The sequence below is a fragment of the Streptomyces antioxidans genome (assembly GCF_000968685.2).
GTDB lineage: Bacteria > Actinomycetota > Actinomycetes > Streptomycetales > Streptomycetaceae > Streptomyces > Streptomyces antioxidans.
Window position 1 is genome coordinate 1 of the sequence record NZ_LAKD02000101.1, and the last position, 57671, is coordinate 57671.

At 70.6% G+C, this 57671-nt stretch carries 50 protein-coding genes and 1 pseudogene (1 of these 51 running past the window's edge); 24 read left to right on the plus strand and 27 right to left on the minus strand.

Annotated elements, in window-relative coordinates; genetic code table 11:
• Positions 1 to 446 (plus strand): transposase (locus VT50_RS29600; RefSeq protein WP_143645297.1); only part of this gene is annotated, 446 nt, incomplete at its 5' end.
• Between the two features lie 19 nt (positions 447 to 465).
• On the opposite strand, the gene VT50_RS29605 is transcribed toward VT50_RS29600, so the two are convergent.
• A complete protein-coding gene (locus VT50_RS29605) occupies positions 466 to 978 on the minus strand; it encodes a GNAT family N-acetyltransferase (RefSeq protein ID WP_046087345.1) in 513 nt (170 codons plus the stop codon).
• Positions 979 to 1195: 217 nt separating this feature from the next.
• Complete coding sequence (locus VT50_RS29610) at positions 1196 to 2311, minus strand: ferritin-like domain-containing protein (protein ID WP_046087344.1); 1116 nt, start codon at positions 2309 to 2311, stop codon at positions 1196 to 1198.
• A gap of 191 nt (positions 2312 to 2502) precedes the next feature.
• Here VT50_RS29610 and VT50_RS29615 point away from each other — a divergent pair, with 191 nt between their 5' ends.
• Both VT50_RS29615 and VT50_RS29620 read left to right on the plus strand, forming a co-directional pair.
• The gene (locus VT50_RS29615) at positions 2503 to 3432 is read left to right on the plus strand and encodes an AurF N-oxygenase family protein (RefSeq protein ID WP_107424920.1); all 930 of its coding nucleotides are present in this window, start codon (positions 2503 to 2505) and stop codon (positions 3430 to 3432) included.
• A 632-nt stretch (positions 3433 to 4064) separates the two neighbouring features.
• A complete protein-coding gene (locus VT50_RS29620) occupies positions 4065 to 4892 on the plus strand; it encodes a TetR/AcrR family transcriptional regulator (RefSeq protein WP_240529366.1) in 828 nt (275 codons plus the stop codon).
• Between the two features lie 414 nt (positions 4893 to 5306).
• Here the strand turns inward: VT50_RS29620 and VT50_RS29625 are convergent, their stop codons facing one another.
• Positions 5307 to 5717, minus strand: a complete 411-nt coding sequence (locus tag VT50_RS29625; RefSeq protein ID WP_046087353.1) for a RidA family protein — start codon at positions 5715 to 5717, stop codon at positions 5307 to 5309.
• Between the two features lie 192 nt (positions 5718 to 5909).
• Here VT50_RS29625 and VT50_RS29630 point away from each other — a divergent pair, with 192 nt between their 5' ends.
• A complete protein-coding gene (locus VT50_RS29630) occupies positions 5910 to 6176 on the plus strand; it encodes a hypothetical protein (RefSeq protein WP_046087342.1) in 267 nt (88 codons plus the stop codon).
• A gap of 198 nt (positions 6177 to 6374) precedes the next feature.
• Positions 6375 to 7610 (plus strand): C40 family peptidase, encoded by a 1236-nt coding sequence (locus tag VT50_RS29635; RefSeq protein WP_046087341.1) that lies wholly within the window; start codon positions 6375 to 6377, stop codon positions 7608 to 7610.
• A gap of 22 nt (positions 7611 to 7632) precedes the next feature.
• Here VT50_RS29635 and VT50_RS29640 read toward each other — a convergent pair whose 3' ends face one another.
• The 5 genes from VT50_RS29640 to VT50_RS29660 all read right to left on the minus strand — a co-directional run bounded on the left by VT50_RS29640 (position 7633) and on the right by VT50_RS29660 (position 14023).
• On the minus strand, positions 7633 to 8982 hold the full coding sequence (locus VT50_RS29640) for a styrene monooxygenase/indole monooxygenase family protein (RefSeq protein ID WP_046087340.1): 1350 nt from the start codon (positions 8980 to 8982) through the stop codon (positions 7633 to 7635).
• 77 nt (positions 8983 to 9059) lie between these two features.
• Positions 9060 to 9725 (minus strand): GTP-binding protein, encoded by a 666-nt coding sequence (locus VT50_RS29645; RefSeq protein WP_075200400.1) that lies wholly within the window; start codon positions 9723 to 9725, stop codon positions 9060 to 9062.
• Complete coding sequence (locus VT50_RS29650) at positions 9706 to 10098, minus strand: DUF742 domain-containing protein (RefSeq protein WP_046087339.1); 393 nt, start codon at positions 10096 to 10098, stop codon at positions 9706 to 9708. The genes VT50_RS29645 and VT50_RS29650 overlap by 20 nt, the downstream gene beginning before the upstream one ends.
• A complete protein-coding gene (locus VT50_RS29655; RefSeq protein ID WP_046087338.1) occupies positions 10095 to 10586 on the minus strand; it encodes a roadblock/LC7 domain-containing protein in 492 nt (163 codons plus the stop codon). The genes VT50_RS29650 and VT50_RS29655 overlap by 4 nt, the downstream gene beginning before the upstream one ends.
• Entirely contained in the window at positions 10583 to 14023 is a 3441-nt protein-coding gene (locus VT50_RS29660; protein ID WP_046087337.1) for a sensor histidine kinase, read from the minus strand. Before VT50_RS29660 ends, VT50_RS29655 begins: the two co-directional genes overlap by 4 nt.
• A 391-nt stretch (positions 14024 to 14414) precedes the next feature.
• Here VT50_RS29660 and VT50_RS29665 point away from each other — a divergent pair, with 391 nt between their 5' ends.
• The gene (locus VT50_RS29665; protein ID WP_046087336.1) at positions 14415 to 15185 is read left to right on the plus strand and encodes a protein phosphatase 2C domain-containing protein; all 771 of its coding nucleotides are present in this window, start codon (positions 14415 to 14417) and stop codon (positions 15183 to 15185) included.
• A gap of 115 nt (positions 15186 to 15300) precedes the next feature.
• Here the strand turns inward: VT50_RS29665 and VT50_RS29670 are convergent, their stop codons facing one another.
• A complete protein-coding gene (locus VT50_RS29670; RefSeq protein WP_046087351.1) occupies positions 15301 to 15813 on the minus strand; it encodes a MarR family winged helix-turn-helix transcriptional regulator in 513 nt (170 codons plus the stop codon).
• A 219-nt stretch (positions 15814 to 16032) separates the two neighbouring features.
• Between VT50_RS29670 and VT50_RS29675 the strand changes: the two genes are divergently transcribed.
• Positions 16033 to 16881, plus strand: coding sequence for a lysozyme (locus tag VT50_RS29675; RefSeq protein ID WP_046087335.1), 849 nt, complete (start codon positions 16033 to 16035; stop codon positions 16879 to 16881).
• 71 nt (positions 16882 to 16952) lie between these two features.
• On the opposite strand, the gene lon is transcribed toward VT50_RS29675, so the two are convergent.
• Positions 16953 to 19370: an endopeptidase La gene (lon, locus tag VT50_RS29680; RefSeq protein WP_046087334.1), complete on the minus strand. Its 2418-nt coding sequence runs from the start codon at positions 19368 to 19370 to the stop codon at positions 16953 to 16955.
• 270 nt (positions 19371 to 19640) lie between these two features.
• On the opposite strand from lon, the gene VT50_RS29685 reads away from it, so the two are divergent.
• The 4 genes from VT50_RS29685 (at position 19641) to VT50_RS29700 (ending at position 26656) form a co-directional block, all read left to right on the plus strand.
• Positions 19641 to 20366: a spermidine synthase family protein gene (locus tag VT50_RS29685; protein ID WP_046087333.1), complete on the plus strand. Its 726-nt coding sequence runs from the start codon at positions 19641 to 19643 to the stop codon at positions 20364 to 20366.
• Between the two features lie 104 nt (positions 20367 to 20470).
• Complete coding sequence (locus tag VT50_RS29690) at positions 20471 to 21211, plus strand: response regulator transcription factor (protein WP_046087332.1); 741 nt, start codon at positions 20471 to 20473, stop codon at positions 21209 to 21211.
• Positions 21208 to 22530, plus strand: a complete 1323-nt coding sequence (locus VT50_RS29695; protein WP_078840787.1) for a sensor histidine kinase — start codon at positions 21208 to 21210, stop codon at positions 22528 to 22530. The genes VT50_RS29690 and VT50_RS29695 overlap by 4 nt, the downstream gene beginning before the upstream one ends.
• Before the next feature lie 250 nt (positions 22531 to 22780).
• Positions 22781 to 26656 carry a multifunctional oxoglutarate decarboxylase/oxoglutarate dehydrogenase thiamine pyrophosphate-binding subunit/dihydrolipoyllysine-residue succinyltransferase subunit gene (locus tag VT50_RS29700; RefSeq protein ID WP_046087331.1) on the plus strand — a complete coding sequence of 1292 codons (3876 nt, stop codon included), beginning with the start codon at positions 22781 to 22783 and terminating at the stop codon, positions 26654 to 26656.
• Positions 26657 to 26724: 68 nt separating this feature from the next.
• On the opposite strand, the gene fxsT is transcribed toward VT50_RS29700, so the two are convergent.
• The 5 genes from fxsT to VT50_RS39150 all read right to left on the minus strand — a co-directional run bounded on the left by fxsT (position 26725) and on the right by VT50_RS39150 (position 33057).
• Positions 26725 to 29997 (minus strand): FxSxx-COOH system tetratricopeptide repeat protein, encoded by a 3273-nt coding sequence (gene fxsT / locus VT50_RS29705; RefSeq protein WP_053048640.1) that lies wholly within the window; start codon positions 29995 to 29997, stop codon positions 26725 to 26727.
• Positions 29998 to 30113: 116 nt separating this feature from the next.
• Positions 30114 to 30584 (minus strand): MerR family transcriptional regulator, encoded by a 471-nt coding sequence (locus VT50_RS29710; RefSeq protein WP_078840786.1) that lies wholly within the window; start codon positions 30582 to 30584, stop codon positions 30114 to 30116.
• Positions 30585 to 30646: 62 nt separating this feature from the next.
• Complete coding sequence (locus tag VT50_RS29715; RefSeq protein WP_206269505.1) at positions 30647 to 31162, minus strand: GNAT family N-acetyltransferase; 516 nt, start codon at positions 31160 to 31162, stop codon at positions 30647 to 30649.
• Positions 31163 to 31222: 60 nt separating this feature from the next.
• On the minus strand, positions 31223 to 32410 hold the full coding sequence (locus tag VT50_RS29720; protein WP_240529367.1) for an asparagine synthase-related protein: 1188 nt from the start codon (positions 32408 to 32410) through the stop codon (positions 31223 to 31225).
• A 449-nt stretch (positions 32411 to 32859) separates the two neighbouring features.
• Positions 32860 to 33057, minus strand: a complete 198-nt coding sequence (locus VT50_RS39150) for a hypothetical protein (protein ID WP_143645298.1) — start codon at positions 33055 to 33057, stop codon at positions 32860 to 32862.
• Between the two features lie 589 nt (positions 33058 to 33646).
• Between VT50_RS39150 and VT50_RS39390 the strand changes: the two genes are divergently transcribed.
• On the plus strand, positions 33647 to 34648 hold the full coding sequence (locus tag VT50_RS39390; RefSeq protein WP_158083235.1) for an NsdA family TPR-like regulatory protein: 1002 nt from the start codon (positions 33647 to 33649) through the stop codon (positions 34646 to 34648).
• On the opposite strand, the gene VT50_RS29730 is transcribed toward VT50_RS39390, so the two are convergent.
• Positions 34645 to 35475, minus strand: a complete 831-nt coding sequence (locus VT50_RS29730; RefSeq protein WP_046087328.1) for an alpha/beta hydrolase — start codon at positions 35473 to 35475, stop codon at positions 34645 to 34647. The genes VT50_RS39390 and VT50_RS29730 overlap by 4 nt on opposite strands.
• Before the next feature lie 343 nt (positions 35476 to 35818).
• On the opposite strand from VT50_RS29730, the gene VT50_RS29735 reads away from it, so the two are divergent.
• Positions 35819 to 36442 (plus strand): hypothetical protein, encoded by a 624-nt coding sequence (locus VT50_RS29735; protein ID WP_046087327.1) that lies wholly within the window; start codon positions 35819 to 35821, stop codon positions 36440 to 36442.
• Between the two features lie 52 nt (positions 36443 to 36494).
• A complete protein-coding gene (locus VT50_RS29740; RefSeq protein ID WP_046087326.1) occupies positions 36495 to 37256 on the plus strand; it encodes an IS5/IS1182 family transposase in 762 nt (253 codons plus the stop codon).
• 65 nt (positions 37257 to 37321) lie between these two features.
• Here VT50_RS29740 and VT50_RS29745 read toward each other — a convergent pair whose 3' ends face one another.
• Positions 37322 to 38092 carry an SDR family NAD(P)-dependent oxidoreductase gene (locus tag VT50_RS29745; protein ID WP_046087325.1) on the minus strand — a complete coding sequence of 257 codons (771 nt, stop codon included), beginning with the start codon at positions 38090 to 38092 and terminating at the stop codon, positions 37322 to 37324.
• A 124-nt stretch (positions 38093 to 38216) separates the two neighbouring features.
• Between VT50_RS29745 and VT50_RS29750 the strand changes: the two genes are divergently transcribed.
• Positions 38217 to 38399 carry a DUF6104 family protein gene (locus VT50_RS29750; protein ID WP_046087324.1) on the plus strand — a complete coding sequence of 61 codons (183 nt, stop codon included), beginning with the start codon at positions 38217 to 38219 and terminating at the stop codon, positions 38397 to 38399.
• A 125-nt stretch (positions 38400 to 38524) separates the two neighbouring features.
• Here the strand turns inward: VT50_RS29750 and VT50_RS29755 are convergent, their stop codons facing one another.
• Complete coding sequence (locus VT50_RS29755) at positions 38525 to 39340, minus strand: AfsR/SARP family transcriptional regulator (RefSeq protein WP_046087323.1); 816 nt, start codon at positions 39338 to 39340, stop codon at positions 38525 to 38527.
• Between the two features lie 22 nt (positions 39341 to 39362).
• Positions 39363 to 40046 carry a TetR/AcrR family transcriptional regulator gene (locus tag VT50_RS29760; protein WP_046087322.1) on the minus strand — a complete coding sequence of 228 codons (684 nt, stop codon included), beginning with the start codon at positions 40044 to 40046 and terminating at the stop codon, positions 39363 to 39365.
• A 162-nt stretch (positions 40047 to 40208) separates the two neighbouring features.
• On the opposite strand from VT50_RS29760, the gene VT50_RS29765 reads away from it, so the two are divergent.
• On the plus strand, positions 40209 to 40829 hold the full coding sequence (locus VT50_RS29765; protein ID WP_046087321.1) for a malonic semialdehyde reductase: 621 nt from the start codon (positions 40209 to 40211) through the stop codon (positions 40827 to 40829).
• 104 nt (positions 40830 to 40933) lie between these two features.
• Here VT50_RS29765 and VT50_RS29770 read toward each other — a convergent pair whose 3' ends face one another.
• From VT50_RS29770 to VT50_RS29780, 3 genes are read right to left on the minus strand one after another with little or no spacing between them, the layout of a single operon-like run.
• The gene (locus VT50_RS29770; protein ID WP_046087320.1) at positions 40934 to 41332 is read right to left on the minus strand and encodes a nuclear transport factor 2 family protein; all 399 of its coding nucleotides are present in this window, start codon (positions 41330 to 41332) and stop codon (positions 40934 to 40936) included.
• Between the two features lie 34 nt (positions 41333 to 41366).
• Positions 41367 to 42290, minus strand: a complete 924-nt coding sequence (locus VT50_RS29775; protein WP_240529368.1) for an NAD-dependent epimerase/dehydratase family protein — start codon at positions 42288 to 42290, stop codon at positions 41367 to 41369.
• Positions 42291 to 42324: 34 nt separating this feature from the next.
• Positions 42325 to 45192, minus strand: a complete 2868-nt coding sequence (locus VT50_RS29780; protein ID WP_240529369.1) for a non-ribosomal peptide synthetase — start codon at positions 45190 to 45192, stop codon at positions 42325 to 42327.
• Positions 45193 to 45606: 414 nt separating this feature from the next.
• On the opposite strand from VT50_RS29780, the gene VT50_RS29785 reads away from it, so the two are divergent.
• From VT50_RS29785 to VT50_RS29795, 3 genes are all read left to right on the plus strand, one after another.
• The gene (locus VT50_RS29785) at positions 45607 to 46500 is read left to right on the plus strand and encodes a DUF4097 family beta strand repeat-containing protein (RefSeq protein ID WP_046087317.1); all 894 of its coding nucleotides are present in this window, start codon (positions 45607 to 45609) and stop codon (positions 46498 to 46500) included.
• Positions 46500 to 47576: a PadR family transcriptional regulator gene (locus tag VT50_RS29790; RefSeq protein WP_046087316.1), complete on the plus strand. Its 1077-nt coding sequence runs from the start codon at positions 46500 to 46502 to the stop codon at positions 47574 to 47576. Before VT50_RS29785 ends, VT50_RS29790 begins: the two co-directional genes overlap by 1 nt.
• A 524-nt stretch (positions 47577 to 48100) precedes the next feature.
• Positions 48101 to 48859 carry an antibiotic biosynthesis monooxygenase gene (locus tag VT50_RS29795; protein ID WP_046090241.1) on the plus strand — a complete coding sequence of 253 codons (759 nt, stop codon included), beginning with the start codon at positions 48101 to 48103 and terminating at the stop codon, positions 48857 to 48859.
• A 52-nt stretch (positions 48860 to 48911) separates the two neighbouring features.
• On the opposite strand, the gene VT50_RS29800 is transcribed toward VT50_RS29795, so the two are convergent.
• Both VT50_RS29800 and VT50_RS29805 read right to left on the minus strand, forming a co-directional pair.
• Positions 48912 to 49874: a zinc-binding dehydrogenase gene (locus tag VT50_RS29800; RefSeq protein WP_046090249.1), complete on the minus strand. Its 963-nt coding sequence runs from the start codon at positions 49872 to 49874 to the stop codon at positions 48912 to 48914.
• Between the two features lie 246 nt (positions 49875 to 50120).
• Positions 50121 to 51362, minus strand: a complete 1242-nt coding sequence (locus VT50_RS29805) for an NAD(P)-dependent malic enzyme (protein WP_046090240.1) — start codon at positions 51360 to 51362, stop codon at positions 50121 to 50123.
• A gap of 512 nt (positions 51363 to 51874) precedes the next feature.
• On the opposite strand from VT50_RS29805, the gene VT50_RS29810 reads away from it, so the two are divergent.
• From VT50_RS29810 to VT50_RS29820, 3 genes are read left to right on the plus strand one after another with little or no spacing between them, the layout of a single operon-like run.
• Positions 51875 to 52828 carry an ABC transporter substrate-binding protein gene (locus tag VT50_RS29810; protein ID WP_046090239.1) on the plus strand — a complete coding sequence of 318 codons (954 nt, stop codon included), beginning with the start codon at positions 51875 to 51877 and terminating at the stop codon, positions 52826 to 52828.
• 43 nt (positions 52829 to 52871) lie between these two features.
• Positions 52872 to 53810, plus strand: coding sequence for an amino acid ABC transporter permease (locus VT50_RS29815; RefSeq protein WP_046090238.1), 939 nt, complete (start codon positions 52872 to 52874; stop codon positions 53808 to 53810).
• A 5-nt stretch (positions 53811 to 53815) separates the two neighbouring features.
• A complete protein-coding gene (locus VT50_RS29820) occupies positions 53816 to 54568 on the plus strand; it encodes an amino acid ABC transporter ATP-binding protein (protein WP_046090248.1) in 753 nt (250 codons plus the stop codon).
• A 102-nt stretch (positions 54569 to 54670) separates the two neighbouring features.
• Here VT50_RS29820 and VT50_RS29825 read toward each other — a convergent pair whose 3' ends face one another.
• Positions 54671 to 55447, minus strand: coding sequence for a class I SAM-dependent methyltransferase (locus VT50_RS29825; RefSeq protein WP_046090237.1), 777 nt, complete (start codon positions 55445 to 55447; stop codon positions 54671 to 54673).
• Positions 55448 to 55563: 116 nt separating this feature from the next.
• Between VT50_RS29825 and VT50_RS29830 the strand changes: the two genes are divergently transcribed.
• Positions 55564 to 56223, plus strand: a complete 660-nt coding sequence (locus VT50_RS29830) for a CGNR zinc finger domain-containing protein (protein WP_046090236.1) — start codon at positions 55564 to 55566, stop codon at positions 56221 to 56223.
• A 104-nt stretch (positions 56224 to 56327) separates the two neighbouring features.
• On the opposite strand, the pseudogene VT50_RS41460 reads toward VT50_RS29830, so the two are convergent.
• Positions 56328 to 56588: pseudogene (locus tag VT50_RS41460) on the minus strand (S24 family peptidase); the annotation flags it as partial.
• A gap of 160 nt (positions 56589 to 56748) precedes the next feature.
• Between VT50_RS41460 and sodN the strand changes: the two are divergent.
• Positions 56749 to 57144, plus strand: a complete 396-nt coding sequence (sodN, locus tag VT50_RS29840) for a superoxide dismutase, Ni (RefSeq protein ID WP_046090235.1) — start codon at positions 56749 to 56751, stop codon at positions 57142 to 57144.
• Positions 57145 to 57258: 114 nt separating this feature from the next.
• Here the strand turns inward: sodN and VT50_RS29845 are convergent, their stop codons facing one another.
• Positions 57259 to 57671, minus strand: partial view of a TetR/AcrR family transcriptional regulator gene (locus tag VT50_RS29845; protein WP_046090234.1) — the 3' portion only. 148 nt of this gene lie beyond the right edge of the window; only the last 413 of its 561 coding nucleotides appear in the window; its start codon lies off the right edge, out of view; its stop codon occupies positions 57259 to 57261.

Consider the following 57671-nt stretch of genomic DNA (forward strand, 5'->3'; position numbering starts at 1 on the left):
GGCTCTACCTGCTCACCACCGCCGAGGGCATGCCGGTCTCCTGGTGCCTGGCGAACCCCAAGCTCGGCGAGCGGGAGGTGATGACCGCACTGCTGGAACGCGACCATCACCTCGTCCGCGCCGGACAGGTCATCCTCGCCGACAAGGGCTTCGCCGGGAAGGAGTTCGAGGCATTCATCACCGAACGACTCGAAGGCCATCTGGTACGTCCGGACCGCAAGGACGAACCCACCCGGCATGGACGCCTGGCCCGATGCCGCCAGTGGATCGAGGCGGTTTTCGACACCCTCAAGGGCCAGCTCAGCCTGGAACAGCACGGCGGAAGAACACCGGCCGGAGTCTTCGCCCGCACCGGCCAACGACTCCTCGCCCTCGCAGCAGCCATCTGGCACAACTGGACCACCGGAGCCGAAGCCAAGCGATCCCTGATCGCGTATGACCACTGAGGACATCAGACTCACTCATCTAGGCCACGTCTCTGCGCATGCAGACCCGTGGCCAGCGGGCTAGTCCGTGCTGGGCCTCGCTGAGGCGGATCTCGCGGAGGCCGGGGGTCAGCTCGGACTCGGTCAGGGTGCGGAAGCCGCACCGGGCGGCGTAGTACGGGGCGTTCCAGGCCACGTCGACGAAGGTGGTCAGGGTGAGCGCGGGGACGCCGTCGTCCGCGGCGCGTGCCGCGATGTGGTCGATCAGGGCCCGCCCCACGCCCCGGCGGGCGCTGTCGGGGTGGACCGAGATCTGCTCGATGTGGACGTTTCCGTCGACGGGGTCGGTGATCAGGTACGCCATCGCCCGGTCGGCGTCGTCGACCGCGACCCAGGCCCGTCCGGCCCGCTGGTAGCGGCTCAGCTCTGCCAGGCTCAGGGGCTCGTCATCGGCGACTTCTTCCATTCCGATGTCCCGGAAGCAGAGTCCGGCGGCGCGCTCTATGTCCTGGAGGACGGGGAGTTCTTCACTGGTGCTCGTTCGAATCCGCACACCACCATCATCCTCCGGAACGCCGGAACAAAGGCGTGCCCCCCACCGCCGTGGAGAGCACCCTTCGGCCGTTCCTTCATATGAACGCATATGAACGCCACCGGACCGAGGGCACCCCAATGACCTCGGCCTTCTCCGCTGGCAGTGATCATGAATCTACCAAGTCCGCTGCGCAGAGGCGAGATTGAGGCCCGCCATGTGCCAGGGGGACGCGTGTTCACGGCTGTGTACCCGCCGCTCCCTCCGTGATCGCCTCCTCGACCTCCCCCGTGCGCGCCGCCTCCTCCGCCGCGAAGCGCCGCTGGTCCAGCCGCTCGGCCAGCTCCTCGTCCTGGTTCATCAGCAAGTCGAGGTTGCTGTCGCCCAGTTCCAGCACGCCCATGTCGACGTACGCCCGCTGCAGCCGCTCGCCCCACAGCCCGATGTCCTTCACACACGGCACGATCCGGCCGAAGAGCAGCTTGCGGAACATGTGCAGGAACTGCGACTGCTCGCAGCACTCCTCGGCCTCGGCCTTGGGGATGCCGAAGTTCTCCAGGGCCTCCACGCCGCGCAGCCGGTCGCGCATCAAGTAGCAGCCCTCGATGACGAATTCCTCGCGCTCGCGCAGCTCGGCGTCGCTCAGCTGCCGGTAGTAGTCCCGCAGCGCCATCCGGCCGAAGGCCACATGGCGGGCCTCGTCCTGCATGACGTAGGCCAGGATCTGCTGGGGCAGCGGCTTGTCGGTGGTGTCGCGGATGAGGCCGAAGGCGGCGAGCGCCAGGCCCTCGATGAGCACCTGCATGCCCAGGTAGGCCATGTCCCAGCGGGAGTCGCGGAGGGTGTCGCCGAGGAGGGTCCGCAGATCGGTGTTGATGGGGTAGACCGTGCCGAGCTTGTCGTGCAGGAAGCGGCCGTACAGCTCGGCGTGGCGCGCCTCGTCCATGGTCTGGGTCGCGGAGTAGAACTTGGCGTCCAGGTCGGGCGCGGACTCCACGATCCGGGCCGCGCACACCATCGCGCCCTGTTCGCCGTGGAGGAACTGGCTGAATTGCCAGGCGGCGACATGATGGCGCAATTCACCCTTGTCCCGGTCGGTCATCCGGTCCCAGTGGCGGGTGCCGTAGAGGGCGAGCGACTCATCGGGGGTGCCCAGCGGATCGTACGGGTCCACCTCCAGGTCCCAGTCGATCCGCTTGACCGCGTCCCACTGCTTGTCCTTGCCCTTCTGGTAGAGGGCGAGCAGCCGGGCCCGGTGGTCGTCGTACTCCCAGCTGAACCGGGCGGCGCCGCCGGCGGGCACCTGCCAGAGGGGGTCTCCTGGATCCATCGCGTAGAGCTCTTGCGTCGCCACCGACGCCTCCTTCGCCTCGCTCCCCCGTGAACGGATGCGTACTCGGCAGGCTCACACGACCGTTACTCGGCGGTCAATAAGACCTCCCCAAGGGATTGACGGCCTTGCTGACACGGAGTCTCATAAGAGGTATCCGCCGGTAACCGTTCCCACCGGCGCCTGTCCGAGCCATCAGTGAGGTGCCCTCGACGATGTCCACCACGACCGAACCCCCCGCGCTCCGGGACGCGCTCGGGCTGATCAAGGACCGTGAACGGGTCGCGGAGCGGCTGCTCCAGTCCTCCGCCAAGCACTCCTTCGACCCCGACACCGAGTTGGACTGGGACGCGCCGTTCGAGCCCGGCAAGTGGTTCTGGCCGCCGGAGCTGGTGTCGCTCTACGACACGCCCATGTGGCGCCGGATGTCGGAGGAGCAGCGGCTGCTGCTGTCCCAGCACGAGGCGGCGGCCCTCGCCTCGCTGGGCATATGGTTCGAGATCATCCTGATCCAGCTGCTCACCCGGCACATCTACGACAAGCCCGCGACCAGCGCTCATGTGCGGTACGCGCTCACCGAGATCGCCGATGAGTGCCGCCACTCCAAGATGTTCGCGCGGCTGATCGCCAAGGGGGGCGCCCCGGCGTATCCGGTTGCCCCGCTCCACCACAACCTGGGCCGGTTCTTCAAGACGGTCTCCACCACGCCCGGTTCGTTCACCGCGACCCTCCTCGGCGAGGAGATCCTGGACTGGATGCAGCGGCTGACCTTCCCCGACGAGCGCGTCCAGCCGCTGATTCGCGGGGTGACCCGGATCCATGTGGTCGAGGAGGCCCGCCATGTGCGGTACGCGCGCGAGGAGCTGCGCCGCCAGATGCTGCGGGCGCCGCGCTGGGAGGCGGAGCTGACCCGGATCGGTTCCGGGGAGTTCTCCCGGATCTTCTCGCAGGCGTTCATCAATCCCAAGGTCTACACGAACGTGGGACTCGACCGCCGCGCGGCCGTCGCTCAAGTGCGGGCCAGCGGGCATCGGCGCGAGGTGATGCGCAACGGCGCCAGCAAGCTCACCGAATTCCTCGACGACGTCGGGGTGATGCGGGGTGTGGGGCGCCGGCTGTGGAAGAGCTCGGGGCTGCTGGCGTAGGGGCGCCTGCGGCGGGCCGCGCGGCGGAGCCGCATATCGATGCTTTCCCCACCCCGCCCCTTCCCACAACTGGGGCTCCGCCCCAGCCCCCGGCGTCCGTCCAGGGGCGAAGCCCCGCCACGAGGCGGACACTGCCGTAGGGCCGGGGCCAGGGGGCGTTCGGCCGCCGGGCCGAGGGGCATTCGGCCTCCGGGCCGAGGGGGTTCAGACCGCCCGGCCCAGGGGGCAGGCGGCCAGGCCCAAGGACATTCGACCGCCGAGCCCAGGGGATTTCGGCCGCCGGACCCAAGGGGGTTCGACTGCCGGACCCCCAGGCATTCGGCCCTCGGGCACAGGAGACTTGGGCCGCCGGGCCCAAGGGCCCATCCTGGTTGGGCCCAGGGGGGCTCGGCCGCCCGGCCCAGGGAGGTTCCGGCCGCCCGGCCCAAGGGGGTTCGGCCGCCCGGCCCACGGGGATTCGACCGCCGAGCCCAGGGGATTTCGGTCACCGGGCCGAAGAGGGTTCCACCGCCGTCCCCACGGGCATTCGGCCGCCGGGCACAGGAGATTGGGGGCGTCGGGTCCAAGGGCCCGGCCGGGTTGGGTCGAAGGGGACATCCGCTTCGTGGCGGCGGGCGGTTACGCTGCCAGGCATGACGACAGGCAGCGGCACCGCTCCGGCGCTCCCGGAGGCGACAACCCCGGCGGAGGCGAGGGCCGCCGCGCGCCCGGTGGCGGAAACCCCTGCCACCGCTGGCCCACCGGCCGCCCGCCGGGCCAGCTATCGCAGGCTGAGCGTCGAGGCGCGGCGTGCCGAACTCCTCACCGCCGCGCTCGGCCTCTTCGCCCACCGCGCGCCCGAGGACGTGTCGCTGGACGATGTGGCCTCGGCCGCCGGGGCCTCCCGTCCGCTGGTCTATCGCTACTTCCCGGGCGGCAAGCAGCAGTTGTACGAGGCGGCGCTGCGCAGCGCCGCCGATGAGCTGGAACGGTGCTTCGAGGAGCCCAGGAGCGGTCCGCTCAGCGTCCGGCTGAGCCGGGTGCTGGACCGCTATCTGGCCTTCGTGGACCAGCACGACGCGGGGTTCAGCGCGCTGTTGCAGAGCGGCAGCGTGGCGGAGACCTCGCGCACCAACGCGATAGTGGACGAGGTGCGGCGGGCGGCGGCCGGGGAGATCCTGCTCCACCTGGCGGTCAAGGAGCCCGGTGCGCGGCTGCGGATGATGGTGCGCACCTGGATCACGGCCGTCGAGGCGGCCTCGTTGATCTGGCTGGACGAGGAGAAGCGGCCGTCGCTCGAGGAGCTGCGCGACTGGCTGGTGGACCAGTTCGTGGCGATGCTGACCGCCACCGCGACCACCGACCCGCAGACGGCCCGGGTGATGAAGGCCGCGCTCAGGATGGAGCCCGCCGAGGGAGCGGTAGGACGGCTGGCGCGCCGCGTGGTGCCCGGACTGGGCGAGGCCTCGCATCTGCTGTGACGGGCGCGGCCGGTGAGACGCGGTCATGGCGGCCTCGGCTTCCCCGCCGTGAAGGCGACGGTGAAGCCGAAGCCACCATGAGGGAGAAGCGCCATGACCCTGCCCGGCCGGCGAGGCTTGACCGAGCAGTCCGCCGCTGAGCGACCGGGGCTTCCTCGCCTAGCCGCTGATGGCCGAGTGCGACGAGTGCGACGAGTGCGACGAGTCCGACGACCGGGCCCGCCGCCGCTCGGAGCGGCGGATGGGCACCCGCTCTGTCCGCTCGGCGACTCGGGCACCGGCACGGCGCCCATGCCCATCGATCTGAGCACCGAGGCGGCCACGAAGGGCTGCCCCGCTGCTACACCCTCGCTGCGAAGCTGGTGAACGAGCCGGCCGAGGCCGCGCCCTGCCGCCGTGTTGTGCCGATGGACCTCAAGAGTCGAGCACGGCGGCGACCGCCTCGATCTCCACGAGCTGGTCCGTATAGCCGAGGACAGTGACGCCCATCAAGGTGCTGGGGACGTCGTGGTCACCGAACGCATCCCTGACCACTTCCCAGGCGGTCACCAGGTCCTCCTGCCGGGCCGACGCGACGAGAACCCTGGTGCTGATGACGTCCTGGAGTGACGCGCCTGCGGCAGCGAGAGCAGTCCGCATGTTCTCGACGGCTTTCAGCGCCTGCCCCGCGTAGTCCCCGATCGCCGCCGTCGAGCCGTCGTCGTTCAGGGGACAAGCCCCGGCGAGGAAGATCAGGCGGGAGTCGGCAGGCGCCGTGGCCGCGTAGGCGTATTCGGCGACGTCGGACAGGGAGGCGGAGCGGATCAGAGTGATGGCACGAGCCACGGTCGGCGGGTCCTTTCCCATCGGGTGTTGAGCGTGGACATCCTGCCAGCGGCCCGTTGGCACCCGCCTTCCTTTTTCTCGCGGCGCCCACGCGCAATGCCGTCATTTCTGGTCAACCCCCGTGGCCCGGTGATCACCAGCTGCCTCCGGAACCCGTCGACGTGCGGTCGTCGTGAGACGTACGGTCGTGGCGTGAGAAGCGAGGAGACGCCCTTCGTGGGCGGGCCGCTGGACGGCCGGGTGCTGTCGGTCCTGGTCGGCCTCACCGGCCAGCCGCCGAAGACCTACGAGGTGCCGGTGGAGGACGAGGCGGGCGGGCCGCCGACCGTGTATGTCTACCGCAGGGTCCCGGCCGCCACCTCCAAGCGACTGGGCCTGGTCCGGGGCTGGGCCTATGAGTACGACCCGGAGGGAAAGCCGGGTGGCGGGCTGAAGTGGCCGTGGTCCAAGCCGAACTGACGACCAGGGCGAGCGGGTAGCCGGGGCGCGCCTACGGCCGGGCGAACTGACGACCGGCACGCGGGCGGGGCGGGCCGCCGGACGGGTGACCGTATTCGCCCGACTCGCCCACAATTCTCCTGAAGATACGACTGTCATGCCACGATCCCTGCTGAGCTGGACGCCGAACGGAGGCGTCCCGGAGCCGGAGGTGATCACGTGTCAGGACGGATCGTGGGCTCGGTCTGCGCGGCGGCGATCACCGCGGCCGCCGCGCTGGTGCCCGCCGTTCCGGCGGCCAAGGCGGCCGCCGCCCCCGCCCGCCCCGCCGACCGGTCCGTATCCGAGCTGCTGACGCAGCTCAAGACGCTGTACCGGAAGGCCGAGGAGGCTACGGAGGCGTACAACGGGACCGAGGAGAAGCTGCGCAAGCAGCGCTCCAGGACCAGGGAGCTCACGGACCAGCTCGTCCACGCCCGTACGGAGCTCGCCGTCAGCCATGACGATGCGGGACGGCTGGCCCGTCGGCAGTACCAGGGCCACAGCGCGCTGTCCTCCTACGGCTTTCTGCTGACCCTGCTCACCCCGCATCCGGAGAGCGCCGCCGACGAGGCGCGGGAGCTGGACCGGGCGGCCGGTCGCGAGGCCGCCCTGATCCAGCGGCTGACCAAGGGCGAGCGGCGCGCCGACACCATCGCCACCCGGGCGCGGACCGCACTGGACAAACAGCTGTCCCTGACGGCGAAGCGCAAGAAACAGCGGGACAAGGTGAAGAAGCAGCTCGGCTCCATCGAGAAGCTGCTTGCCGCGCTCAGCACCCGCCAGATCGCCCAGGTGGCCGAGCGCGAGCGCCAGGAGACCGCGAAGGCCCAGCGCAAACTGCTCGCCTCCGGGGCGCTCGGCACCGCGGGCGGCACCTCACCCGGCGCCGCGGGCCCGCCCGCCACCACGAACGGCGGCACCAAAGCCCCGGCCCCCGGAAGCCGCCAGGACACCCCGGCGGCAGGCACCCCCTCCCCCGCGGCCACCGCCACCGCGCCCCGCCCCCAGAAGTCCCCCGGCCGCAGCCCCGGCATGGCGTCCGCGGAGGCCGGACGGCGGGCGCTCTCCTACGCCCTGGACCAGATCGGCAAGCCGTACGTCTGGGGCGCCGAGGGGCCGGACTCCTTCGACTGCTCGGGGCTGACCTCCTCCGCCTGGGCCCATGCCGGGCGGACCATCCCGCGCACCAGCCAGGAGCAGTGGCGCCAGCTGCCACGGGTACCGCTCAGCCAGCTGCGGCCAGGCGATCTGGTGATCTACTACAAGGGAGCGAGCCACGTGGCGATGTACGCGGGCAACGGCCAGGTGGTCCAGGCACCGCGCCCCGGCCAGCGGGTGAAGCTCTCCCCGCTCGCCGCCAATCCGCTGCAGGGCGTGGTACGCCCGGGTCCGGTCACGGCCAAGAAGGGGTGAAGGCTCCGGCGGACGGCCGGTGTCAGCGGAAGGAGCGGACCGCCTCGGCGGGCTGGTCATCCGCCTCGGCCTCGCCGTCGGTCCCCGCCACATCATCGAACCCAGCCGAAACCTGGGCGGCCTCGGCCGCTTCCCTGACCTCGTCCAGATAGGCGGCCGTCTTCTCCGGCTCGTAGAAGAAGTTCTCGAAGTCGGAGGGGTCGTCGAAGCCGTTGGCGACGCGGCGCGCGACGGCGGGGAAGCTCGACCCCGCGGCGAGGAGGTTCACGATGTGCTCCGGCGGCGGGGCCAGCATCGTGTTCGTCCACTTGGTGACGTGCCGCGCGCTCTCCCAGTAGCCGTCGAACGTCGTCCGCATCCACTCCTCGTCGAACGGCCGGTCGCCGCGCTCGAGGATGCTCTCCAGATAGGCCGTGGCGCACTTGGCCGCGGAGTTGGAGCCCTGGCCGGTGATCGGGTCGTTGGCCACCACGACATCGGCCACGCCCAGCGCCAGACCGCCGCCCGGCAGCCGCCCGACCGGGTGGCGCACGGTCGGCGCGTACCGCCCGGACAGCGTCCCGCCCGGGTCCGTCAGCTCGACCTTGGTGGCGCGGGCGTACTCCCAGGGCGTGAAGTACTCCATCAGCTCCAGGACGCGCTCCAGGTGCTCCGAGGGGTCGGTGACGCCCTGGAACGCGTCGGCCGGACCGCCCGGGACGGCCTCCCAGAAGAGGATGTCGGCGCTGCCGCTGGTGGTGAGCGCGGGCATCACGAAGAACTCGCCGACGCCGGGGACGAGATTGCAGCGCACCGCGTCGAGGCCGGGGTGCTCGGGGCGCGGGCCGAGGCCGTGCACATAGGCGACCGCCAGGGCGCGCCGCGGGGTGTCGTACGGGGAGCGGGCGGCGTCCCGGCCGAAGAGCGAGACCAGTTCGCCCTTGCCCGCGGCGACCAGCACGAGGTCGTACTTCCTGGCGAGGACGTCGAGGTCGGAGACGGCGGCACCGTGGATGACCACCTGGCCGCCGCGCTGCTCGAACGTCTCCATCCAGCCCGCCATCTTGATCCGCTGGTCGACGGACTGGGCATGGCCGTCGAGCCGGCCGACCCAGTCGATGACCCGCGGATGGCCCCCGGGAGCCGGGGGCCCGGCGACCGAGACCCCGAGGCCCTCGATCCGCGGCGCCCGCTCCTCCCAGAAGTTGAGCTCCAGGGCGCGCTCGTGGTCCAGCGCGGTGTGGAACATGCACTGGGTGGACATCACCCGCCCGCCGCGGATCTCATCGGCCGTCCGGTTGGACATCAGCGTCAGCTCGTAGCCCTGGGACTGCAGGCCGAGAGCGAGTTGGAGACCGGACTGACCGGCGCCCACGATGAGTATCTTCCGCATGGCCGTCGACTCTCCCTCATGCTCGGACCGGAGAGAAGAACGGTGCGTTCCATCCCACGGGCGGAGCAGAGGTTACGTCATTCGGGTGACACGTCAACGGCGTGCCTCACCAGGGCCAGCAGCGCGTCCACGACCGCGATCCGGCGCCGGGCGTCCATCATCACCACGGGCACGGAGGACGCCACGGAGAGCGCGTCCCGCACGTCCTCGGCCTGGTAGAGCGGGGTTCCCTGGAAGTGGTTGACCGCCACCACATACGGCAGTCCCAGGCTTTCGAAGTAGTCCAGCGCCGGGAAGCTCTCGTCCAGACGCCGGGTGTCGACCATCACCACCGCGCCAATGGCCCCGCGCATCAGGTCGTCCCACATAAACCAGAAGCGCTGCTGGCCGGGGGTGCCGAAGAGATAGAGGACCAGATCGTTCTCCAGCGTGATCCGGCCGAAGTCCATCGCGACGGTGGTGGTCAGCTTCTCGGGCGTCGCCTCGAGGTCGTCCACGTCCTCGCTGGCCCGCGTCATCAGCGCCTCGGTCTGGAGCGGAGTGATCTCCGAAACCGCGCCGACGAAGGTCGTCTTGCCGACGCCGAAGCCTCCCGCTATCACGATCTTGGTGGCGATCGGCGCGCGGGAGCGGTCCGTCTGCCACCTCTGGAGCACCTCCTCGGCCCCGGGTATCCCGGCCCCGGGTATCTCCGACGTCGCCGGCGGGGTCGCCGTGATCGTCTCAGAGCCTGCGAAGTCCACTGAGCACCCTTTCGAGCAACGCGCGGTCCGGCTGGCCGGGGCCCCGCCCGGTGCCGTAGACGCGGATCTTTCCCTGGTCGGCCAGGTCGCTGAGCAGGACGCGCACCACCCCGAGTGGGATCTTGAGCATCGCGGAGACCTCCGCGACGGAGCGCATCCTGCCGCACAGTTCGATGATCGCCCGGATCTCCGGCAGCATCCGGGTGTTCAACCCGCTGGGGGCCAGGTCGAGCCGTCCGTCCGGAGACTCCAGCGCCGCGACGAAGGTCTCCACCAGCAGCACATGGCCGGAACGGGTGCGGCCACCGGTGAGCGAGTACGGACGTACGCGAGCGGGTTTACGGGCGGGCCGGTCGGACCCGGCGGTCGTCACTGTGCGTGCTCCAGCGACCTGCGTAGTTCATTGCGGAGTTCGGGGGTGAGCACATGTCCGGCCCGGCCCACGAACAGGGCCATGTGATAGGCGACGACGGTCATGTCGCAGTCGGGGGTGGCGTGCACCCCCAGCAGCGAGCCGTCGCTGATCGACATGACGAACAGACTCCCCTCGTCCATCGCCACCATCGTCTGCTTGACGACCCCGGCCTCCATCAGCTTCGCCGCGCCGAGCGTGAGGCTGCCGAGCCCCGAGACGATCGTCGCCAGATCCGCGCTGGAGCCCTTGGGACCGTCCTGCACCGACGGATCGGCCGCCGCGGCAGCGGCGTGGTGCCGTGTGTCCGAGGAGAGCAGCATCAGCCCGTCGGTCGAGACGACCACGACCGAGCGGACGCCAGGAACCTCCTCGACCAGATTCGCCAGCAACCAGTGCAGATTACGGGCCTCGCGACTCAACCCGTAGGTACTACTGGGCGCATTCACCCGCGTGCCTCCTCAACCGTGCCACCCTCGTTCTGCGCCCCCGTTTGTCCTGCTGGTCCCCCGTGCCCCCGCTGCCCCCGCGCGGGCGCGCCGCGGGAGGCGATCTCGGCGGCGGCGTCGCGGTGCCCCTCGCGGGCGCCGCGCTGGAAACCACCGAGCCGGCGCCGCAGTTCCTCCGCGTTCACCGAACCGGTCCGCTCCTGTGGATCGGGCTCCCGGAGCGCCACGTTCCGCGGTCTGCGCTTGGGAAGCCCCTTGTCGGTGCGCACCATCTCGTCGTCCGGGCGCGCGTGCTGATCGGGGCCGATGGCATACGGATCGGCCGCGGGGGCGTCGCCTTCCGGGCCGCCGTACGGCGCGGGGGCGCCGTCTGCCACGCCGTCGTACGTCGCCGGGGCGCCGGGCCGCGCGGGGCCGTCGTCGGGCGGGCCCCAGGCGGCCGCTCCGACCGGGCGTATGCCGTGGCTGGCGAGGTGCCAGTCGCGGTCCGCGTGGCCGTCGGGGTCACCGTGGTCGTCGCGGCCGTCGGCGTCCGCACGGTCCGCGGCGTCCGCACGTCCGTCGCGGCGCCGACGGTCCCCGCGGCCCTCGCGGCCTCCGCGACCCCCGCGGTCGGCGGGATCCGTACGGTCCGAACGTCCAGCGCGGTCAGCCGGGCCCGTACCCTCCGAGCGGACCCCACCGTCGGCCGGGCCTGCGCCGTCCGAACGGCCAGCGGGGGCGCGCTGGCTCTCGCGCAGGCGCCGGAGCATCAGCTCCATCGTCCGCTCCACGGACGGGGGCTCGGGCTCCTCGGGCTGGGGTGCCGGGGGCTGGTCGTCCGCGCCGGGCTGGGGGGCGTCCTGCCCGTCGGGCTGGGCCACCTTGGGGACGCGTTTGGGCAGGATGGGCAGCGCACCGGTGGTCTCCGGGGCCGGATGGCCGCGCGGCGGTGTGGGCTCCACGGGGTAGTCGCGGCCGGCCTCCCCCGTCTGCCCCCACCGTTCGCCGGGGACGGCCCAGGGGGCGGTCGGCTCCGGTTCGGCGGCGGCGTCGACGGGCTCAGGCTCGGGCCCAGGACGGGGCTCGGGCCCGGGACGCGGCTCGTCCTCGGGCTCCGGCTCGGCCGACTGGGGCGTCGGGTCAGGCTCCGCGGACGGAGTGAGCGGAGCCGATGGAGCGACCAGCTCAACCAGCGCGGGCGGCCCGACCAGCTCGGACGAAGCGACCGGAGCGACCGGCGGCTCCGGGTCCGCCCCCGCCGCACCCTCCTCCTCGCGCACGGCGGAACGGGCCTGCCCCGGCAGCGCGTTGGAGTTCGCCTCGGCCTCCGAGCCCGGGAAGCCCAGGAAGGACGACGGTCCGATGGCGCCGAACGTCGCGCCCGCGCCCACCGGCGGGGCGGGCGGCAGCCCGGCACCGGGCGGGCCGGCGGGGAGGATCTTCGTCGGGAGGACGACCACGGCCGCCACCCCGCCCGGCTGCTGATCGCGCAGCTGCACCCGGATGCCGTGGCGCGCCGCGAGCCGGGTCACCACATACAGCCCGAGGCCCAGCGGGTCCTCCGGCTGGGGGCCCTGGCAGTACTCCGGTACGGGGTCGGCGAGCCGGTTGTTCAGCTCCACGAAGCGCTCGGGCGTCATGCCGATGCCCTCGTCCTGGACGGAGAGCATGACCTCGCCGGTCTCCAGCAGCCAGCCGGAGATCTGGACCGCCGCGTCCGGGGGTGAGAACGATGTCGCGTTCTCCAGCAGCTCGGCGATCAGGTGGCTGACGCTGTCCGCGGCGAACCCCGCGACCTGGGCGTGCGGCGGCAGCGCCTGGATCTGCACCCGGTCGTACCGCTCGACCTCGCTGATCGAGGCGCGCAGCACATCCAGCAGCGGCACCGGCCCCGGATGGGTGGCCTTCTGTTCGGAACCCGCGATGACCAGGAGGTTCTCGCCGTAGCGACGCATCCCGGTGGCCAGGTGGTCGAGCTGGAAGAGGGTTTCGAGGCGGTCGGGGTCCTGCTCCCGCTCCTCCAGGGACTCGATGATGGCCAGCTGGCGCTCGATCAGGCCCAGCGAGCGCAGCGCGAGGCTGACGAAGCTGCCATGAACCCGGGCCCGCAGCCCCTCCAGGCGGGTGGTGACCGCGTCCCGCTCGGCGCGCAGCCCGTCCCGCTCATCGGCCAGCCGCTGCCGCTCGCCGACCAGCCGGGTGCGCTCGCGCTCGAGCTCGGCGACCCGCTCGTACGTCCGCACGGCCTTGGCGTGCAGCTCGTTGACGGCCCGTACGGCGTCCGCGAACTCATCGTTCCGGCCCTTGAACGCCACCGGCTCCTCGGCCGCCGGATCGGCCGCGACCCGCCGGGCGCCGAGCCGCAGCACGGCCAGCGGCCGGGTCATCGAGCGGGCGCTGTGCACTCCGGCGCCGAGGGCGACCAGCAGGGCGGCGGCGACGATGCCGATGCGCAGCTCCAGGTCGGTGACCTGGTCATCGCGCACCCGGGCGAGCTGGGCGGCCTCGGCGGAGGCCAGCGAGGACTGCGCGCCGCGCATCTGGTCGATCCGGGCGTTCAGGGCGGCCTCGACGCGGTCCTTCTGGAGGAGGAAGTCATTGCCCGTGAGGCGGCTCTGGTCGGTGAGCCGGGCGAGATAGCGCTCGGCGGAGCCGACCTCGGTGCCGCTGACGGTGCGCTGGTAGGCCTCGCGCATGGCGTCCGGAGCAAGCTCCTCGAAGTCATCGAGCGCCGACTGCTCGCGGAGGTTGGTCCGCTGCGCTGCCGAGACCAGCGTGGGCTGGCCGCCGCCCGCGTCGAACGCGGCCAGCAGCAGTCCGCGGGTGGCGGACGCCTCCTCCACCGCGCGGCCGAGCGGGGCCAGCGCGGCGGTGCCGCCGGACTCGGCGTCGGCCGGGAGCCGCCGGGCCAGGGTGTCGGTGATCCCGTTCAGCGCCTGGACGGTCCGGGTGTAGGCGGTGAAGACGTCGATGGCCGAGCCCTTGCCGGTCAGCGCCTCCTGGCGCAGCTCGGGGAGGGCGTCCAGGTGCCGCCGGACCGGGGCCGGGACCGCTCCGCGCACCTCCCGGACCCGGCGGTCGACCCGGGCGCGCATCTCCTCGGAAACCCCGTGGCCGGAGGCGGAGGTGCGGCCGTCGGCGACATAGCGGGTCATGGCGTCGCGCTCGTCGGCGAGGGCGTGGGCGAGGGTCACCGCGCCGCGGTTGGTCCCCGCGAGGTCGACCAGGCGCTGGGCGTCGGTGGTGTCGTCGAGGGCGAGCAGAACGGCGGGGGTTCCGGCCCCGAGGACGGCGACGGAGACGAGGGCGACGGACGTGGTGAGCCGACGGCGGACGCGTACGGTGCGGCGCCGTGGCGCCGCCGCCTCATCCTGGCCGTCCTGACCTGGCTCGCCGTCCTGGCGTGGCTCGCCGACCGCATCGCGCGTGGTGCCCCGAAGCCGCTTCTTCCGCACCGGTGCTCACAATCCATTCTCGCCCGACCGCTGATGTGGACCAGAGGTGACGACGGATCAACAATGGTGTTTCCCCACCCCTGGTAGGGATTCCGACCCTTTCAGGACGGGTCTGGGGCGGGTACACATCGCCCGCCCGGCCACCCGAACGAGTGAACCGTATTGCGTAGTTGACCACCAACTTTGGCTCGCGGCCATACCTTCCCCCCAGCTTGTGCGGATTGGTAAAGACCTCGGCGCCCTGACAAAATGCCCACCCGCAGCTTCTCAGAAGCGTCAATCCCGCCCCAATCAGGCAGCGCGGAAACCGGCGGTGGATTTGGTACGGACCAAGTGCCCGGTCCGGCCCTCGCCGCCGCGGTGATCAACAGGGCTCCGGCAGACTGGGGTAATGCGCATCGAACTCGCGACCGCCGCCGGCGATCGGCACCACCCCAACGAGGACTACGCCTCGGTGGCCCTCCCGGCCTCGGGGAGCGGTGGCGCGCTGGTGGTGCTGGACGGAGTGACCCCGCCCGAGGGAGGGGACGGATGCGTCCACAGCGTGGACTGGTTCACCGCGCGGCTCGGCGGATCGCTGCTCGAACTGTCCGGTTCACGGCGGGATATGCCACTGACACAGTGCCTCTCCGAGGCGATCGCCCGAACCGCCGCCGCCCATAGTTCAACATGTGACCTTTCTCACCCCCTTACACCCCAGGCGACCGTCGTCACGGCGCGCTGGAACACCGAGCGGATCGAGCATCTGGTGCTGTCCGACTCGGTGTTGCTCATCGAGCGGACCCACGGCGGAGTGACCCCGGTCCTGGACGACCGGATCGACCGGCTGCGGGCCGAGGGCCGGCGGCTCGCCCCGCTGCGCAACGCGGCGGACGGCTTCTTCACCGCCGCCGCCGACCCCGATGTCTCCCGCAAGGCGGTCACCGGGGAGCTTCCGCGCGGCGAGGTGCGGGCGCTCGCGGCGCTCACCGACGGGGCGTCGCGCTGGGTGGAGACCTTCGGCGAGGGCGACTGGACCGAGTGCTTCGCACTGCTGCGCAAGGAGGGGCCGCAGGCGCTGATCGACCGGGTGCGGGCGGCCGAGCACGCCGATCCGGACCGTACGGCCTTCCCCCGGGGCAAGACCCATGACGACGCGGCCGTGGTCTTCGTGGAGCCCTGACGGCAGGAGCCGCCAAGAGCCGCTGGGCACCGCACTTTCCGGCGCGGGTAGCGCGGTTGCCACATCCGCGTCGCCGGATGCGCGCCGGTCGCCCATCCTGACGTGTATGAGCGCCCTACTCCTGCGCCGTGCGCGCCGTCTGACCGCGGTCGTCGGCCTCCTGCTCCGCGTTCAACCGGTGCAGGAGCCTGGCGAGTTCGGCGACCTCGCTGCGCTCCCACGCGGCGAGGCGGCGCGCGTACCGCGCCCGCCGTGCGCCCCGCACGGCGCGGAAGCGACTGCGGCCCTCCTCGGTCAACTCCACGAGGAAGGCCCGGCCGTCGGCCGGATCGGGCGCCCTGGTCACCAGGCCGAGCCCCTCGAGGGCCCGGAGCTGACGGCTCATCGTGGCCTTTCCGACCCCCACGAACCCCGCGAGCTCGGTGGCGCGCTGCGGACCGGCGTCCTCCAGCCGCATCAACAGCCCATAGGCGGCGGATTCGAGCTCCGGGTGGACCTCCCGGGCCAATTCCCCCGAAGCGGCACGGGCTCTGCGCAGGAAGACCGCCAATTCGCGCTCCAGAGCCAGGAATGCGTGGTCCACACCAATGCCGCCCGCGGCGCTACCCTCACCCCGCTCGGGGGGCAACGACCCGTTGTTGTGCACGTCAGAGCCCTCTCCGGGTTTTCACTTCGTGAAAGTTTCTACCACGCGCGGCCGTTACCGCAGCTCCACCAGTATTTCGCAGGATTAGACCAACGGCATCACACTCTCCCCCTTCCGTCACCCTATCTACGCCCGTAGCGTCAACTCTGACATGGTCATTCCAATCGGAGCTCCCCCCACCGAGGTTTCGGAGGCAACGCCATGCCCGTGCACAGACCTGGTTCGTTCCGACGCGCCCTCAGTGCGCTGATCGGCATCCTCGCCGCTCTCCTCGCCATGACCCTCGCACTGCCCGGTTCGGCGTTCGCCGCCCAGGGCCAGGGCGACAAGGCCATTCCCCATCCCGAGGACGACTGGGCGGGTTCCCAGATAGCCAAGCACGAGGGCGGATCCACGACCAGTGCGGCGCCGACGGGGCTGCTCGCCACCGTCGAGGGCGTGGACGTCAGCAGCCACCAGGGCAATGTCAGCTGGTCAACGCTGTGGAGCAGCGGCGTCCGGTTCGCCTATGTCAAGGCGACCGAGGGCACCAGCTACACCAACCCGTACTTCACCCAGCAGTACAACGGCTCGTACAACGTCGGCATGATCCGTGGCGCGTACCACTTCGCGCTGCCGAACAATTCGACCGGTGCCGCACAGGCCAACTACTTCGTCGACCACGGCGGCGGCTGGTCCAAGGACGGCAAGACCCTGCCGGGCGCGCTCGACATGGAGTACAACCCCTACGGTGCGACCTGCTACGGGCTGAGCGCCAGTGCGATGGTCAACTGGATCAAGTCCTTCACCAGCACCTACAAGTCGCGCACCGGCCGCGATCCGGTGATCTACACCTCGACCAGCTGGTGGAAGACCTGCACGGGCAACTCCGCCGCCTTCGGTGGCGTCAACCCGCTGTGGATTCCGCGCTACGGCTCGTCCGTCGGTGAGCTGCCCGCGGGCTGGGGCTTCCACACCATCTGGCAGTACACCTCCTCCGGGGCGACGGTCGGCGACCACAACAAGTTCAACGGCGCCATGGACCGGCTGCAGGCGCTCGCCAACGGCTGAGCCCCGCATAGCGCGTGGCCCGGAGCCCCGTTCGTCACAGGGCCCCGGGCCACAGCCACCGGCAGCGTCCGTCACGCCGCCACCGGAACCTCGGGGGCCGCCGCCCGGGCGGGCTCGAGGGCCAGCTCCAGCACCCGGCGGACGTCCGAGACCGGGTGGACCTCGAGCTTGTCCAGGACCTCGGCGGGGACATCGTCCAGGTCGGGCTCGTTCCGCTTGGGGATGATCACGGTGGTCACCCCAGCCCGGTGGGCCGCCAGCAGCTTCTGCTTGACGCCCCCGATGGGCAGCACCCGCCCGGTCAGGGACACCTCGCCGGTCATCGCCACCTCAGGGCGCACCTGGCGGCCGGAGAGCAGCGAGGCCAGCGCGGTGGTCATGGTGACGCCCGCGCTCGGGCCGTCCTTGGGCACCGCGCCCGCCGGGACGTGGAGGTGGACGCCGCGCTCCTTCAGGTCGCCGACCGGCAGCTCGAGCTCCGCGCCGTGCGAGCGCAGGAAGGAGAGCGCTATCTGGGCGGACTCCTTCATGACGTCGCCGAGCTGACCGGTGAGGCTCAGCCCCGCGCCGCCCGTCTCCGGGTCGGCCAGCGACGCCTCCACGAACAGCACATCGCCGCCCGCGCCGGTGACCGCGAGCCCGGTGGCCACACCGGGGACGGCGGTACGGCGCTCGGCCGGGTCCTGGGCGGACTCGGGGGTGTGGTGCGGCCGGCCGATCAGCGGGCGCAGCTCCTCCACGCCGACGGTGAAGGGCAATGCGCGCTCGCCGAGCTCGTGCTGGGCGGCCACCTTGCGCAGCAGCCGGGCGATGGACCGCTCCAGGGTCCGTACGCCCGCCTCGCGGGTGTACTCGCCCGCCAGCTTGCGCAGCGCCCCGTCGGCCACCGTGACCTCGCCCGGCTCCAGACCGGCCCGCTCCAGCTGACGGGGCAGCAGGTGGTCACGGGCGATGGTGACCTTCTCGTCCTCGGTGTAGCCGTCCAGGCGCACCAGCTCCATCCGGTCGAGCAGCGCCTCCGGGATGGCCTCCAGGACGTTGGCGGTGGCGAGGAAGACCACATCGCTCAGGTCGAGTTCGACCTCCAGGTAGTGGTCGCGGAAGGTGTGGTTCTGTGCCGGATCCAGGACCTCCAGCAGGGCCGCGGCCGGGTCGCCGCGGAAGTCGGAGCCCACCTTGTCGATCTCGTCCAGGAGGACGACGGGGTTCATCGAGCCCGCCTCCTTGATGGCCCGGACGACCCGGCCGGGCAGCGCGCCCACGTAGGTGCGCCGGTGGCCGCGGATCTCCGCCTCGTCGCGGACGCCGCCGAGCGCGACCCGGACGAACTTCCGCCCCATCGCGCGGGCGACGCTCTCGCCCAGGCTGGTCTTGCCGACGCCGGGCGGGCCCACCAGCGCGAGCACCGCGCCGCCGCGGCGGCCGCCGACGACGCCGAGGCCCCGGTCGGCGCGGCGCTTGCGCACCGCCAGGTACTCGGTGATCCGCTCCTTGACGTCCTCCAGGCCCGCGTGATCGGCGTCGAGCACGGCCTGGGCGCCCTGGATGTCGTACGCGTCCTCGGTGCGCTCCTTCCAGGGCAGCTCCAGGACGGTGTCCAGCCAGGTGCGGATCCAGCTGCCCTCGGGGCTCTGGTCGCTGGACCGCTCCAGCTTGTCGACCTCCTTCAGGGCCGCCTCGCGGACCTTGTCCGGCAGATCGGCGGCCTCGACCCGGGTGCGGTAGTCGTCGGACTCGTCCTCGGGGTCGCCATTGAGCTCGGCGAGCTCCTTACGGACGGCTTCGAGCTGGCGCCGCAGCAGGAATTCGCGCTGCTGCTTGTCGACGCCCTCCTGGACGTCCTTGGCGATCGACTCGGCCACGTCCTGTTCGGCGATGTGGTCGCTCAGCCAGGTGACGGCCAGCTTCAGCCGGGCCACCGGGTCGGTGGTCTCCAGCAGCTCGACGCGCTGGGCGACGGACAGGAAGGGGGAGTAACCGGAGTTGTCGGCGAGCTGTGAGACATCGTCGATCTGCTGCACCCGGTCCACGACCTGCCAGGCGCCGCGCTTGCGCAGCCAGCTGGTGGCCAGCGCCTTGTACTCCTTGATCAATTCGGTGACGGCACCGGGCAGGGGGTCGGGCACGATCTCCTCGACCGTGGTGCCCTCCACCCACAGGGCCGCCCCGGGGCCGGTGGTCCCGGCCCCGATGCGGACGCGGCGCACCCCGCGGATCAGTGCGCCGGGGTCCCCGTCGGAGAGCCGGCCCACCTGTTCGACGGTGCCGAGCGTGCCGATCGCGGCGTAGGTGCCGTCGACGCGCGGCACCAGCAGCACCTTCGGCTTGCCGCCCCCGCTCCCACTGGAACGTGCGGCAGCCTGGGCGGCCTCCACCGCGGCGCGTACCTCGGTATCGGAAAGGTCCAGCGGCACCACCATGCCGGGGAGCACCACCTCGTCGTCGAGAGGCAGCAAGGGCAGGGTGAGCGGTGTGGACAGCGGAGCCATGATCTCCCCTTCGGCAGGCAAGTTGAGTCATGAGGACTCAATAAGTCAATGCCCACTCAATGCGCGGAGGGGTTCAGGTGTTCCCGGGCCCTCGTTCGCTGTGAGCGAAGCCGGGCGAGGCGCCCTCGTTTCGCCGCGACCAGGGGCTCACCTGACCGTACGTCCGGCGAAACGCGCGCCGCCCCCGGGCCCCGCGAACCGGTTGGACCGGCGGGCGGAGGCGGCGCGAGGATGGCGGGGCCAGGAACCGCCCGGGAGGACCCCACACCCATGCAGCCGCAGCCGCCGTACGACCTCCACGCCGCCGACGACGACCGGCCGGTGACCGTCGACCGCCGGGAGGGCCCCTACGGGGAAGTGGTGCTGCGGCGGCGCGGCGGCGGCGACGGGAGCGGGGGCGTCTTCGAGATCATCGCCAATGGGTGCTTCCTCATGGACACCTCCGACGGCCGCTCCGAGCGGCTGCTCATCCGGGCCGCCCTCGACGCGCTGCCCGCCGGCCGCCCCTCCCCCGCCCTGCTCATCGGCGGGCTCGGCGTCGGGTTCTCCTTGGTCGAGGCGGCGGCGGAGGCCCGGTGGGGGCGGATCGCGGTGGTCGAGCGGGAGGCCGCGGTGATCGACTGGCACCGCGCGGGCCCCCTGGCGGCCGTGACCGCCGGGGCACTGGCCGATCCGCGCACCGAGATCGTCCACGCCGATCTGGTCGAGTGGCTGTGCGGGGGCCCGCGGACCTATGACGCGCTGTGCCTGGACATCGACAACGGCCCCGACTGGACCGTCACCGAGGACAACGGCGGCCTCTACTCCCCCACCGGGCTCGCGGCCTGTGCGGCGCGCCTCACTCCGGGCGGGGTGCTGGCCGTATGGTCGGCGCGGCCGTCGCCCGCGTTCGAGGAATCTCTCCGGAATGCCGGTTTCACACGGGTGCGTACGGAAGAGGTGGCCGTTGCCCGAGGTGTTCCCGACGTCGTGCATCTCGCGGTTCGGGGCGCGTAGCAAAGCCGCGTACGCTGGCTTTACGCTTGCTTGCCTACCAAACGCGGCTGAGCGATGACCAGGCGCGGGCCGCGGGTTTCACCGGAAGACGCAGGGGCGGGCGTATGGAGCAGACTCACAACGGTCACAACGGGACCGCCATGACCACCCCTGGCGCACAGCGCCGGGTCCTCGTCGTCGAGGACGATCCGACCATAGTGGACGCCATCGCCGCCCGGCTGCGGGCCGAGGGGTTCCAGGTCCAGACGGCGGGAGACGGTCCGGCGGCGGTCGACACGGCCGAGGCGTGGCAGCCCGATCTGCTCGTCCTCGACGTGATGCTGCCGGGCTTCGACGGTCTGGAGGTCTGCCGGCGGGTGCAGGCCCGGCGGCCGGTGCCGGTGCTGATGCTGACCGCGCGTGACGACGAGACCGACATGCTGGTGGGGCTCGGGGTCGGCGCCGACGACTACATGACCAAGCCGTTCTCCATGCGCGAACTGGCCGCGCGGGTGCACGTACTGCTGCGGCGGGTGGAGCGGGCGGCGCTGGCCGCGCACACCCCCCGCAGCGGGATCCTGCGCCTGGGCGAGCTGGAGATCGACCACGCCCAGCGCCGGGTGCGGGTGCGCGGTTCGGACGTCCACCTCACCCCGACCGAGTTCGACCTGCTGGTCTGCCTGGCCAACACCCCGCGCGCGGTGCTCTCGCGCGAGCAGCTGCTGGCCGAGGTGTGGGACTGGGCGGACGCCTCCGGCACCCGCACCGTGGACAGCCACATCAAGGCGCTGCGCCGGAAGATCGGCGCGGAGCGGATCCGTACGGTGCACGGCGTGGGCTACGCCCTCGAGACCCCGGCGGCATGACGAAGGCCCGCTGGGCACGCAGGGTCCCCAAGGTCCGGGCCAGCACGGCCCCCCGGGCGCGGGCGCGCGGGGGCCGGGCGCGCGGGGCTCCCCGGCTCTGGGCGGACAAGGCGCCCAGGCTCTGGCCGCGCGGGATCCCCAGGGCCTGCCGGCTGCCCGGCGCCCCCGCGGACCGGCGGGCGTGGTCCCGTGCCACCTGGACCCGGGTCTGGACGGCGCTGCGCCCCTTCGACCCGTACCGCTCGGTCAAGGCGGCGCTGGGGGCGCTGGTCGTCGGCTCGGTGATCATCACCACGCTGCTCGTCTTCGCGGCGATGCACTCCAACACCGAGCTGCGCGTCATCACCATCTTCTCGATCATCGCCTCACTGCTGATCACCCAGTTCGTGGCGAACGGACTCACGGCACCGCTGGACGAGATGACCGAGGTCACCCGGGCGATGGCCAACGGGGACTACACGCGGCGGGTGCGGGCGGCACAGCGCCGGGACGAGTTCGGCGACCTGGCGTCCGCGTTCAACCGGATGGCCGCCGACCTGGAGGCGGTGGACACCCACCGCAAGGAGCTGGTGGCCAATGTCTCGCACGAGCTGCGCACCCCGATCGCGGCGCTGCGTGCCGTGCTGGAGAACGTGGTGGACGGGGTCTCGGACGCCGATCCGGAGACCATGCGGGTCGCGCTGAAGCAGACCCAGCGGCTGGGCCGCCTGGTGGACCAGCTGCTCGACCTCTCCCGGCTCGACAACGGGGTGGTGCCGCTGTACACACGGCGGTTCGAGGTCTGGCCGTATCTGGCCGGGATCATCAAGGAAGCGAGCATGGCCAACGGGGCGGAGTCCCATTCGGGCGCGCACACCCGCAAGGACGTCCATCTCAACCTGGACGTCTCGCCGCCCGAGCTGACCGCCCACGCCGACGCCGAGCGGCTGCACCAGGTGATGGCGAACCTCATCGACAACGCGGTGAAGCACAGCCCGGCACACGGCCGGGTGACCGTGCGGGCCCGGCGCGGTGACGGCCCGGAGAGCCTGGAGCTCGAGGTGCAGGACGAGGGCCCCGGCATCCCGGAGGCGGAACGGCACCGGGTCTTCGAGCGGTTCAACCGGGGCGGGCTCTCCCCGGACGGCTCGGTGGACGGCCGGCGGCGGCCCGGGCCCGGCACCGGCAGCGACGGCGGCACCGGTCTGGGGCTGGCGATCGCGCGCTGGGCGGTGGATCTGCACGGCGGGCGGATAGGGGTGGCGGAGTCCCCGCGCGGCTGCCGGATCAAGGTCAGCCTCCCCGGACCCGCCCCCGAACCCAAACCGGGCACCCCCTGAGATCAAAGCTGAAGTAAAGTCGACCCTGTCGCGCACATACGAGCGGCAGGGGTGCACGTCTGCGCCGCCCCGCGCCCAAGGAAACGCATGAAACCCCGTGTGTTTCCCGGTGCGTCATGCGCTGAAACCCGCCAATCAATGTGACTTGCACGACGATGACCAGTGCGACCTGCACGTAAGGGTTCAAGAGGCGTAGCCTTTATTCCCGCTGTCCACCACCTTTAGGAAGCGGAAGAGGGCGGTTGCCGCCGTGTCGCCACAGTCCCCCAACACCTCGAGCGTCTCGACCGATGAACAGGACGGGCAGGGAAGTAACCCTGCCGCTGCCTTCGGCCCCAATGAGTGGCTCGTCGACGAGATCTACCAGCAGTACCTCCAGGACCCGAACTCGGTCGACCGAGCCTGGTGGGACTTCTTCGCCGACTACAAGCCGGGTCAGGACACCGGCTCCGCGGTGGCCGCGCCACCACAGGGAGTAGCCGAGAGCGCCGCCCCGGCGGCTCCGGCCAAGCCCGCCGAGACGGCGAAGCCCGCCGCCCCGGCCGCCAAGCCCGCCGAGGCCAAGCCCGCCGCCGCGGCCCCCGCCGCTGCCGCCGCTCCCGCTGCCGCGAAGCCCGCTGCGGCGCAGCCCGCGGCCCCGGCCGCCAAGGCCGCACCGGCCGCCGACGCCGCCCCCGCGGCCCCGGCCAGGCCCGCGCCCGTCAAGCCGACCCCGGCGGAGCCGACGGTCGCCAAGAAGGAGCCCGCCGCGCCGTCCGCGGGCCCCGAGCTGGTGACGCTGCGCGGCCCGTCCGCCGCCGTGGCGAAGAACATGAACGCGTCGCTGGAGCTGCCGACCGCCACCTCGGTGCGCGCCGTCCCGGTGAAGCTGCTGTTCGACAACCGCATCGTCATCAACAACCACCTCAAGCGCGCCCGCGGCGGCAAGGTGTCCTTCACGCACCTGATCGGCTACGCCATGGTGCAGGCGCTGAAGGCGATGCCCTCGATGAACCACTCGTTCACCGAGAAGGACGGCAAGCCGACCCTGGTCAAGCCCGAGCACATCAACCTCGGTCTCGCCATCGACCTGGTCAAGCCCAACGGCGACCGCCAGCTCGTGGTCGCGGCGATCAAGAAGGCCGAGACGCTCAACTTCTTCGAGTTCTGGCAGGCCTACGAGGACATCGTCCGCCGCGCCCGCGCGAACAAGCTGACGATGGAGGACTTCACCGGCGTCACCGCCTCCCTCACCAACCCCGGCGGCATCGGCACCGTCCACTCGGTGCCGCGGCTGATGCCCGGCCAGGGCCTGATCGTCGGCGTCGGCGCCATGGAGTACCCGGCCGAGTTCCAGGGCACCTCCCAGGACACCCTGAACAAGCTGGGCATCTCCAAGGTCATGACGCTGACCAGCACCTATGACCACCGGGTGATCCAGGGCGCCGCCTCCGGCGAGTTCCTGCGGATCATGAGCCAGCTGCTGCTCGGCGAGAACGACTTCTTCGACGAGATCTTCAAGGCGCTGCGCATCCCCTACGAGCCGGTCCGCTGGCTCAAGGACATCGACGTCAGCCACGACGACGATGTCACCAAGGCGGCGCGGGTCTTCGACCTGATCCACTCCTACCGGGTCCGCGGCCATGTCATGGCCGACACCGACCCGTTGGAGTACCGCCAGCGCAAGCACCCCGACCTGGACATCATCGAGCACGGGCTCACCCTGTGGGACCTGGAGCGCGAGTTCGCGGTCGGCGGCTTCGCGGGCAAGTCCATGATGAAGCTGCGCGACATCCTGGGCGTGCTGCGCGACTCGTACTGCCGCACCACCGGCATCGAGTTCATGCACATCCAGGACCCCAAGCAGCGCAAGTGGATCCAGGACCGCGTCGAGCGCAACCACGACAAGCCGGAGCGCGAGGAGCAGCTGCGCATCCTGCGGCGGCTCAACGCGGCCGAGGCGTTCGAGACCTTCCTCCAGACCAAGTACGTCGGCCAGAAGCGGTTCTCCCTGGAGGGCGGCGAGTCCGTCATCCCGCTGCTGGACGCGGTGCTGGACGCGGCCGCCGAGTCGCGCCTGGACGAGGTCGTCATCGGCATGGCCCACCGCGGCCGGCTCAACGTGCTCGCCAACATCGTCGGCAAGTCCTACGCACAGATCTTCCGCGAGTTCGAGGGCAACCTCGACCCGAAGTCCATGCACGGCTCCGGCGACGTCAAGTACCACCTGGGCGCCGAGGGCACGTTCACCGGTCTGGACGGCGAGCAGATCACGGTCTCGCTCGCCGCGAACCCCTCCCACCTGGAGGCCGTTGACCCGGTCCTGGAGGGCGTCGTCCGCGCCAAGCAGGACATCATCGGCAAGGCCGGTACGGACTTCACGGTGCTGCCCGTCGCCCTCCACGGCGACGCGGCCTTCGCGGGCCAGGGCGTCGTGGCCGAGACGCTGAACATGTCGCAGCTGCGCGGCTACCGCACCGGCGGCACCGTACACATCGTGATCAACAACCAGGTCGGCTTCACCGCCGCCCCGGCCGCGTCCCGCTCCTCGATGTACGCCACGGACGTCGCGCGCATGATCGAGGCGCCGATCTTCCACGTCAACGGCGACGACCCGGAGGCCGTCGTGCGCGTCGCGCGGCTCGCCTTCGAGTTCCGCCAGGCGTTCAACAAGGACGTGGTCATCGACCTGATCTGCTACCGCCGCCGCGGCCACAACGAGACCGACAACCCCGGCTTCACCCAGCCGCTGATGTACGACCTGATCGACAAGAAGCGCTCGGTGCGCAAGCTCTACACCGAGTCGCTGATCGGGCGCGGCGACATCACCCTGGAAGAGGCCGAGCAGGCGCTGCAGGACTTCCAGGGCCAGCTGGAGAAGGTCTTCACCGAGGTCCGCGACGCGGTCTCGGCCCCGGCCCCGGCCGAAGTGCCCGAGCCGCAGCCGGAGTTCCCGGTCTCGGTCAAGACGGCCGTCTCCCAGGAGGTCGTCAAGCGGATCGCCGAGTCCCAGGTCAACACCCCCGACCGGATCACCGTCCACCCGCGGCTGTTCCCGCAGCTCCAGCGGCGCGCGGCGATGATCGAGGACGACGCGATCGACTGGGGCATGGGCGAGACCCTGGCCATCGGCTCGCTGCTGATGGAGGGCACCCCGGTCCGGCTCGCCGGCCAGGACTCCCGCCGCGGCACCTTCGGCCAGCGCCACGCGGTGCTGGTGGACCGCGAGACCGGCGACGACTACACCCCGCTGCTGTACCTCAGCGACGACCAGGCACGGTACAACGTCTATGACTCGCTGCTCAGCGAGTACGCGGCGATGGGCTTCGAGTACGGCTACTCACTGGCCCGCCCGAACGCGCTGGTCATGTGGGAGGCGCAGTTCGGCGACTTCGTCAATGGCGCGCAGACCATCGTCGACGAGTTCATCTCCTCGGCCGAGCAGAAGTGGGGCCAGACCTCTGGTGTCACGCTGCTGCTGCCGCACGGCTACGAGGGCCAGGGCCCGGACCACTCCTCGGCCCGGATCGAGCGCTTCCTCCAGCTGTGCGCGCAGAACAACATGACGGTCGCCGCGCCGACGCTGCCGTCGAACTACTTCCACCTGCTGCGCTGGCAGGTCCACAACCCGCACCACAAGCCGCTGGTCGTCTTCACCCCGAAGTCGATGCTGCGGCTGAAGGCCGCGGCGTCGACGACGGACGAGTTCCTGTCCGGCTCGTTCCGCCCGGTGATCGGTGACGAGTCGGTCGACCCGGCCTCGGTGCGCAAGGTGGTCTTCTGCTCCGGCAAGGTCTACTACGACCTGGCCGCGGAGCGGGACAAGCGCGGTGCGAACGACACGGCGATCATCCGCCTGGAGCGGCTGTACCCGCTGCCGGGTGCGGAGTTGCAGGCCGAGATCGCCAAGTACCCGGGCGTGCAGAAGTTCGTCTGGGCGCAGGAGGAACCGGCGAACCAGGGTGCGTGGCCGTTCATCGCGCTCAACCTGATCGACCACCTGGAGCTGTCGGTCGGCGCGGACGTCCCCGCCGCCGAGCGCCTGGTCCGGGTCTCCCGCCCGCACTCGTCCTCGCCCGCGGTGGGGTCGAACAAGCGGCACCAGTCGGAGCAGGGGTCCCTGGTGAGCGAGGTCTTCGAGATCTGACGCACCCGTTGTGTACCGGAAGGCCGGGCCCCGAACGGGGCCCGGCCTTCCGGCCGTATCAGCCCGCCTCAGACCGGCAGCGGCTCGAAGTGCCAGGTGTGGCGGTGGCGGTTGCGGGCCGCCATGGTCTCGGGGTGCTCCGGCCCCAGGACGGCCGTGAGGCCGCCTAGGGCCACCTCCTCGATCACATCCGCCTCGCCGCGTCCGCCGGGGACCATCCGCAGATCCGCGGCCAGCCCGATCTGGGCCAGCAGGGTCAGCGGATGCCGTTCGCCGAGCGTCTGGGCGGCGTGCAGCGCGGTTTCGCGGCTCATGGCGCAGCCGTCCTGAGGCTGCTGGCCAGCGGCCGTGTTGAGCGCGATCCCCAGCGTCCAGGGATGGCGCTCACCCACGGCGGCGGTCATGTCCGTGAGCGCCGCCTCCAGGTACCGTGCCCGGGTCTTCGCGGGGAGCGTGAGCGCCTGGTTCGCGCGGGCCCCGATGGTGTGCGGGTGCCGATCCCCCAGGGCGGCCTGGTAACGCCTCATGGTCTCCCCGGCGACGTCCCATGCCTCGCCCCAGTCACCGTCACGCCAGAGGGCGCGGGCGGCCCCGGCCGCGATCATCAGCGTCACCGGGGCGTCCTCGCCCAGCAGGTGCCTCGCCCGCTCCCACAGGGCGTGGATGTTGAGGTCGTCCTCCCAGTCACACCTCCACAGGTGGTACTGGGCGGTCAGGGTCAGCGGATGCCCGGTGCCCAGCACCGCGCCGTGCCGATCGGCGCTGGACGCCTGGAGCGCCAGCGCCTCCTGCTGACGGCCGGAGAGCCGCAGGTCGTACGCGTGCTCCGTCTCGCAGGCCAGCGTCACCAGCGCCGTCGGGCCCAGCTCCGCCCGCGCGCCCTCCAGCGTCCGCCCGGACAGCTCCGCTGCCTCGGCGTAGGAGCCGAGCATCCGCAGCGAGTGGGCCAGGCTCCGCCGGGCGTTCCGCGCCTCCGCACCGTCCTCGGGACAGGTGACGGCACACAGGTCGCGCTGCTCGCGGGCGAGTTCATACGCCTCGTCATAGCGGCCCAGGCCCCGCAGATCCGTGCCGAGCCTGGCCATCGCGACGAGTCTGCCCGGCGCGTCGGAACCGCCCAGGCCCCTCAGCACCGACCGGTCCAGCGCCTCGGCGGCGGCGTAGTCCCCTCTCTCGCGCAGCAGCGCGGCCCGGCGCACGTCCAGTTCCCGGTAGTCGCCCGCGACTCGTTCCGCGAGCTGCCCGCCCGTCGCGTGGTCACCGCTCAGGGTCAGATAGGTGAGGAACCCGACGACCAGCCCGCGCGACGCGGCGTCCGGTGACTCCAGCGCGCCCGACAGCTCCAGGTACGGCACGAGCCGGGCGTAGCGCGGCCAGGCCGCCGGGTTGTCCGGGCGGCGCGGGTCCGCCGCGACGAGGGCGCCGCGGACGACCCTGGCGTCCTTCTCCCGCTTGTCCTCCGGCGTCCGCCGCCGCACCGCGTCCCGTACGAAGCGGCTCATCCACACCGCGTCGGTCTCCAGCGTCGACCGCCACATCACCGACCACTGGGCCAGCTTGCCGATGGCCAGCTCCAGCTGGCTGGGGTTCTCCAGGAGCGCCGCCACCGCCGGGGAGACATGCACCGGTGGAACGGCCCGCAGCAGGTCGAGCGGGACCGGGCCGGGGCCGAACAGGGCAGCCAGGCGCAGCAGTTCGGCCGCCGCCTTGGTGCTCTCCCGCACCCGGGTGATCAGGTCCTTGAAGGCGGAGTGGTACGGCATCGGGTAGTCGGCGGCGGGCCGTACCGGGTTGGGCTCGCCGTCGCTCGCCATGCGCACGTACTCGGCGACCGGGGTGGACGCGCCGTCCAGCCAGCCCGCCGTCTGGTCCAGCGCCAGTGGCAGGTCCTCGAGGGCCGCCGCCAGCCGGTCCGCGTCCTCGGGGCCGATGCGCGGCGCCCGGCGGCGTACGAAGTCGATGCTGTCCTGCCGGTTCAGCGGCGGGACGTCCAGCAGTTCGGCGTAGTGGTCGGCCCAGGCCCGGTTTTGCGAGGTGATCAGCACATGGCCGCCCCCGGCGGGCAGCAGCCCGGCGATGGCCTCCGGGTCGTCGGCGTCGTCCAGGACGATGAGCCAGCGACCGTACGGATCGCCCCGCCGCAGCGCCTCCAGGGCGGCGCGGGCCGGGTCCTGGTCCCCGGCGCCCAGGGCCCGGGCGAGCGCGCCCAGCCGTTCCGCCAGGGCGGGCGGCCCATCCACCCCGGCCCACCACACGACGTCGTACCGGGCGGCGAAGCGGTGGGCGTACTCGGCGGCGAGCTGCGTCTTGCCGATGCCCGGCAGCCCGACGAGGGCGACCACGGCGGTGTCGGCGGGGGCGGCCGCCAGCCGCTCGCGCACCTCGGCGAGCAGCTGGTCCCGCCCGGTGAACCTCGGGTTGCGGCGCGGCACACCGCCCCAGACGTCGGGGACGCGCCCGGACTCCGCCGGTGAGCCGTCGCCGGGGGCGGCGTCGCGGGTCCGTAACGCCGCCAGCTCCCGCTCCAGCCGCCGCGCCCGCTCCTCGGCCGCCGCCGCCTGCTCCTGGGCGTGCGTCAGCCGGTGCGACGCGGGCTCCCCGGACTCGGCGTCGGTCTCGGCCTTCGCCCCGGCGGCCTCCTCCTCCGCCTGCAGCTGGTGTTCCAGCGCCTCGCAGCGCTGCTCGGCCTCCAGTGCCTGGCGGCGGGCCTGGGCCAACGCCTCCTGGAGGCGGGCGACTTCCTCCCGCAGCCGGTCGCGTTCGGCCGTCACGTCCTCGCGCTCCTGGCGCAGCCGGTCCAGCTCCGCGCCGTGGGTGCCGCGATCCGCCGCCGCGACCGCGATCCGGCGCTGCTCCACCTCCATCTCGGCGATGCGCTGCTTCCGCACCAGCAACGCCTCCGACAGCGCCTCCGCCCGCACCTCGGCCTGCTGGCGCTGCCGGTCCGCGTCGGCGAGCTGGTCCCGGAGGCGCTGGAGCTCCCAGCCCACCTTGTTGGTGGCCTGCAACGCCCGGCGTTGCAGGGTGTGCACATGGGCCACCACCTCGGTGGCGGGCGGCCGCCCGGCCGCCTTGGCGGCATGGGTGAAGAGCTGGTCCACGAACTCGGCGGGCGGCACCACGGTCCCGTTGAGATAGCGGGAGACGGTCCCGGCGTCGTAGTGCAGCCGTAGGGCGAGGACCCGCAGCGACACCCCGACCGTGCCGAACAGCTCCCGCAGGCTCTCGGCCAGCGCCCGGCACTCCGGTCTCACCTGCTCGGGGATCGGCTTCAGATCCCCGATCCGCCGCGCCGCGCCCCGCTCCGGCACCAGCTCCCCGCTGACGGATCCGTCCTCCATCGGTCGCCCCTCCCCCGTTGCGGCCCACTGCAACGCGTGCGGGCTGCCGCAACACCCGAGACTCCGCACATCGTGAAACGTACCCCCGGCGCCCTCGCCGGTTTCACGAAAGCAGGTCAAAGATGCCCAACCGCCGCCGCCCGGCCCTCCTCACCCTCACCGCCGCCGCACTCGGCGGCGCCGTACGCGCGCTGGTCTCCTGGCTGCTCAGCCAGACGCACTGACCGCGCTTTCCGGTCGCCGGAGGCGGCGGCCAGCAGCCCGGCGAGCTCGTCGCGCACCCGCGCGAGGGAGGCGATCCGGTCGTCCAGCACGCCCAGGCGGCGACGCCCGATGTCCAGCATGGCCTCGGCGGGTCGACTGCTCGGCACATCGCGGTCCAGGCAGGCGCCGAAGTGCTCGATGTCCTCGAGCGTGAGCCCGGCGTCCAGCAGATAGCGGATGTTGGCCACCCGCCGGACCGCCCGCTCGTCGTACATCCGGTAGCCGTTGACCGCGCGTCCGGAGCTCAGCAGCCCCCGCTCCTCATAAAAGCGCAAGGCCCTGGTGCTGGTGCCGGTGGCCTTCGCCAACTCCCCTATCCGCATGCGGCGACACTACGTGTTCTGGAACCCAGTGGCTGGTCATTGAGGGGGCCTTCGGGGAGCGGCTACAGGGCCTGGAACTTCTCTTCGAGATCAGCGATGCGCTCGGCCCGTCGGCCCATCAGGTAGACCCGGCCATTCGTGCGCCGCACCTCGTGCACCAGACTGAAGCCCTGGGTCTCGTTGTACCTCACCAATTCGGGGAAGTTGCAGCCACGACGGACCCATGCCTTCCCCTCCCGGGCGGCCCGGTCCACGGCCCACAGTCCCATGACGGTTCCCGGCTTCTTCGCACGGTGCGCGGGGTCGGTGACGGTCGAGTAGAGGTAGTGGGCCGACTCGTTCAGCTCGTCTTGCGTCCAGCCCCAAGGCGGGGCCTGTTCCTGCACGGTGGTGCACCCGACGACCTGTCCGCCGTCCTCGGCGAGAACCCACACATCACCGTCGGAGTTCGCTGCCTGCCGTGCGAGTTCGGTGGCGTTCTCCCGCCAGCTCGGATGCCCTCGTTCCTCCAGCCACGCGGAGCGGGCGAGGATCATGTTCTCTACGGCAGGGATGTCCTCCGCCGTGGCCGGGCGCATTGCGAACACCGTGTCTCCTGAGGTCGGTCGGCGGTAAACCGGTGTGGTCACCCGCATGGTTTACAGGAAGGCTTGTGCGGCGAAGTGCAGGTCCAGCACTTCGAGGAGCTGTGCGTCACCGTCTTCGCGGTAGGGCTCTTCGGCCAGCCGTCGCACGGCCAGGCGCAGGCCATCGGGGTCGACGAGTTGTTCATCGAAGAGTGGGGAACCGTCGATGAGCATCCGGGCGAACAGCTGTTGGCCGTACCTGGTCAGTGAGTGTTGGACGACTTCCGCGAAAGACTCCCGCACGCGGGACTCGGTGACGTCCGGACTCAGCCCAAGTGAGGCGAGGCGTCGCCGCTGAAGCTGCTTGAGCTCGCGCCAGTGCATGGGAAGCCACTCGCCGAGCTGGACCATGCCGGGGCCGGCGAAGGGGTGCAGGGGCCAGATGCCAGCTCGCATCAGCACGGGGGCCGTGGTCTCCAGAGACAGCAAGGTCATGCTGTTGACTGCGGCGGGCGGTGCAATGCCGTCGTCGGCGTACTCGATCGCCGCTCGTGCTCGTTGGCCGATCCACGGAAGCGCGTCGCTGATCTCGCCCATGGACTTGTGCGCGTACTCGTCCTGCGAGAGGGCCACCATCTCGTCCCCGCCGAGTCCCGTCACGACCACGCGGGCCCCGTGCTCGGCCAGTACCTCGGTCAGTTCGGTGAATGGGCGGTGCAAGGGCTCCTCATACGGGCTGATGCGCTCGCCCCGGACACGCGCGCAGTCGGCCGACAGCGGGGCGTGCTCCACGGCGTCGATCAGGTAATCCGGCTCGGCGAACGGGAGGGTGTTGAGGATTTCGGTACGCCGCCGGATCTGGTGAGCACGCCCGTGGCCGCCGATGAGGAGGGCGGCCGTGGGGAACCGGTTCGGGTAGCGCTCCGCGAGACGGGTGCCCACGGTGCCGGAATCGAACCCGCCCGTCAGGTGAAGCATGGTCTTCACGGAGTCGAGCGGCCGGAGGTCGAGGGCATCGTCCATTGCGTTGACGAAGGCGCCGAGCACATCGGCAGCTGGCTTGAGTTCACGCGGGCCACTGTGCAAGGCGGGTTCGGGGTAGTGCAGGTACAGGTGACCGCCGAAGACAGCCGTCGTGCGCTCGGTCACTCGGTGAATGCCTCGGAAGACGGTCTCGGTGCTGTACCGGGGCCGGTAGACCAGCAGCCGTGCGACTTCGCGAGGGCTCAGCCCGACGGCGTGTTCGGCGAGGTCGGCCATGTCCCACGACCCGTGCAGGCTCGTACGGTCATGCGATACGTAGAGCGGTGCGATGCCTCCGGGCCCTGAGGTGACGCGGCAGGGGTCACCGGGGGCGGTCTCCACAAGCACGTAGTCCGTGGGCCACTGTTCGGCCAGCGTACGGGCCTTGTCGAAGTCTCCCGGGGGGAGTTTGCGGGGGCTCGGATCGGTGGTTTCCCGGCCTGTGACGCGTTCACGGACGACGAGGAGAGTGCGGCTCCCGTCCGTGACGGCGACCTGTTCGAGCATCGGGTGGGCGTATGGCGTGATCTCGCTCGTTCTGTCGGCCGTGACGTAGCTGCTGTCATCCCACGTCCATTCCGTGCTTGCGTACGGGGTGAGGCGTATCTTGATCAAGTGTGCTCTCCCTTCCGATGGGCCCGAGAGGGCGGTGAGACCGCACCCCTCGGGCGTTGAGACCGACAGACTCAGGTGGCGGTGGTGTCGTACGTCTTGGCACCGTCCGACGAACCCGAGGTCTTCTTGTACTCGTGGGTCTCAGCCGGTGACTGAACCCGGCGCTGCACCGTGGTCGTGAACAGACCCTCGAAGCGACGAGCGCGCTTCGGCGGGGGTGTGAACTCCTCCACCTTTTCCTCCTTGTGCTCTGCCTTGTGCTCTGCCAACGCGAGGACTTCCCGGCGCCGCCGTGCACTTGCTGCTCCGCCCGGCCATCAACGGCGAGATGCGCTCCACGTCATGAGCTTCCGGCCCACGGGAACCTTCGGGGAACAGCGAACGGGGAACCCTGCAAGCCCATTTGGGGAACCCCGTTTCCGCCCAGTTTGGGGAGCCCTGCTCCCGGGCCGGGGATACCCTGGGACCGATCACCGCCGTTGCTGCGAGGTGGCTCATGGGCGAACGCGAGACCTGGCGAAGCGGCTACCCGCTGACGATCCCGGACGCGCTCTTACAGAGCGAGGCCATGCAGCGGGCCTGCACCACCCGCAACTTCCGGGAAATCTTTCGCCTCGTCAACAGACGAACGGGCTCTAGCCACGCGGTAATTGCGTCGGCGGTCGGAAAGATGACCAGTGCTCGGGTCAGTGACATCATCCGAGGCGTCAGGGGAATTCGCGGAGAACAGGTAATCGAACGAGTTGCGGATGGCTTCGGCATTCCTGGCAAAATGCTGGGCCTGCCCCTCGCCCTTGGGAGGGTCCCCCCGAAGGTACCCCAGAAGGGGATACCACCCCGTCTGCGGAACACGAGATTATGAGTCTGCTCAACCGACGCACACTCCTCAAGAGTGGATTTGCCGTTACGGCTCTGAGGGGGGCGAGCCTTGAAGATATCCAGCGTGTGACAGCCGCTTTGACTGATGCTTGCCGCTATTTCGACGGAACGATGGTTGAGTATTTCCGCAGTCAACTCGAAACGGCGAAATGCGACGATGGCAGGCTTGGCGCACAGAAAACCCTGCCGGTGGTCCTGGGGCTGCTGGGTGTCATTGAGCAGCAAGCCCGGGATGTGAAGCCCGTCATTCGGCGGGAGTTGCTGTCGGTTGGCGCAGATGGCGCGGAATTCGCTGGATGGCTGTATCGAGATGCCCACCAACCGGGCATTGCTGTTTTCTGGTACGACCGAGCTATGGAATGGGCTCAAGAAGCTGACGATCCAGCCATGCAAGGGTATATGCTGCTGAAGAAATCCCAAATGGCCTATGACGATCGGGACGCAGTGCGAATGCTGACGCTGGCACAGGCGGGGCAACATCAGAGGTGGCAGCTCCCTACCCGCGTACAAGCAGAGTTGCTGCAGCAGGAAGCGCTTGGGTGCGCCATGCTCGGAGAACCGCTCACCCTGATTGAGCAGAAACTCGATACTGCCCGCGAACTGCTTACACGCGCCGCCAAGGGGGAACCGAGCGGCCTTGGCGCGTACTTCAACGAGCATACGTTGCTGCTCCGGAACGCGGTGAGTTATACCGAGGCTGGCAAGCCGGGTATCGCCGCCGATCTGTTCGGTGAAATCATTTCGGCTGGTACGCTCTCGCGCCGCGACACGGGATTCTTCAATGCCCGGAGGGCGGCGGCATTGGCGCTGAGCGGCGAGCCGGACGAGGCGGCCGAGGTTGGTACCGCTTCCGCCGAAGTGGCCCTCGCTGTGCAGTCGGAACGCACCATGAGGGTATTGGGTGAAGTACTACAGGCGTTGAGCCATTGGCGCGGTCGGCCTGCCGTACGGAAGTTCGGTGAAGCGCTCCGTGCTGTCTAGCCCTGCGAGGAGTCGGCGATTAGCCATTCGCACACGGTATGGATGACGTACCTCTGCCATTCCTGGCTCTGAGGATCCACATACTGCGGATCGTTATGTACGGCGAAACCGTGCTGCGCCCCTTCAACCTCGATGATTTCACAAGGGGCTCTGAACTTCTGCGCGGCAGTCCGTGACATGTCAATAGGAACGAATGTGTCTTCGGTTCCGTGCACGATCAGGGTCGGAACCCGCACCTCGTCAAGTACCTCATGCGGATGAAACCAGAACACCTCGTTGAGCAAAGGCCGCCCATGCCTCAGTGTCGGCGTGAATTGGATGAACCCTTGCTCGGTGAGTCGTTGCGCCGCCTCTTCGCTGATTGAATCATTGACCCAATAGGCTCGCGTGTCGATGGTGCGCCATTTGTAATCCAGCTGAGGATTAAACAGTACCAGTCGGGAAAGATCCGCCGAGCGCTTAGCGGCATAGTATGCGCAGATGCCGCCGCCGAAGCTAGCACCCAACAACGTGACTTCCCGAGCGCTGGCGGCTTCGCGGGTATAGGTGATGGCCGCACGAATATCATTCAGGACCGTGGCCAGGGTCAGCTCTTCCTGTCGACCCTCACTTTCGCCGTGACCGCGCATATCGAACCGAAAAGATGCCACACCACTCTCGGCCATTCCAGCGGCCAGGCGCGTGAAGAATCCGCCCTCTTCCCGAGTGACGCCACCGCCGTGGACAAGCACGACAGCGGCCGAGGCTGGCGTATCGGGGCGCACGAGTGTGCCAGCCAGGCGTAGACCATCGAGCGTCCGAAGCGTCACGCTGTCAGATGTAGGCATAGCGCGAGCTTAGCGCTGAGGTATCGAGCAAGGCGACACCGCATAGCCCCGGACTTGTCATCCGGGGCTGTAGTTGATGGAGCGCTGACGGAATGGAGTTCCTTGACTGCGCAAATCTTCGGCTTTCGCCTCTTCCGCTCCGTGTGACCAATGTAGCGTCCCGGCATTGTCGATCACTCCAGAACTACCCGTCTCAAGCATCGGGAAGGGCAGGGAGGGGAAAGGCCCGCCGCAGGCGGCACGGTCCGCCAGGCGCCACCTAAGGGTTGTCCCGTAACTGTGCGGCGCCCTCTTGCTGATCCCCGGATCGGATCGTGTCAGTGGCTGGTGACAGGATCGAGGGGTGCTGATCAAGGGATATGACGTCGGCCCGCTGGTGCCGGGCGAGTCACTGCTGGTCCACCCGGGTTTCTGGTCGAACTACCTCTTGGCGATGTGTAGCGATGGCGGTTGTATCGAGCGCCCGGTCCCGGGGTGGTTTGGTGAGGACGGCGCCGATGCCGACGCCATGTCCGAGGTCCTCTTCGATCCTGAACGCTGGCCAGTGTTCAGGGTGCCGGCGCAAGACGGCCCCGGAGCCGTGGTGATCTACCGCAACCTGGATGGCGACTACGGCACCGACTACCTCCTCACCCATCCGGGCAGAAGCTCCGTCGAACAGATCGCCAGCTGGGACGGAGATTTCTCGGGTGGCGGGCTGACGTGGCACGAACTGATCCGAATCGCTGACAGCCCGTCCCTTGCGGCCGAAGGCGTCCAGGACACGGCCGCCCGCTTCCTGCTACTGCTTCCCCTCCTCACCGACCCGGACGTGCCGGAAACAGCGTCGGCAAGCCTTATTGCCACCCTGACCGCAGTCGGCGCGCCGCAAGACACCGTCTCCATCGCGGCGGGGCACCTGCTGACCCACCTAACGCGGAGATCCCGACACGACCCCACGTGGGCGTCTCCGCTGAGTGGCAGCTGAGAGGGGGGCCGAGCCGCCAGTCACCTCATGGAACGATCTTGGTAGGGCTGGTGTGATCACGGCGTCGGAGCCGTCCTGGATAGCCCCGTTCACCGGGCTGAGCCCGCGGCAATTCGGGAAGCTGGTGACGGTGCTGCGGCACCAGGGTGCGGACGCTGTCCGCAGAGGCCGGCCGTGGAGCCTTCCGCTGGAGGACCGTGCCCTGCTGGTCGCGGCCTACTGGCGCACGAACCTGACCATGCGGCAACTCGCCCCGCTGTTCGGGGTGTCGAAGTCGGCGGCCGACCGGATCATCGACCATCTCGGGCCGATGCTCGCGCTCCAGCCCCGCAAGCGGTTCGCGAAAGACGCTGTGCTCATCGTGGACGGCACCCTGGTGCCCACCCGGGACCACACCATCGCCGAGCGGTCGAAGAACTATCGGTACTCCACCAACCACCAGGTCGTCATCGACGCCGACACCCGCCTGGTCGTCGTGGTCGGCCGGCCGCTCGCCGGGAGCCGAAACGACTGCAAGGCGTGGGAGGAGTCCGGCGCCAAGGCCGCCGTCGGCGACACGCTGACGATCGCCGACGGCGGCTACCCGGGCACGGGACTCGTCATCCCGCATCGCCGCAAGCGCGGGCAGAGCGAACTCCCGGACTGGAAAGAGGAGCACAACAAGTCCCACAAGCAGGTCCGGGCCCGCGTCGAGCACGTCTTCGCCCGCATGAAGACCTGGAAGATCCTCCGCGACTGCCGCCTCAAAGGCGACGGCGTCCACCACGCCATGCTCGGCATCGCCCGGATGCACAACTTCGCCCTCGCCGGATAGGCAAGCGGGCCGCACCGCGGCCCACCACGCCCGAGGCGACCCGAAGATCATTTACGGGACAACTCTTAGCCGACCAACGCCCCACCGTCCACCGGCAGTACGACCCCCGTCGCGTAGGCCGCCTCGTGCCGCGCAAGCTGGGTTATCCAGAAGGCGACCTCCTCCGCCCGGCCGAGCCGCCCCAGCGGCACATGCTCGATCAGGGCCGCCCGCCGGGCCTCGATCTGCTCGGCGTCGAGCCCCTGGTGATGCCCGATCCCGGTGGCGATGGGACCGGGAGCCACACCCACCACCCGCACCCCTCGTGGCGCGAGTTGCACGGCCCAGCTGCGGGTCAGCGTGTCCAGGGCCGCCTTCAGCGCGGCGTACAGCTCACCGCCGGGCATCGGCCAGCCGCGCTGGCCGATCGCCGTACTGACGTTGATCACGACACCCGCGCTCTCGCTCAGCTGAGGGGCCGCGGCCTGGGTGAGGTACATCGGGGCGAGCAGATTGACGGCCAGCATCTCCTCGACGGCTTCCCGCCGGATGTCCCCGAGCGGTGTCCGCCGGACCACGGCGGCGTTGTTGACCAGCACATCGACGCGGCCGAACGCCTCCATCGCGGTGTTCACGATCAACTCGGCGGCGCCGGGGGCCGCGACGTCGGCCACCAGTGGCCGGATGCCCGGGGCGTCGGCGGCCGTCTCGGCGAGCCGGGCCGCCGTACGGCCGACCACCAGGACCTGGGCGCCCTGCTCTGCGAAGGTGCGCGCGGTGGCCCGCCCGATCCCCGTGCCCCCACCCGTGACGATCACTGCTCTGCCGGAAAAGTGCGCTGCTGTCATGTCGGTCATGTCGATGCACCGTAAACATTGACGCCCGCGTCAACGTCAACCCAGCGGTCCTCGGGTCGCTCACCGGGGTGTGGAGCCGCATATCCTGGGCGGGTTGATCCACACCACCCTTCCGGAGCGACCCTTGTACTTCACCGATCGCGGTATCGAGGAGCTGGAGCAGCGGCGCGGCAGTGAGGAGGTCACCTTCGAGTGGCTGGCCGAGCAGCTGCGGGCGTTCGTCGACCTGAACCCGGACTTCGAGGTTCCTGTGGAGCGGCTGGCGACCTGGCTGGCCCGGCTCGACGAGGAGGACGACGATCTCTGAGGACGGCGCTGCCTGAGGGCACGACGTCTAAGGGGCATGGCGTCTGAGGGCTGTGCGTTCCGCGGGACCGCGTTCCGCACACCCGCGTTCCGCGATGCCGCGCGGCCCTGTGGGCCGCCCGCCCCTCACGCCACCACCGGCCCCCGCCCCGGCGCCCCCGCCTCGTTGTCCAGCCGGGGGTCGGACACCAGCACCGCCTGCTGGAGCCGCTGCAGCTTCACCGAGGGCTCGAGCCCCAGCTCCTCCGTCATCGCCGTCCGCAGCCGCTGGTAGACCGTCAGCGCGCGGGTGCGCTGGCCGGAGCGGTGGAGGGCGAGCATGTACTGACCGTGCAGGCCCTCGTGGAAGCGGTGCTCCACGACCAGCGAGGCGAGGTCGCTCAGCACCTCCAGATGGCCGCCGAGCCGCAGCCGGGTCTCGATGCCGCGCTCGGTGACCGTGAGCCGGGACTGCTCCAGCCGGGCGACCTCCGCCTGCAGCGGCCGCCCGTGCGGGGTGACGTCGACCAGGGCCGGGCCCTGCCAGAGGGCCAGCGCCCGCCGGAAGGAGGTGTCCGCCGTCCGCTCGTCGCCGGCCTCCAGCGCGCCTTCGCCCGAGGCGACGAGGTCGCGGTACTCATGGACGTCGAGCTCGCCGGGGCTCACCACCATGGCGTAGCCCCCGGGCCGGGTCTGCAGCACATCCCGGGTGACGGCGGCCGATGGCATCCCCAGCCCCTCGGCGAGCAGCTTGCGCAGGTGCAGGATGTACGTCTGGAGCGTGGTCGGCCCGGTGCGCGGCGGCTGATCGCCCCACAGCTCGGCCATCAACGACTGCACCGGCACCATCCGGCCCGCGTTGAGCAGCAGCAGGGACAGCACCTTGCGCGGCTTCATCGCGCTGGGCACTCCGGACCCGGCGCCGAGGCCGAGTGTCAGCGGTCCGAGCACGCTCACCCGCATGGGTGGCACCTCTCTTCGGGCTTCATGGGCGGTACGCACGCACGAGCAGGTCGGCGGCGCACTCGCAGACGGCCGTGGCCTCGTCCTCGGCGAGCGGACGGGTGCCGTACATCGACTGGTAGAGCCCCTGTTGGACGATCAGGGCCACGAACTGGCGGGCGGCGGCGGCCGGATCGGGCACGCTCAGCTCGCCGCTGCCGGTGCGCCGGGCGAGCATCCCGGCGAGGTACGCCACCAGTTGCTGGGGCTCCCCCTCCGCGCACGCGGGGCGCAGCGAGGGATGGCGGGCGACCTCGGCGATGACCAGGCGGCGCAGCGCGGAGGCCCGCGCGTCGAGCAGTACGTCGAGCACCCGGTGGCCGAAGGCGCGCAGCGCGCTGCGGGCGTCGCCGCAGTCGTACGCCTCGGGGGCCCCGGGGCCGTCCGGCCCGAGGGCGTACGGGGAACCGGCGGCGAAACCGGCCGCCACCCGCTCCCGCTCCTCCTCGACGGCGGCGATGAACAGCCGCTCCTTGTCGCCGAAGTGGTTGTAGACGGTCTGCTTGGACACGCGGGCCTCGTCCGCGATGACGTCCACGCTCGCCCGGTCGTACCCCTCGCGCAGGAAGACGGCCACCGCCGCCTCCACGATCGCCTGGCGCTTGGCGGGCTGGGGGCCCACCGGCCGCCCCGCCGCGCCGCGCCGGGAACCGCTGTCCGTCCGCAACGGCCCAACCTCCTCGCTCCGAGCCGGTCTTGCCCTCGATGGACTAGTGAGTCTAGCCTTCGTTCACCGCAATGGACTAGCCCGTCTAGTCCAATTAATTCATCGGCGGGTCACGTCGTTTCACCATCACTTCACAAACCACCGCGTCACAAGGAGAGCTCGATGAGCGCACCGGAGAGCAGCGAGGCCCTGGGCCCCCTCACCCTGGCCCCGGAGGCGCAGCGGCAGCTGTTCCTGGAAGCCCGTACGGCCAACACCTTCACCGATGAGCCGGTGACGGACGAGCAGGTCCGCGCGATCCACGAACTGGTCAGGTACGCCCCCACCTCGCTGAACCAGCAGCCGCTGCGGGTGGTGCTGGTGCGCTCGCGGCAGGCGCGCGCCCGGCTGGTGTCGCTGATGACGGGGCGGAACCAGGAGAAGACGGCCAAGGCCCCGCTGGTGGCGGTGCTCGCCGCGGACCTGGACTTCCACGAGGAGCTGCCGCGGCTGGTGCCGTTCATGGAGAATCCGCAGGCGTTCTTCGCCGACCCCGAGGTCCGGGAGGGGTCAGCGCGGTTCAACACCGCGATCCAGGTGGGTTACTTCATCCTGGGCGTGCGCGCCGCGGGGCTCGCCGCCGGGCCCATGATCGGCTTCGACCACGAGGCCGTCTCCAAGGAGTTCTTCGAGGACGGGCGGCACTCGGCGGTCTGTGTGGTCAACATCGGCAAGCCGGGCCCGGACGCGTGGATGGGGCGGCTGCCGCGCCTGGAGTACGACGAGGTCTTCCGTACGGTCTGAGACATGAAATCCGGGGCCTGAGAGCTGGGGCCCGGCGGCCGCCCGCTTCCGTGCCTTCTGGGCGCGGGAGCGGACGGCTGCCATGCGCCGGTCAGCTCTCGATGTCAGCTCTCGATCAGTTCGTGGAACGCCACCGTGTCGAAGATGTCCTCCATCCTCGCCGCCTTGCCGTCCCGCATCGTCCACGAGTGGACGAAGTCCAGCGTCACGGTCCTGCCGCTCCGCGAGGTCACCTCGCGGGTGCCGAACACCACGACCCGGTCGCCCTGTTCGATGAACTCCCTCGGCGCGAGCCTCATCCCGCCCAGCACGGTCGGCACCCGGGCGAGGAACTCCCTGATCCCCGCATGGCCCAGCTTGGTGCCGCCGAGCCCGTACTTGGCCATCCCCTCCGGATGCACCCACTCCACATCGGGGTGCAGACCCGAGAGGATCCCGTCGATGTCGCGGTCGCGGAAGCCCGCGTAGGAGGCGCGGATGGCCTCGATGTTCGGTGATGCCATGGTCGCCACTCCTCAGACGGCGGGGTGCCGGGGCTTAAGACGGAAGGTGCTCGGGGTGGAGCGCCTGGAGGGTGCGCCGTACGCCCTCGCGCCACGGCACCCGGCAGGGGCCGGTGATCTCCCGCCGCCGGGCGGGGTCGAAGCGGTAGGTCTCCCGGGTGACCTCGCTCGGCACGAGCCGGGCGGTGACCCCGGTGAGCTCCTCCAGGTGGCGCACGCAGTCGGTCATCCCGACCGCCTCGTCCCCGCCCCAGTTGACCAGCGTGGCCGGGGTCGACGCGGCCCTCCAGAGAGGGGGGACATGGGCGATGAGGTCGTCGGTGTGGAGGAGCGAGCACCAGTTCTGGCCCTCCCTGGGCACCGGTATCGGCTCGCCCGCGAGCATCCGCTCGAAGTAGAGCATCGGGACCCCGCCGTAGCCGCCGGGGCCGTAGGCGATGTTGAGCCGGGCGATGGTCGTCGGCAGGTCCAGCACCTGGGCGAACGCCCGTACCGCGCCCTCCGCGGCGATCTTGCCCACCGGGTAGGCGGGCAGCCAGTCGGCCACTCCGTCCACGGGGTCGTCCTCGGTGTAGGCGTGGTCGAGCGTCTGCCGCTTGTAGAGCGCCCCGGTGGAGACGAAGAGGAACGCTTCCGCCGCCCGGCAGTGGGACATCAGCCGGCCGGTGGCCACCGAGTTGACCTCGATGGCCGCGTTGACATCGCCGTCCTCGCCACGGCGCACCGCCGAGTGGAAGACATGGGTGAAGTCGTCCGGCAGCCCCTCGTACGCCGCCTCGCGCGGGTCGTTCATGTCCCAGTGGAATGTGGTGATCCCGTGGCCGTTCAGCTCCTTCTCGACTCCCGGGGTGCCGAACCGGCCCAGACACCACACCTCGTTGCGCCCGGCCAGTGCCTCGGCCACCGGCCGGGCGACCTGTCCGGTGCCGCCGGTGACCAGGATCTTCTTGCCTTCCACCCTGCTCGTCTCCTTGTGCCTGGCCCTCACGGGTCTATGACCGGCCATTGGCGCGGGCCCGGTCGGCTTCGTCCAGCGCGCGGTCGAGCTCCCCGCGCAGCACCGCCTGGAAGGCCGCGACATGCCGCGGGCCCATCAGCGTGTAGTGCTCACCGGGTACGTCCAGATACCGGTTGGGCTCGGTGGTGTACTCGTCCCACCGGCGCAGCTCGTTCGCCAGCCAGTCCTCCTTGGTGCCGCGCAGCGGGATCGCGTAGAAGACCGTCATGGACCGGGTGGTGCCACTGGGGTGGTAGTCGCGGCCCAGGGCGGTGAGGCCATGGGCCAGCTCCGCCCAGGCGGTGAACGTGCCCAGGTCCAGGTCGAGTTCGTCCAGCCGGGCCGGCGGGGCGATCCGCAGCAGCCGCGCCAGCTGCTCCTCCTGGGGCAGCGGGCGCAGTTCGGCGGGGAGGTCGAGCGACTGCTTCTTGTTGATCAGGTCCAGGAAGAAGGCGAGGTTGGTCGCCGTCTCGGTGAAGTCGAGCTCGTCCATGCGGTACTTGATGTGCGGCGGAAGGTTGAAGCTGCCGACGAAGTCGACCCGCTCGCCCCGGGCCTCCAGCGCCTTGGCGATCTCGAAGGCCACGGCGCCGCCGTAGGAGTATCCGGCGACGGCGTAGGGGCCGTGCGGCTGGCGGGCGCGGATGGCCTGCACATAGCACTCCACCATCTCCTCGAAGCTCGCGAAGGGCTTCTCGCCCTCGTTGAAGCCCCGGGCGCGCAGTGCGTGGAACGGCCGGTCGCCGACGAAGTACTTGGCGAGGTTGACGAAGACCAGGACCTCGCCGACGCCGGGGTGGACACAGAACAGCGGGGTCTTGTCGCCGCCGGACTGGAGCGTGACGACCGGGTCGTACCCCGCGGAGCCGGGCGCGCCGCCGCCGTCGAGCCGGGCGGCGAGCTGCCGCACCGACGGCGCCGTGAGCACCATGATGACCGGCAGGTCCGCGATCCCCAGACGCCGGTGGACCTGGCGCCGCAGCCGCAGGATGTCCAGCGAGGTGCCGCCCAGGTCGAAGAAGCTGGCGGTGGCGCTGATCCGCTCCGCGGTGATGTCGAACATCTCGGCGTAGATCCCGGCGAGGATCCGCTCGGTCCCGCCCTCGGGCGGGGTGTGGCCGCCGAGCCGACGGGTGGTCAGCTCCGCGACCCGCTCGATGACGCCGTCGTAGCCGCCGGACTCCAGGCGCTGGCGCATCCGGCGGCGCAGCGTCTTGCCGAGGCTGGTCTTGGGGAAGGCGTCCTTGGGCAGCGGCAGGATGAGGGAGGGCCGGAAGCCCCAGTGGATCACCACGGTGGAGCGCACCGCGGTGATCATGCGGTGCAGCCCGGCCTCGTCGTCGTCCGCGGGCTCGGGGCTGACGGCGATGACCAGCTGTTCGGTGTCGCTGCCCGGGCGGCGGGTCGGGAACGCCGCGACATAGCCGCTCGCGACATCGTCCAGCTGCTCCAGGGCGGCCTCCAGCTCATGGCTGAAGTAGTTGACGCCATTGACGATGACGCTGTCCTTGCTGCGGCCGACGAGGGTCAGCCGGCCCTCGTCGATCCGGCCCAGGTCGCCGCTGCGGAACCAGCCGTCGGGGGTGAAGGCCTCCTCGGTGGCCTCGGCGTCGTTGTAGTAGCCGGGGGTGATCATCGGGCCGCTGAGCTGCAGCTCGCCGATCTCGCCCTCGGGCAGCGCCCGGTGGTCGTCGTCGGCGACGCGGATCCGCAGCCCCTCGACGGGGGTGCCGAGGTTGGCGAACTCCTGGCCCGCGTCGGCGGCCGGGAACGCGGGGTTGTAGACGCTGCCCGCGCAGGTCTCGGTCATGCCGAAGGCGGGCCAGAGCGCGGCCTCCCGCAGGCCGTACGGGGCGTAATGGGCCAGGAATGCCTCGCCGGTCGCGACGACATTCGCCTCACCGCCGCTGACGATATGGCGCAGCGCGCTCAGATCGAGCCCTTCGCCGCCCGCGGATATCTCCTCCGCCACCTCGTGGGCGGAGGAATTGAGCGGACCGAGGAGGAAGTTCGGCGTAAAGGTCATCGTGACCTTGTGGCGGGAAATGATCCGGAGGAACCTCAGTGGCTCCTCAAGAATGACCGCGGCCTCCGCGTGCAATTGCTCGGCGCCCACGTACAGCGGCAGCATATGCGCTTCCAGAAGCGCGGCCACATGGTCGTAGGAAATCCAGTTGAACGTGGTGTCGGCGGCGGTGAGCCGCTGCTTTTCCGCCTTTCCCGCCATCGCGGCCAGGATATTTCCATGCGTCAGCATGACCGCTTTCGCATTCCCGGTGGAGCCGGAGGTGAGCACCAGCAGGGCGAGGTCGTCAGGGGCCGCGGAGTGCACGACGGGCGGGGCCGCGGAGGGCGCGGCGTCCCGGGTCGCGGGGTGCGCGGCGGGCGGCTGCCCGGGCTTGGCTCCGGAGGTGCCTCCGGCCTTCCGCAGCTCCGCCACGACGGCCACCGCGAGCCCGGGCACCTCGGGCAGCTCGGCCCGCATCGCCTCGGTGGTCACCAGCAGCGGACCGTCCAACAGCTGGTTGACATGGGCGAGTTGGGCCGCCCAGCGGGCCGGGTCGCCGGAGACCGGCACCATGGGGCAGGGCACGAAGCCGCCCAGCAGACAGGCCCAGAAAACCGTCAGGAATTCCGGCTGGCGGTCCAGCAGCAGGGCCACCTTGTCCCGCGGCCGCAATCCCCGGTCGCGGAGTGCGGAGAGGAGCCCGAGCGCCGATTCCAGCAGTTCCGGATAGGGCTGCCGTACGGATTCACTCGCGGTGGGTCCGAGCAGATAGCGCACTCCCGAATGGGCATGCTCGCGGGCCGCCCGCAACAACAGCCGGGCAACCGAGTTCGGCCCCGCTTCTTCCGGTGGCATCGAGGTATTCCAGGGTTGTGACGTCATCCCCCCACGGCCCCTTCTTCCTTCCCGCTTCTGAGGCCACGAAGGTAACAGTCCCGAACATACGTATCCATAACGCTCTACCAGGACTCTAGCGAGGCCCTAGCGGAATTTCTCAGACCGGAGGGGTTTCTTCAAAAGGCGATTCAGCCCACAGAGAAACGATGGTTGCGGCATGCATCTTCTACCGCCGTGTGCGATTACACACGGGCCACGGGACAAGATCAGGAGCGGAGCAGGGGCCGGAACTGGGCCCAGGGATGGGACTGGGGCCGGACCGGACCAGAACCGGGCTTGACTCCACGAGACCGCGATATATCGTGTTGTGCAGGAGACACGATATGTTGCGTCCAGATGGCGCGTCGTACGTCCAGCCAGGGGAGGCCAGGGATGTCAGCCCGATCACAGTGGTCGATCAACGCGCCACAGAAGCTCACCCTCGACGACCCGGTGTCCACGCTCGACGTCCAGATCGCGGGCGGCACGGTCAATGTGGTCGGCGCCGCTCCCGGCCCCGCCCGCCTCGAGGTCTCCGAGATCAACGGCCCGCCGCTGAAGGTCACCCACAGCGACGGCACCCTGAGCGTCGGCTACGACGACCTCCCCCGCAAGGGCCTCCGCAAGTGGCTCGGGCATTACCACCGCACCGCCCATGTCACCCTCACCGTGCCCCTCGACACCAGCGCCACCGTCGGCGTGATCGAGGGCTCCGCCGTGGTCTCCGGGCTGTCCGGCCGTGCCGAACTGCACGGCGTCTCCGGCGACTTCACCCTGCTCGGGCTGACCGGCCCGGTCCACGCCGACACCGTATCCGGCCGGGTCGAGGCGCAGGCCGTCACCGGCGAGCTGCGGTTCCACTCCGTCTCCGGCGACCTCACCGTGATCGAGGGCTCCGGACCCTCGGTACGGGCCGAGTCGGTCAGTGGCGATATGGTGCTCGACCTGGCCCCCGCCCCCAAGTGCTCCGACGTCTGCCTGACCACCGTCTCGGGTGAGATCGCCATCCGGCTGCCGCACCCCACCGACGCGGAGGTGGAGGCCAACACGGCCAGCGGGTCGGTCTCCAACGGCTTCGACGATCTGCGGGTCACCGGCCAGTGGGGAGCCAAGAGGATCACCGGACGGCTCGGTACGGGCAATGGCAGTCTCAAGGCCACCACCGTCTCGGGCGCCATCGCGCTGCTGCGCCGTCCGCCGTCCGAGGGCGACACGGGCACCACCGACGGCACGGACTCCACCGGCGGTACGGACACCACCGACGGCACCCAGGGAAAGGTCCTCTGATGGCCCCCGTATTCGCCCACGGCCGACTGCGCCTGTATCTGCTCAAGCTGCTCGACGAGGCGCCGCGCCACGGCTATGAGGTCATCCGTCTGCTGGAGGAGCGGTTCCAGGGGCTGTACGCGCCCTCGGCGGGCACCGTCTATCCGCGGCTGGCCAAGCTGGAGGCCGAGGGTCTTGTCACCCACACCACCGAGGGCGGCCGCAAGGTCTACTCCATCACCGACGCCGGACGCGCCGAACTGGCCGACCGCAGCGGTGAGCTGGCCGATCTGGAGCTGGAGATCCGCGAGTCGGTCGCCGAACTCGCCGCCGAGATCCGGGAGGACGTCCGCGGCTCCGCGAGCGATCTGCGGCGGGAGATGCGGGAGGCCGCCCAACAGGCCCGCGCCTCCGGCGGCGCCCAGGACAAACAGGCCCCGTGGGAGGGGACATGGGGCGACAAGGAGACCTGGCGGCAGGCGAAGGAGGAGATGCGGCGCGCGAAGGAGGAGTGGAAGGAGCAGGCGCGCCGGGCCAAGGAGGAGAGCCGACGGGCCAGGCAGGACGCCCAGCGCGCCCGTAAACAGGCCAGGGACGCGCAGGACTTCGCGCGCGAGGAGGTCCAGCGGATCGCCCGGCGGGTCCAGGAGCAGACGCAGGAGCACATCCGGGCGGGCGACTGGCAGCGGGCGGTGCGCGAGGGGCTGGCCGAGGTGTCACGCGGCATGGGCCGGATCTCCCGGCCGGGCACCTCGCGCTCGGACTGGGGCTGGGACGACGGGATGTCCGGACCGGACGTCACGGTCGAGCGGGCGGACACGACGAAGCCGGAGCGCGGCAGCACGGAGCAGAAGCCGACCACCAAGGGCGGTGGCGGCGGCGCGGCCGGGGTGCGGGAGCCCGAGTGGGCCAGGGACTTCACCCCCTCCGGCGCCCCCGCCCGCGATGTGGAGCGGCTGCTCGACCGGTTCCGGGACGATGTCCGCGATGCGGCCCGCGACCATGGGGTGACGGAGGCCCAACTGGCCGAGGCCCGCGAGCACTTGGGGGTGGCCGCGGCACGGATCGCGGCGCTGCTGCGGGGGGACGGGGGGTAGGTGCCCTGTCGGGCGGGCCGTGGGACGCCTGCGGCGGGCCGTCCCCCTCCCCTCCCCGCCCCTTCCCACAACTGGGGCTCCGCCCCAGCCCCCGGCTCCAGGGACACCGATCCGCGGCCCCGCCGCATGCGGAACACCGCCCCCTCCCGAGGCACCGGCTTGCACCTCCGCCGCACGGCAGGGCCCCGAGCAGTGCTCCGCACCAAGCCCCCACCCGGACACCGACCGCGACTCCGCCACATGCGGAACACCGCCCCCCTCGCGCCGCCGGTTTGCGGCTCCGGCCCTGAGCCTCGGGGTCCAGGGGCGGAGCCCCTGGTCACGGGAAGGGGCGGGGAGGGGAAAGGCCACACCGCCCACAAGCGGAGCCGCACCTCCCCACAGCCCGCGCGGCTGCCGCTTGACTTGAACCGCGGTTGAGGTTTCAGGATCGGAGCCGGAGGGGCGTACCACGGGGGAGCGCGCCCCTCCTCCGGCCCGCTCGGCTCCCCGACGTCCCCGTCCCCAACCGCGAGGAGACTGCCATGTCCGCCCCGGCCAGCTCCGGACCGCTGCCCGACCTCGCCCGGCCCGATGTGGGCGCCGCACTGTTCAGCACCTGGAGCGTCGGCACACCGGAACGGCAGCTGGCCACGGTCGACGCCATCGCCGCCGCCTGGGACAGCCGCCCCTGGCCCACGCCCGGGCTGCTCTCGTACAACCTCTACGCGGGCACGGACGGCGACACTCTGATGCACCACTCCCAGTGGGCCGACGAGGCCGCGTACCACGCCTTCTTCCGGACCCAGCGCCAGCAGCGCAATGACGCGGTCGACAGCGCGGTCCCGGACATCAAGCGGCTCGGCCTCGCGTACTACCGCCACTACCGCGGCTTCCGGGCACCGGCCACCGTGCAGCCCGCCGCACAAGCCGCCATGGCGGACCCCGGGCTGTTCGTCGTGGTCGAGATCGACTTCAATGACCCCGATCCCCGGGCCCGCCGGACCTGGGTGGACCTGGTCATCGAGGCCCTGGAGAGCGAGCCCGACCCGGGCCTGCTCTCCGCCGACTTCCATCTGATCGCCGACGGCGAGCGCCATCTGTCCACCGACCGCGCCCGGGTGCTCAACTACGCCCACTGGACCGGCACGGCGGCGTACGAAGCGGCACTGGCGGCCGACGGGCCGCGCGGCGGCGGCTCGTCCGCCTGGGACCGGGTGCGCGACTTCCCCGCCCGGGTGGGCGCCTCGTCCCGTTCCTATCGATTCCGGCGGAGCTTCGTACGGCCCCCGTCGGCGACATAGCCATGGGCGCCGTAACCGGAATTCCGGGAATTCACGCCCGTCAGCCCGACATTCAGACCGTCAGCACGACCTTGCCGAAGAGATCGCCGCCCGCCATCTTCTCGAACCCCTCGCGGGCCCGGTCCAGCGGCAGCACCGTATCGATCACCGGCCGTACCCCGCGCGCGGCGCAGAAGCTCAGCAGGTCCTCCAGCTCGTCCTTCCCGCCCATCGTGGAGCCCACGACCTTCAGCTCCAGGAAGAAGATCCGGTTGAGCTCGGTGGCCTTCGGGTTGGGGCCGCTGGTGGCGCCCGAAATCACCAGCGTGCCGCCGGGCTTGAGGGACTTCACCGAATGCGACCAGGTCGCGGCGCCCACCGTCTCGATCACGGCGTCCACCCGGCGCGGCAGCCGCTCCCCCGGCTCGTACGCGCCCTCGGCGCCCAGCTCGACGGCCCGGGCCCGCTTGGCCTCGTCGCGGCTGGTGGCCAGCACCCGCAGCCCAGCCGCCGCGCCCAGCACGATCGCGGCGGTGGCCACACCGCCCCCGGCGCCCTGGACCAGGACGCTGTCGCCGGGGCGCACCCCCGCGTTGGTGAACAGCATGCGGTACGCGGTCAGCCAGGCCGTGGGCAGGCAGGCGGCCTCCTCGAAGGAGAGCTCCTTGGGCTTGGGCAGCACATTCCAGCTGGGCACGGTCACCTTCTCGGCGAAGGTGCCCTGGTAGCGCTCGGTGAGGATGGAGCGGGGCTCCTTCGGGCCGACGCCGTGTCCGCTCTGGCCGATGACGGAGTGGAGTACGACCTCGTTGCCGTCCTCGTCGGTCCCGGCCGCGTCGCAGCCGAGGATCATCGGAAGCGACTCCTCGCCGAGGCCCACGCCGCGCAGTGACCACAGGTCGTGGTGGTTGAGCGAGGCGGCCTTGACGTTCACGGTGGTCCAGCCGGGCCGGGCCTCCGGCTCGGGGCGCTCCCCCAGTTCGAGGCCGCTCAGCGGCTGGTCACGGTCGATACGTGCGGCATAGGCAGCGAACATGATCCCGACCTTAGGCCGCGGGGCGACCCCGCGGAACCGCACCACGGTGTGACCCCGCTCGCCCACCGGGCACGGACAGCGCACGGGCCGGGCCGCCCCTCCGACTGAGGGGCGGCCCGGCCCACGGCCCGCATCGGCACAAGGTCCGTACGAGCACCCAGCCCGTACGAGCACCCAGCCCGCATCGGCACCACCCGTAGCGCCACCCGGACGCGCCCAAACACCACCCGCGCCCCGGGCAGCGCGTCAGCGGCGGGCGACACCCTCCGCACGCGCGGCCGCCGCGACGGCCGCGGTCACCGCGGGGGCGACCCGCTCGTCGAACGGAGACGGGATGACCTTGTCCGCGCTCAGCTCGTCGGCCACCACGGCGGCCAGCGCCTCGGCGGCGGCGAGCTTCATGCCCTCGGTGATCCGGGACGCCCGGACCTGGAGGGCGCCCGCGAAGATGCCGGGGAAGGCGAGGACGTTGTTGATCTGGTTCGGGAAGTCGCTGCGCCCGGTGGCGACCACCGACGCGTACTGCTGGGCGACCTCCGGGTGGATCTCCGGGTTGGGGTTGGCCATCGCGAAGATGAAGGCGCCCGGCGCCATCTTGGCCACCGCGGCCTCAGGCACCGTGCCACCGCTGACGCCGATGAAGACGTCGGCCCCGTCCAGCGCGCCCTCCAGGGACCCGGTGAGCCCGGCCTTGTTGGTGAAACCGGCCAGCTCGCGCTTGACGTCGGTGAGGTCCTCGCGCTCCGGCGAGACCACGCCCTTGCGGTCGCACACGGCCACATCGCCGATGCCCGCCTCGGTGAGGATCCGGGCGATGGCCACACCGGCGGCGCCCGCCCCGGAGATGACGGCGCGCAGCTGCCCCAGCGCACGGTCGGTCAGCCTGGCGGCGTTGCGCAGCGCGGCGAGGGTGACCACCGCCGTGCCGTGCTGGTCGTCGTGGAAGATCGGGATGTCGACCCGCTCCTGGAGCCTGCGCTCGATCTCGAAGCAGCGGGGCGCGGAGATGTCCTCCAGATTGACGCCGCCGAACGAGGGCGCCAGCCGGGCGACGGTCTCCACGATGTCGTCCACGTCCCGGCACTCGAGCGCGATCGGCACCGCGTCCACACCGCCGAACTGCTTAAAGAGGATCGCCTTGCCCTCCATCACCGGAAGAGACGCCTCCGGACCGATGTCACCGAGCCCCAGCACCGCGCTGCCGTCCGTTACCACGGCGACGACCTGTGACTTCCAGGTGTAGTCATGGACGAGCTCGGGCTGCTCGGCGATCGCGCTGCACACCTTGGCCACGCCCGGCGTGTACGCGAGGGACAGATCGTCCCGGTCGCGCACGGGCACGGTCGCCTGGACGGCCATCTTGCCGCCGCGGTGCAGGGCGAACGCCGGATCGAAGGGCTCCCCGTCGGTCACGCCGCCGGCTCCTTCACCGCCGCCGATGCTGCCGCTTGTGCTGTCGCTGCGAGGATTGACCATCTCCGCTGCCACTGTTTTGACCCCTTTGTCGTTTTTCTGTCGAGGGTATCCGCCCCAGGTTCGGAGCGGGCGGGCACCGCGTCGTCCCATTCAGCGGATGACCACCGCATGGGTGTGGGTACGAACGCCGGGCGCGTCGCACACGCGCCCTGAGCCCCGGGTGAGGGGTGTAGCCGTCTGTTCTACCTGAAGCGCGCGCCGAGGGACGAGCGAGTTCTGGTGCCATGACGCCGGAGAACCAGGCATTACGCCTGAAGGCGGGCGAAGCTCTAGGGAAAGTCCATGGCGCCGTCACACGCTGTTCTCCGCGTGATCATGAGCCCGCCCCGCGCCACCGGCCACCGCTGTCCGGCCGGTACCGCTGTCCGGTTGTGCACCACGGGGATCGCCCGTTATCCGATTTTGACATGGCCAGCGGCCCGTAGGGGCCCGACCGATGGCAAGATGCCCCAATCACACGAGATCGCGACACCCACAAACGTGTTCCCGAGATCTCGCCCCCTCACCCTGCCGGAGGAACCAGCATGACCGCCTGCTTCACGCCCCGTGGGGCCACCCTGAAGTCCCGGATGGCTCCCCTCGGCGCGATAGCGGCGGTAGCCGCCCTGCTGCTGACGGGCTGCGGCGATCAGACCAACAAGGCCACGGGCGGGTCCAACAGCGACTCCGCCCCGCTCTTCAACCAGCTGCCCAAGGAGATCCAGAGCGCCAAGGTGATCAAGGTGGGCTCGGACATCAACTACCCGCCGGTCGAGTTCAAGAAGGGCGGCGAGGTCATGGGCATCGACCCGGACATCGCCGACGCGCTCGGCAAGCAGCTCGGGGTGAAGTTCGAGTTCAACAACGCCACCTTCGACACCCTGCTCTCGGGTCTGCGCTCCAAGCGCTACGACATCGCCATGTCGGCCATGACCGACAACAAGGGCCGCCAGGACGGTGTCGACCCGGACACCGGCAAGAAGGCGGGCGAGGGCGTCGACTTCGTCGACTACTTCACCGCGGGTGTCTCGATCTACACCAAGAAGGGCGACACCAAGGGGATCAAGACCTGGGACGACCTGTGCGGCAAGAAGATCGTCGTGCAGCGCGGCACCGTCTCCCACGACCTGGCCAAGGCCCAGTCGAAGACCTGCCAGAAGGACGACAAGGGCAAGATCGCGATCGAGGCGTTCGGCAATGACACCGAGGCCCAGACCCGGCTGCGCGGCGGTGGCGCCGCCGCGGGCGCCAGCGACTTCCCCGTAGCCGCGTACGCGGTGAAGACCTCCGGCGGCGGCAAGGACTTCCAGCTCGTCGGCGATCAGGTGGAGGCGGCCCCGTACGGCATCGCCGTCGCCAAGAAGAACACCCAGCTGCGCGATGCGCTCAAGCAGGCCCTCGCCCTGATCATCGCGAACGGCGAATACGACAAGATCATCGCGAAGTGGGGCGTCAAGGACGGCGCGGTCACCAAGGCCATCATCAACGGCGGCAAGTGATCCGGCCCTCCCCCGTCCGCGCTCGCGCTGAAAGGCACCATCCGTGACTACTAAGATCGAAAAGGCGGGTCCGGTCGACACCCCGCCACCGGCGCCGGAGAGCATCAAGGCCATCCCGGTGCGGCACTACGGCCGCTGGGTCGCCGCGGTCCTCGCCATCGCCCTGATCGCCCTGCTGGTCTCGGCCTTCGCCCGCGGTGACGTCAACTGGGGCGCCATCCCTGACTACTTCTTCGACGGCGAGGTCCTCAGGGGCGTTCGCAACACCGTCTGGATCACCATCCTGTCGATGGTGCTCGGCGTGGCCCTCGGCATCATCCTCGCGGTGATGCGGCTGTCGAAGAACCCGGTGACCGCCTCCATCGCCTGGGGCTACATCTGGTTCTTCCGCGGTACCCCGGTCTACGTACAGCTGCTGGTCTGGTTCAATCTCGGCCTGGTGTTCGACTACATCAACATCATGCCGATCTACAAGGACGAGTGGTCGGACTTCATGACCCCGTTCCTGGCCGCCCTGCTGGGCCTGGGCCTGAACGAGGCCGCGTACATGGCCGAGATCTGCCGGGCGGGCATCCAGTCGGTCGACGAGGGCCAGTCCGAGGCCGCCCAGGCGCTCGGCATGAGCCACGCCAAGACGCTGCGTCGGGTGGTGCTGCCGCAGGCGATGCGGGTGATCGTGCCGCCGACCGGCAATGAGTTCATCAACATGCTCAAGACCACCTCGCTGGTGATCGCGGTGCAGTACTGGGACCTGCTCCAGGCCACCTCGGAGGTCGGGCAGAACTCCGGCGCCACGGCGGAGATGCTCTTCCTCGCCGCCGCCTGGTACCTGATCCTCACCTCCGTGCTCAGCGTCGGCCAGTACTACCTGGAGCGGTACTACGCGCGCGGCTCGAGCCGCAGCCTGCCGGACACCCCGCTGCAGCGGATCCGGGCCAATCTGCTCTCCCTCAGCAACCGCTCCGGAGGTGTCGGCGCATGACCGCCATGGTGAAGGCCGAGGGCGTCCACAAGTCCTTCGGCCCGGTTCAGGTCCTCAAGGGCATCGACCTCGAGGTCGCCCCGCGCGAGGTGTTCTGCCTGATCGGCCCGTCCGGCTCCGGCAAGTCCACCTTCCTGCGCTGCATCAACCACCTGGAGAAGATCAACTCCGGGCGGCTGTACGTGGACGGCGAGCTGGTCGGCTACCGCCAGAAGGGCGACAAGCTCTACGAGCTCAAGGACCGCGAGGTCGCCGAGAAGCGCAGCGACATCGGCATGGTCTTCCAGCGCTTCAACCTCTTCCCGCACATGACCGCGCTGGAGAACGTGATCGAGGCGCCGGTCCAGGTCAAGCGGGAGTCGAAGGCGGTGGCGCGGGAGCGCGCGCTGAAGCTGCTTGACCGGGTGGGCCTCGCCGACAAGGCGGCCAACTACCCCTCCCAGCTCTCCGGCGGCCAGCAGCAGCGCGTGGCGATCGCGCGGGCGCTGGCGATGGAGCCGAAGCTGATGCTCTTCGACGAGCCCACCTCGGCGCTCGACCCGGAGCTGGTCGGCGATGTGCTCGATGTGATGCGCGGGCTCGCGGAGGACGGCATGACGATGATCGTCGTGACGCATGAGATGGGCTTCGCGCGCGAGGTCGGGGACTCGGTCGTCTTCATGGACGACGGCGTGGTGGTGGAGTCCGGGCATCCGCGGGAGGTGCTGACCAATCCGCGGCACGAACGGACGAAGTCGTTCCTCTCCAAGGTGCTGTAGCCGTTTCCACGGCGCTGTGGTCGCTGGCAGGCCGCGGTGCGGACCGCGCGAGGGCGGTACGGGCGAGTGCCCGTACCGCCCTCGCGACGTCCGGCCCCGGGATCACTTCAGCCCGAGCACCATCGCGTCCGAGGGCGAGCACCAGACGGCCCGCGCCTCCCCGAAGCCCGCCGCGCGCAGGGCCTCGACATGCCAGGCGACGGGCTGTGTCTCCCCGTCCGCATGGTCCCCGTTCGCCGGATTGCCGAAGATCGCGAACCGCTCGGCCACCGGCCCCGCCAGCGTCTCGTCCCGCGCGGCGGTCTGCCACCAGTCCACCCAGTCCTGGGCGCCCTCGGCCCTGGCCCGCGCCCGCCGCGCCTCCTGGTACGCGTGGTCGGCGGCGTTCAGCCGGGGCGTGGCCGGATCGGGCATGTGGTCGGCGTTGAGGAACACCCCGCCCTCCCGCACCACGCCCGCGATCCGCCCGTACAGCGTCCGCAGCTCGTCCGAGCGCAGCCAGTGGAGCGCCGTGGCGGTCAGGACGGCGTCGTACGCACGGTGCGGCAGCCGCTCGGTCCACTCCGGGTCGCGCAGATCGACGGTCAGGAACTCGGCGCGCGGCTCGGCCGCGAAGTGGCCGCGGGCGATCGTCAGCAGCGCGGGGTCGAGGTCCACACCGGTGCTGGTGGCGCCCGGGAACCGGCGCAGAGCCCGGTCCGAGATACTGCCCGTGCCACACGCCAGGTCGAGGATCCGGGGCTCCGGGCCGACGACGGCCTCGACCGCGTCGAGCATCACCCGGAACCGCTCCTCACGATCGGGGAGGTACCACTCCTGCTGCCGGTCCCAGCTCCGCTGCCACGCCTGCCAGTCCGCCACGGCGACGGTGTCCGTCATCGAGCCCTCCAAGCCATGCGTCATCGTCCCGGCGCAGCCGCCCGTAATACCCTGGTGGGCAGAACGCCTCTTACCTGACCTGATCTGACCCTAGACCGCCACCGTAAGGACCACAAGTGGAATTGGCTTATTACTCGGATCTCGCCGTGCGCCTGGTCAACAGCGAGGAGCCGAGCCGCGGCACCGACACCCTGACCTCGGTGGAAGCCGTACGGGCGCTCTTCGGCGAGAGTCAGCAGGCCCGGCGGACGACCGACGCGGATGTCACCCGGCTGAGGTCGGTCAGGGCCCGGCTGCGTGCGGTCTTCGAGGCGGCGGCGGGCGGCGACGAGGTGCTGGCGGTGGATCTGCTGAACGCGCTGCTCATCGAGTTCCCGGTCAGTCCGCAGATTTCCGGCCATGAGACCCGCGACGAGGACGGCCGCCCCGATTGGCATATGCATATCGCGGACTACGCCGCCAACGCGGGCGCGGGCTACGCCGCGACCGCCTCGATGGGCCTGGCCTTCCACCTCACCGAGCTGGGCGCCGACCGGCTGGGCATCTGTGAGGCGTCACCCTGTCGTAACGCCTATCTCGACACATCGACAAATCGTTCCCGGCGCTACTGCTCGGACCGCTGCGCCACCCGCGCCAATGTGGCCGCCTACCGCGCCCGCAAACGCCTGGACGCCGAGCGGACGGCCGGCGCCGAGCGCAGCCGCCGCCAGGACCGCGAACCCACGGGCCGTACGGCGGACACCGCCCAGGAGACCAGCCGGGCCATCGACCGCTGACCACCGCGCCCGGCGCTCCGCGGCGGCCGCAGCCGCACCCAGGCCCGGGCCACCACCAGCTCGTCCGGCACGACGCCGAACTCCCGGCTGTCGTTCTCCACATACGGGTTGTCACCCATGACCCACCAGCCGCCCTCGCGCCGCTCCACCGCGCGCTTGACGATCAACAGATCCTGCCGGAACGGATGGCGCAAAACCACCACATCCCCCGGCCGTACGGGCGCGCCGTAGCGCACCACCAGCTGGTCGCCGGGGTACAGCGTCGGCTGCATCGACGGGTTGTACACCTCCGCGAGCCCGATCCGCAGCAGTCCGCGCTGATCGCGGTCCGGCTCCTGCCCGCGATCGCCCAGCTGCTCCCGCATCACGGCACCTCCGGTCCTCACCCTGCACCCCTCACGATCCCAGGCATTCCAGCCCGGCACTGGACTTTTGACCTAAGCCCCCCGGGGCACCCGAGAAAAGCCTTCCCTCACGGAGTAATCTCGCACCTGAGAAGACGATCACGAATGGAAGGACAGCTCTATGCTCTCCCGCCTGTTCGCCCCCAAGGTTCAGGTCAGTGCCCACTGCGACCTGCCCTGCGGTGTGTACGACCCGGCCCAGGCCCGCATCGAAGCCGAGTCCGTCAAGGCCATCCAGGAGAAGTACCAGGCCAACGAGGACCCGCACTTCCGCGCCCGCGCCACCACCATCAAGGAGGAGCGCGCGGAGCTCGCCAAGCACCACATCTCGGTGCTGTGGAGCGACTACTTCAAGCCCCCGCACTTCGAGAAGTACCCCGAGCTGCACCAGCTGGTCAACGACACCCTCAAGGCCCTGAGCGCGGCCAAGGGCTCGACCGACCCGGCCACCGGACAGAAGGCCCTGGACTACATCGCCCAGATCGACAAGATCTTCTGGGAGACCAAGAAGGGCTGACCCCGCCCTTCCCCAGCACCACCAGACCGCACCCGAGCCGCCCCGAGTGGCCCGGGTGCGGTCTTCTTCGTTGTGAATGTGCTTGCCGGGCGCCGGGGTTGAAGCGGCGGCGCCTCATCCCGGCGGGCTGATGCCCGTCACGGTCAGGTGCAGCAGGCGGGTCGCCTCGGTGGCGGGGTCGGGGTGGTGTTGGGCGGCCAGGGCGATGCCCGCGATCAGGGTGACCAGGTCGACCGGGGTCACGCCGGGGGGTACCGCACCGGCCTGCTCGGCTCGTCGTAGGAGGGGTTCGCCGGCCTCGGCGAGGGGGGTTACGCAGGGGTTCGCGTGGTCCGGGTCGAGTTCCCCGGCCCGTAGGAGTGCGGTGGCCAGGCCCTGCACCGTGGCGGAGTAGACGGTGAGGGCGCCCAGCCAGTCCAGCAGGGCGGCCCGGATGTCGTCCGCCTCCGACAGCTCGTGGGCGCGGGTGGCCAGGGCTTGGATGCGTTCGCGGAAGACCGCTTCCAGCAGGGCGTGCCGGGTGGGGA

Bases quoted from the DNA above. Each gene is read 5' to 3' on its own strand.
- VT50_RS29615 (WP_107424920.1), top strand. From the start codon at position 2,503: ATGTCCACCACGACCGAACCCCCCGCGCTCCGGGACGCGCTCGGGCTG.
- VT50_RS29620 (WP_240529366.1), top strand. From the start codon at position 4,065: ATGACGACAGGCAGCGGCACCGCTCCGGCGCTCCCGGAGGCGACAACC.
- VT50_RS29640 (WP_046087340.1), bottom strand. From the start codon at position 8,982: ATGCGGAAGATACTCATCGTGGGCGCCGGTCAGTCCGGTCTCCAACTC.
- VT50_RS29665 (WP_046087336.1), top strand. From the start codon at position 14,415: ATGCGCATCGAACTCGCGACCGCCGCCGGCGATCGGCACCACCCCAAC.
- VT50_RS29675 (WP_046087335.1), top strand. From the start codon at position 16,033: ATGCCCGTGCACAGACCTGGTTCGTTCCGACGCGCCCTCAGTGCGCTG.
- lon (WP_046087334.1), bottom strand. From the start codon at position 19,370: ATGGCTCCGCTGTCCACACCGCTCACCCTGCCCTTGCTGCCTCTCGAC.
- VT50_RS29685 (WP_046087333.1), top strand. From the start codon at position 19,641: ATGCAGCCGCAGCCGCCGTACGACCTCCACGCCGCCGACGACGACCGG.
- VT50_RS29690 (WP_046087332.1), top strand. From the start codon at position 20,471: ATGGAGCAGACTCACAACGGTCACAACGGGACCGCCATGACCACCCCT.
- VT50_RS29695 (WP_078840787.1), top strand. From the start codon at position 21,208: ATGACGAAGGCCCGCTGGGCACGCAGGGTCCCCAAGGTCCGGGCCAGC.
- fxsT (WP_053048640.1), bottom strand. From the start codon at position 29,997: ATGGAGGACGGATCCGTCAGCGGGGAGCTGGTGCCGGAGCGGGGCGCG.
- VT50_RS29710 (WP_078840786.1), bottom strand. From the start codon at position 30,584: ATGCGGATAGGGGAGTTGGCGAAGGCCACCGGCACCAGCACCAGGGCC.
- VT50_RS29715 (WP_206269505.1), bottom strand. From the start codon at position 31,162: ATGCGCCCGGCCACGGCGGAGGACATCCCTGCCGTAGAGAACATGATC.
- VT50_RS29720 (WP_240529367.1), bottom strand. From the start codon at position 32,410: ATGGCCGACCTCGCCGAACACGCCGTCGGGCTGAGCCCTCGCGAAGTC.
- VT50_RS39390 (WP_158083235.1), top strand. From the start codon at position 33,647: ATGAGTCTGCTCAACCGACGCACACTCCTCAAGAGTGGATTTGCCGTT.
- VT50_RS29730 (WP_046087328.1), bottom strand. From the start codon at position 35,475: ATGCCTACATCTGACAGCGTGACGCTTCGGACGCTCGATGGTCTACGC.
- VT50_RS29745 (WP_046087325.1), bottom strand. From the start codon at position 38,092: ATGACCGACATGACAGCAGCGCACTTTTCCGGCAGAGCAGTGATCGTC.
- VT50_RS29755 (WP_046087323.1), bottom strand. From the start codon at position 39,340: ATGCGGGTGAGCGTGCTCGGACCGCTGACACTCGGCCTCGGCGCCGGG.
- VT50_RS29765 (WP_046087321.1), top strand. From the start codon at position 40,209: ATGAGCGCACCGGAGAGCAGCGAGGCCCTGGGCCCCCTCACCCTGGCC.
- VT50_RS29770 (WP_046087320.1), bottom strand. From the start codon at position 41,332: ATGGCATCACCGAACATCGAGGCCATCCGCGCCTCCTACGCGGGCTTC.
- VT50_RS29780 (WP_240529369.1), bottom strand. From the start codon at position 45,192: ATGCCACCGGAAGAAGCGGGGCCGAACTCGGTTGCCCGGCTGTTGTTG.
- VT50_RS29785 (WP_046087317.1), top strand. From the start codon at position 45,607: ATGTCAGCCCGATCACAGTGGTCGATCAACGCGCCACAGAAGCTCACC.
- VT50_RS29790 (WP_046087316.1), top strand. From the start codon at position 46,500: ATGGCCCCCGTATTCGCCCACGGCCGACTGCGCCTGTATCTGCTCAAG.
- VT50_RS29795 (WP_046090241.1), top strand. From the start codon at position 48,101: ATGTCCGCCCCGGCCAGCTCCGGACCGCTGCCCGACCTCGCCCGGCCC.
- VT50_RS29800 (WP_046090249.1), bottom strand. From the start codon at position 49,874: ATGTTCGCTGCCTATGCCGCACGTATCGACCGTGACCAGCCGCTGAGC.
- VT50_RS29810 (WP_046090239.1), top strand. From the start codon at position 51,875: ATGACCGCCTGCTTCACGCCCCGTGGGGCCACCCTGAAGTCCCGGATG.
- VT50_RS29820 (WP_046090248.1), top strand. From the start codon at position 53,816: ATGGTGAAGGCCGAGGGCGTCCACAAGTCCTTCGGCCCGGTTCAGGTC.
- VT50_RS29825 (WP_046090237.1), bottom strand. From the start codon at position 55,447: ATGACGGACACCGTCGCCGTGGCGGACTGGCAGGCGTGGCAGCGGAGC.
- sodN (WP_046090235.1), top strand. From the start codon at position 56,749: ATGCTCTCCCGCCTGTTCGCCCCCAAGGTTCAGGTCAGTGCCCACTGC.